Here is a 57,671-nt window from a genome sequence, read left to right as displayed (position 1 = left end):
ATTAATTGAAGAATTTATGTTGTTAGCAAATAGAAAAGTTGCTGAATTTATTGGTTTTTCTAAAGGAAAAGCTACCAACAATACATTTATTTACAGGGTTCATGACGAGCCAGATGTAGAAAAATTGGCTTCTTTAGAAAATATGGTTCGTAAATTTGGATACAAAATTAATACAGATACCAAAAAATCTACCTCAGATTCTTTAAATCAGTTATTAAGTGATGTGCATGGTAAAGCAGAATCTAACATGATTGAGACTTTAACCATTAGAACTATGTCTAAAGCGGTATATACAACTCAAAATATTGGGCATTACGGATTGGCTTTTGATTATTATAGCCATTTTACATCGCCTATTAGACGTTATCCAGATGTAATGACACATAGATTACTTCAACACTATTTAGATGGCGGAGATAGCCCAAAAGCAGATAAGTATGAAGAAAAGTGTAAGCATTCATCAAACAGAGAAGAATTAGCTTCTAAAGCAGAAAGATCATCTATTAAATACATGCAAGTAAAATACATGCAAGATCATAAAGATGAAATTTTTGAAGGTGTTATTACAGGAGTTACAGAATGGGGTATTTATGTAGAAATTTCTTCTAATAAATGTGAAGGAATGGTGAGAATTAGAGATATAAAAAGTGATTATTATATTTTTGATGAAAAGCAATATGCTATAGTAGGTCAAGCTTCTAAAAAACTATATCAGTTAGGAGATGATGTTAAAGTAAGAGTAAAACATACAGATTTAGAAAGAAAACATTTAGATTTTGCTTTAATAGAAGCTTAATATTTTAATGGTATGTGATTGATTTAAAATTCATTAACTAAATTTTAATACTTTAAGATTTTTATCTTTTTTATTTTTGTGACAATAAAAAAGATAAAAAGTCTTTATAGTGGTATAATTGTTGAATTAAATATAGTAATCAAAATTTTTAAATAATGAAAAATATAATATATATCTGTGCTATACTGTTAAGTTCTGTAACAATTGCACAAACAACTGTAACTAAAAATTTAGGAGATTATTCTGAGTTAAAAGTCTATAATGGTATAGAATTAGAGTTGATAAAATCTGCAGAGCAAAAATTAGAAATTACTGGAGAAAAATCTGAAATGGTAAAAATTAAGAATGTAAATAACATCTTAAAAATATCATTACCCTTTTCATTAAAACCAGAAAACAATGCTGCAGATGGTCAAGTATTAGTTAAACTATATTATAACAAAAATATAGCTATTATTGATGCTAACGAAGGTGCAACGGTAACCGGTAAAGATGTAAATCAAGACAAATTAGAAGTAAACGCACAAGAAAGAGCTTTTATTAATTTAACAACAGAGGTTAAATATTTAACTGTTAAAACATCATCTGGCGGAATTATAAAATTAACTGGTACTGCAGATAACCAAGAAGTAGATGTAGACTTATATGGTATTTATAATGGTTTTGACATGCAAGTAATTAGTAATTCTAATGTTTTTGCAGGTACAGGAGCTAAAGCAGAAGTTTTAGCAGGTAAAACTTTAAGTGCTAAAGTAAGCTTTGGGGGATCTATATTTTACAAGGGAGATCCAGAGGTTGTTAAAGATAAAAAAGTAATTGGTGGAATTATTCAAAAAAGGAATTAACAAAGGTTAGTGTTATTACCTTTTTTGTATATTTGTGCTATTAAATAAAAGAAAACATGTATAGTTTAGCAACAAATTTTATGTTCATTGGTGGTCCACAACTAATTATTATTGTGGTAGTAGTTTTACTATTATTTGGTGGTAAGAAGATTCCAGAATTAATGAAAGGTTTAGGAAGCGGAATTAAAGAGTTTAAAAACGCTGCTAAAGAAGAACCAGAAGAAAAATTAGAGGAGAAAAAATAATACTTTATTATTCTTTTTAAAACATAAAAAAAGCTCAATTTGTATAAAACAAGTTGAGCTTTTTAGTATATGAATTAAAAAAATCCCCCAATATTTTTAATCATTTTTCTTGAGACAAATATATATATCTTAATCGAAATTATTAAAAATTTGTTATAAACAGGAAGATTTTTGCAGTATTTGGGATAAATGGGAAGGTTTATTGTATCAAACTTTGTAAAGATTGTTTAGAAAAACTTCTAGATACTGGAATAACTATTGGTATTAATTTTGAACCTAATAAATAACCTCGTGCATTTCCAGAAATATCAGTAATATAATTCACATTTACAATATAACTTTTATGACATCTAATAATATTAGTATACTCTTCTAATTCTTTAGTTATTTTTGTTAATGTAACTCTTAATATTTTTTCTTTTAGATTATTATTATGTAACAAAAAGAAACTAGCATAGTTTCCTTGAGAAGTTATATACACCAAATTTTTTATTTTAAAAGTAATAGTTTCTTTTCCATTATCAGAAGTAATAGAAATTTCACTGGCTAGTTTTTTAGAAATTTCTTTTTCTTTTTTTATTTCTTTAATTTCTAATACCTTTTTTTCTCTTCTTTCACGTATATTTTTTTCATTAATAAAAAGAAAAAAGGTTAATGGAATTAAGCTAATTAAAAATGTATAGAAAAGAAATTCTAAAAGACTAAACCTTCTTAGGTGATAAGGTCTTGTATATAAATCACTAAAATACCAAACAATAGTTCCAATTATTGTAATACTTACCACTATTAAAAATAGATTTCTACCAATAGTCCATTTATCTTCGTTAAAATAATCCTTAAAAATAAGTGGTGGTACATATAGAATAATAAAAGCAGATATAAAGGCAGTTATACCTATAGCTAAAGTATATTCTAAAAGAATAACTTCAAATAGATTCAAATAAAAAGGTCTAAAAATATATAAAAATATAAAGATGAATAACCCAAGAGAAAAACTAATTTTTAGTTTAATTTTTATGGATGGATTAAAGTAATAGGGCATAGAAAGCCATTTTCTAATTTTTTTCATAGAAAAAAAATATTTTATATATAAACTTTAAAAATAATATTTATTTATAAGTTTTTTAACAAGAATCTATTGTTCTTATTCAAAAAGGATCTATCTATTTTTCAAACTAAACGAAATTTAAGATAATTATATTATGAAGTAAGTTAAACTATTTTTTTTTATTAAAAGTGATAATTTATCGTTAGAAAATCTTTAATATTTTTTTACGAATACAATGTGCATTCAAATTTAGGAAAAAAAAAACTTAATAAAATATTCTATTAAAAATTTTATTAAGCTTATGATCATTAAAAAGTAGCTATTTTACTATAATTTTACTGCTGTTCCAGAGGCTGTAACCATTAACATTCCTCCATTTTTACCAACAGTTTCATAATCTAAATCTACACCAACAATTGCTTCTGCACCTAAAGAATTTGCCATTTCTTGCATTTCTTTTAAAGCAGAATCTTTAGCTTCTCTTAAAACTTTTTCATAAGAACCAGAACGTCCACCAACTATGTCTCTAATTCCTGCAAAGAAATCTTTAATAAAATTAGCGCCAATAATGGTTTCTCCTGTTACTATACCTAAATATTGAGTTGCAGGCCTGTTTTCTATGGTGGGAGTTGTTGTTACTATCATTTCTTGTAATTTTTTATAAGGTTACTTCATCTTTTATTATAGTAACAAAAGATGAAGTTAAAATGTTTTTACTTATTTATCTAATTTTTTAGGTTTTGCATTTTTCATTGCTTCACCAATTTGGTTACTTGCAGTAAAACTTGCTACCATATCATTTAACATTTGGCTACCTGCTTGTGGAGAATTTGGTAATAATATTAAATTACTGTTCGTTTCACTACCAATAGATTGTAAAGTATCATAATGTTGCGTTACAACGATTAATGCAGATGCTTCTTGGCTATTTATACCAACTCTATTTAAAACGTCTACAGACTCTTCTAAACCACGTGCAATTTCACGTCTTTGGTCTGCAATACCTTGTCCTTGTAAACGTTTACTTTCTGCTTCTGCTTTTGCTTTTTCTACAATTAAGATACGTTGGGCATCTCCTTCATATTGTGCAGCTGTTTTCTCTCTATCTGCAGCATTAATTCTGTTCATTGCTATCTTTACTTGTGCATCTGGATCAATGTCTGTTACAAGGGTTCTAATAATATCGAAACCATAATCTAACATAGCATCATTTAATTCTGTTTTTACAGCAATAGCAATGTCATTTTTTTTCACAAAAACATCATCTAATTTCATTTTTGGTACTTCTGCTCTTACCACATCAAATACGTAACTTGTAATTTGATCATGCGGATAATCTAATTTATAAAAAGCGTCATATACTTTTTCTGTGATTACTTTATATTGTACAGAAACTTTTAATTTTACAAAAACATCATCTAAGGTTTTTGTTTCAATAATAACATCTAATTGTTGGATTTTTAAACTCAATTTTCCAGCAATTTTATCAACAAAAGGAATCTTTAATTTAAGTCCAGATTGTTTAATGCTATGAAATTTTCCAAAACGTTCTATAATGGCAGCTGTTTGTTGCTTCACCATAAAAAATGATGAAAATAAGACAAGTGCAATTATAACAATAGGTATAATAATAGTAGTTGATATCATAGTTTATTTTTTATTTAGTTAATAAATTGTTTATATGTAAAGATAGGGTATTTAGTAATTATTTATAGGACGTATTTTTATTATATTGTTACAGTTTTATTAAAAAAAAATCCTGTAAAAAGTATTTTTCACAGGATTTTTATATTGTTAAGTTTATAAATTATTCTTCTTCTTTCGGAAAAACTTTATATATTTTTCTGTTGTACTTAATCCACTTTTTATATTGCTTTTCAGAAAGTAACGCTTTAATTGTTTTATCAAGTTCTCTATCTTCTTTCTTTAGTATTTCAGAAATAGGCTTGAGGTTTTCACTCATCGTTGTCATTACTTTTTTTTGTGAAGAATTATCACCAGTTTTCATTACTGTTTTCTGATAATTTTCAACCATATCTTTTGTACTTCTTAATACAAACGTATTAATTCTAGTGATGTCTTTAATATCTTTATTGTACTTAGTCAATACCCTAGAAAATTCTTGTCCTTCTTTAGAAGTAAGTTTTATACTCGATTTTTTAGCTGCTTTTTCTATATCATAATTTACAATACCAATATATCTTTCTACATCAAAATTAGGTTCTGGAGCCTTTTGTTCTGTTTGCATCATTTGATTCTGACGCCTGCTTTGACTATCTCCATAACCGTATTGAGCTTGAGCAGTAAATGCATATCCTAAAATTAAAACTAAAAATATTTTTTTCATGTTGATGATGATTTTATTTTTATTGAAAGGTATTAAAAAAAAAATATATACAATTTTGTGAAAAAGTAAAATTTCTTCTATTAACTAATTTTGTAATTAGTTAAATTTTTTTTACAACACATAGTAACGTAGAAAATATAACGCTATTTTTAAGATGTTACTATGTGGTAAAATTATTAATAATACGTCCATTTGTCATTTCGACAATAGGAGAAATCTCATAGTTTATGTAAATTTATCTGATTTTTCTCTTCGTTCGAAATGACAAAACTGTATGTTATTATTTCTATTTGATGAAATTTTACAATTTTTCAATTGCATTTTTAATTCTTTTTACAGTTTCTTCTTTACCAATCATAGCAATGATATCAAATAAATGTGGTCCTGCTAATTTACCTACTAAAGACAATCTTAATGGTTGCATTACTTTACCAAAACCAATTTCTTTAGCAGTAATCCATTCTTTAATTTCTTTTTCTGTATTTTCTGATGAAAAATCTTCTATAGTTGAAATTACAGTAATTAATTCTTGCATTAATTCTGATGTTCCTTCTTTCCAGTTTTTCTTAGAAGCTTTTGCGTCGTATTCTGTTGGAGTTTCGAAAAAGAAACTAGATAAATCCCAAAAATCATTTACAAAAGTGGCTCTTTCCTTAATTGATGAAACTACTTTTAAAACAAACTCTTTGTCTTTTGTAATTCCTTTTTCAGCTAAAATAGGCAAGTATAAATCAGTCAATTCATCATCAGACTTGGTCTGCATATATTGTTGATTGAACCATTTTGCTTTATCTGGGTTAAATTTTGCACCAGATTTACTAACGCGTTTTAATTCGAAAGCTTCAATTAAAGCTTCTAAATTAAATAATTCTTGTTCTGTTCCAGGATTCCATCCTAAGAAAGCCAACATGTTTATAAAAGCATCAGAAAAATAACCATCTTCTTTATATCCACGTGAAACATCACCTGTAACATCGTTTGTATATTTTAAAGGAAACACTGGGAAACCTAATTTATCACCATCACGTTTGCTTAATTTACCTTTACCAACTGGTTTTAAAATTAATGGTAAATGTGCAAATTTAGGAGCATCCCAACCAAAAGCTTTGTATAATAAAACATGTAATGGCATAGAAGGTAACCATTCTTCTCCACGAATTACGTGAGATATTTCCATTAAATGATCATCAACAATATTTGCTAAATGATAGGTTGGCATTCCGTCTCCTTTAAATAAAATTTTATCATCTAAAGTATTGGTATCAATTCTAATATTTCCACGAATTTCATCTTCCATCCTTAAAAGCTCATCTTGAGGCGTTTTAAAACGGATTACATAATTCTCGCCAGAATTTATTCTGTTTTGTACTTCATCATCAGTTAAAACTAAAGAGTTTACTAAAGTTCCGCCTGCTCTGTTATGCCAGTTATAGATAAAGGTTTTACCTTCTGCTTCATGTGATTTTCTTTCTGCATCTAAAGCTTCAGAAGAATCAAAACAGTAATATGCCCAACCAGTTTCAATTAGTTTATCTGCATATTCTTTGTACAATTCTTTACGTTCTGATTGTCTGTAAGGACCAAATTTTTCGTTCTTTCCTGGACCTTCATCAAAAGGAATATTACACCATTCTAAAGCGTCTATAATATATTGTTCTGCATTTGCAACATAACGTGTTTGGTCTGTATCTTCTATACGAAGTACAAAAGTTCCGTTATATTTTTTAGCAAATAAATAATTATATAAAGCTGTTCTTACACCACCAATATGTAAAGGCCCTGTAGGACTTGGTGCAAAACGAACACGTACATTAGATTCCATCTTTTTTATTTTTTATGGTACAAAGATAGTTTTCTAAAGGCATAAAAAAAAGCCTTTAGAAAAGGCTTTTAACTTGTTATGTATATTGTAAAATATTTAGAATTTTTTATAAACACCAACAGTTAATGCTACTTGTTTGGCAACATTGTTTCCATAAAAAGCAGCTGGCAAACTTGCGGTAACTCCAAAATTATCAGAAAATTCTCCAATTGCTTTTAAACCAACAACGCCATATTCTTGGTTATTAACATATAAGGATGTTATTCTATTAATGTCTGGTAACTCAATATCTCCGTTTTCAAAAGATTTTTCTAAATCAAGAAAACCAATGATCCATATATTTTTAAAAACTTTATAACCGTATTCTCCACCAAATTTAAAGTTAGAACTGTAATTATTAGTTCTAATTTTTGCACCAATAAAAGATTGTAAATAAGAATTACTAAAACTTCTACCTGCTAAAAATAGGGGAGTAAAAGTAAAGGCATCATAACCGGTTCTTATTCCTGAATTTTCATAAAAGGAACTTGTGTTTGCTTCTACTGATAATTGACCAGAAAGTAACCAGTCTTTTTTATAGAAGTTATGTTTTACACCAATTTCTATATTTCCTAAACTTGTTTTGTTTTCATTAATATTCTCTGAACAATCTCCAATACAATCTATTGCTGGATCTACATAACTTAAATTATCTACAGAAATTAGTTTAAATGGAAGGTTTACTATTAAAGTTGTGTTATTTGTAATTCCGTATTCTCCATAAATTTGAATTGTATTGTCTGTTATTTCTTTATTAATACTATAATCTGGATCGCCAAAAAAATTATCATAATTAGGTATTGTAGTAAATGACAATTGGGTATATAATTTTCCTTTTTCTTGTGTCCAAGGACCTTGAGAAAATGCAGAAATGGTTAAGAATAAAAATAGAAAGTTGGTTATTTGTTTCATTTTTTTGATTTTAAAACTTAGTAGTACTATTTTTTAATTACTTACAAAATTCGTTTTAACAATTATTTGGTTGTCTATCTATGTAAAAATAGTATTTTTAAAAGTTAGTTATGGCAGAATTTAAAAATATTGAGGAGAAATTACATCAGTTTACACGTAAATATTATACTAGTGAATTGATAAAAGGAAGTATATTATTTCTTTCTTTAGGATTTCTATACTTTTTTTTCACGGTGTTTATAGAATATTTTTTGTGGTTAAAACCAACCGCAAGAACTATTTTATTTTGGTTTTTTATACTGGTGGAAGTTTTTTTGTTATTTCGATTTATTTTTCTGCCAATTTTTAAATTAATTGGTCTTAGAAAAGGAATTACTTTTGAACAATCTTCTAAAATAATTGGTGCTCATTTCCCAGAAGTTCAAGATAAATTATTGAATGTTTTGCAATTGAAAAAAAAGAACAATAATTCTGATTTATTGTTAGCAAGTATTCAACAAAAAGAAACAGAATTACAACCCATTCCGTTTGTAAAAGCAGTAGATTTTACCAAAAACAAAAAGTATTTAAAATATGCAATAGTTCCTGTTATAATATTTTTAATAACCTTATTTACAGATACTAATGATAAATTATCAGAAAGTTTACAACGTGTTGTAAATCATAATATAGCTTATAATCCGCCTGCTCCATTTTTATTTTCGGTAAAAAATAACAATTTAAAAGTGATACAAGGAAAGTCTATTTCTATTTTGGTTGAGACCCTCGGAAAAGTGTTACCAATGGAAGCACTGATCCACTTTGAAAATCAACAATATTTTTTAGAAAAAAATGGTAATGGAACCTTTACTTATACTTTTTTTGATGTTCAACAACCAATTGATTTTTTTATTGAAGCAAACGGAGTTCAATCTCAAGATTATAAAATAGAAGTTATAAAAACACCTACTATTAATGCTATTTCTTTAGATGTTAAGTATCCCAGATATTTAGGTAAGAAAAATGAAATGATTAAAAATTCTGGTAATGTAATAGTTCCCGAAGGTACTACTATTACTTGGAATGTAACTGCAAATCAAACAGATTCGTTGGCTTTTATCAACAATAATAAAAGTGTTTTTTTTGATTCAAATTCAGATAATATTTTTAGATATTCTAAAAGGATTCAAAATCCGGTAAATTATCAAATTTCATCATCTAATAAAGATTTAAAAGATTTTGAGAATTTAGAATTTTATGTAGACGTTATAAAAGATGAATTTCCATTAATTACTGTGCAATCTAATATTGACAGTATTTCACGCGGAACTGCACAATTTGTTGGTCAGATTTCTGATGACTATGGAATTAAAAAATTACAACTCGTTTATTATAATGACGAGCAACCTGAAAATCAAAATAAATTTGAATTGTCAATAACGAAAGAAAATATTCAAACTTTCTTTTATCAGTTTCCTGACGGATTAAATTTAGAGTCAGGAATTAATTATGAATTGTTTTTTGAGGTATTGGATAATGATGCTGTAAATGGAAGTAAAAAAAGCAAGACAAAAATTTTTAATTATCGACAAAAAACAACTGATGAAGTAGAGGAGGAGTTGTTGCAAGAGCAAAGAAATACGATTAATAATATTTCAAATTCAATTCAGAAACAACAAAAGCAACAGAAAGCATTAGAAAAAGTTCAGCAAGATTTACAAGGAAAGAAGCAAATTAATTGGAATGATAAAAAGAAGATTGACAAATTTGTAGAGCGTCAGAATAATTATAATAAAATGATGCAACGTCAAACTGATAAATTACACGAAAATTTAGATCAAAAAAACGAAGAAAATGAAGATCTTCAAGATAAAAAAGAAGAGCTTAAAAAGCGTATTGAGGAGCTTGAAAAAATAGACAAGCAACAAAAATTGTTAGATGAAATTCAGAAATTGGGACAGAAGCTTAATAAAGAAGATTTGTTAAAAAAAGCTAAAGAATTATCACAACAAAACAAACAACAAGAAAGAAGTTTAGAACGTATTTTAGAATTGACGAAGCGTTTTTATGTTGAGCAGAAAACAATGCAAATTGCTAATAAGGTTGAAGAATTGTCTAAAAAACAAGAAGAACTATCTACAGAAAAAGAGAATACTTTAATCAAACAGAAAGAAATAAAAAAGGAATTTGAAGTCATAAAAAAAGATTTAGAAGAATTAAATAAAGACAATAACAAGTTAAAGGAACCTATGGAACTTCCGGATGTGGAAGATGAAAAAGATGATATTGATACTGAATTAAAAAAATCTGAAGAAAGTATTTCTAAAGAAAACAAAGTTAATGCAAATAAGAGTCAAAATAATTCATCAAAAAAGATGAAAGAAATGAGTACTAAAATGCATAAAGCAATGATGGAAATGGAAGGAGAATCTATGGAAGAAAACATTGATGACTTGCGTAAAATTTTAGAAAACCTTGTTGTTTTTTCTTTCAAACAAGAATCTTTAATGCATAAGTTTGAAGAAATTTCTACTTCACATCCAGATTTTGGAAAAGATTTAAAGAAACAAAATGAACTTAAAACCTATTTTGAACATGTAGATGATAGTCTGTATGTCTTGTCTATGAGGTTGCCTAAAATTTCATCAATTATTAAAGATGATTTATCTACAACGCATTATAATTTAGAACAATCTTTATATAATTTTTCTGAAAATCTTTTTTCATATGGAGTTTCTAACCAACGTTACGTTATGACTTCTGTTAATAGTTTAGCAGATTATTTAAGTAATATGTTAAGTAGTATGAAGAATTCTATGTCTATGAAAAAAGGCAAAGGAAATAAATCTAAAGGCAAAGGTTTTAGTTTGCCAGACCTTATAAAGAAGCAAGGAGAGCTGTCTGAAAAAATGCAGCAAGGAATGAAAAAAGGTAATAAACCTAGTGATAATAAAACTGAAGGTAAAGAAGGAAAAAAAGGAGATAAACCAGGAGAAAATGATAAATCTGGTGATAAAGGACAAAATGGTAAAGGAGATAAACTGGGACAGAATGGAGAGAAAGGTAGTAGTGGCGAAGGAGGTTCTATGGATGATTTGGATGGAGAAATTTATCAGATTTACAAGCAGCAAAGTTTATTAAGACAAGAATTACAAGAACAAATTAAAATGTCTGAGGAAGCTGGAAGTGGTAAAAATTCACATGCTAATAAAGCTCTAAAGAAGATGGAAGACTTAGAAAATGAAATCTTAGAAAAAGGTTTTTACGCTGAAACACTTCAAAAAATGCAGCAATTAAATTATGAATTATTAAAGTTAGATAAAGCTGCTTTAGAACAAGGAGAAGATAATAAACGGAAGTCTAATTCTAATTTAAAAGAACTTGAAAAGAGAAATATAAAGGCTTTAGAATTTAAAAAGCAGTTTTACAATCAAACAGAGATATTAAATAGACAATCATTACCTTTGCAGCAGAATTATAAAAACAAAGTTAGAGCATATTTTTCTGACTCAAACAAGGATTAATTATGGTTACTTTTAATTACGAAACATATTTTGATTTAAAAGATGAAAATCTTTTAGAATATTGGATTGATAATGTGGTTTCAAAAAAAGGTTTTAGTTTAGGTGAATTGAACTATATTTTTTGTGATGACGAATACCTTCATAAATTAAATGTAGAGTTTTTACAACACGATACTTTAACGGATGTAATTAGTTTCGATAATACTTTAGGTAAATTAATTAGTGGAGATATTTATATTTCTATTGAAAGAGTTGCTGATAATGCGAAAGATTTTGAGGTTTCTTTTATAGAGGAATTACATAGAGTGATGATACATGGTGTACTTCATTATATGGGATATAAAGATAAAACTGAAACTGAGAAAAAAGAGATGAGAAATGCCGAAAATACGGCGTTATCTGAATTCAAATAATTGATAATCAATAATGTAAATACAAGGTTTCACGTGGAACCACAATATAATGAGTTTATTTTCAACAACATACGACGTTATTGTAGTAGGTGGTGGTCACGCTGGGAGTGAGGCTGCAGCTGCTGCTGCAAACATGGGTGCACACACCTTATTAATTACAATGAATTTGCAAAATATTGCGCAGATGAGTTGTAATCCTGCAATGGGAGGAATCGCAAAAGGACAAATAATTAGAGAGATTGATGCTTTAGGAGGTTATAGCGGAATTGTTACTGATAAAACAGCGATACAATTTAAGATGCTTAATAAATCTAAAGGACCTGCAATGTGGAGTCCAAGAGCCCAATCTGACAGAATGCAGTTTGCAGAATGCTGGAGAACGATGTTAGAGCAAACTGAAAATGTAGATTTTTATCAAGATTCTGTAAACGGTTTATTATTTGATGGTAATAAAATTATTGGTGTAAAAACAGCTTTAGGTTTAGAAATAAAAGCCAAAACTGTGGTAATAACTGCAGGTACTTTTTTAAATGGATTAATCCATATTGGAGATAAAAGTTTTGGAGGTGGTAGAGCAGGTGAGGGAGCATCAACCGGAATTACAGAAGATTTAGTTGCTAAAGGTTTTGAATCTGGTAGAATGAAAACCGGAACACCACCAAGAGTAGATGGACGATCTTTAGATTATTCTAAAATGATTGAGCAACCTGGTGATGAAATTACCGAGAAATTTTCTTATTTACCAACAACAAAACCATTACAAAAACAACGTTCTTGTTGGTTAACGTATACCAATTTAGATGTGCATGATTTGTTGCGTACAGGGTTTGATAGATCGCCAATGTTTAATGGTAGAATTAAATCTACAGGGCCAAGATATTGTCCTTCGATAGAAGATAAGATAGACCGTTTTGCAACGAAAGATAGACATCAAATGTTTATTGAACCAGAAGGTTGGACAACTTGTGAAATGTATGTAAATGGTTTTTCAACCTCTCTTCCAGAGGATGTTCAGGATAAAGCAATTCGTTCTGTAGCTGGTTTTGAAAATGTAAAATTTTTAAGATATGGCTATGCAATTGAGTATGATTTTTTCCCACCAACGCAATTAAAACATTCGTTAGAAACTAAAATAATTGAAAACTTATTCTTCGCAGGACAAATAAATGGAACCACAGGCTATGAAGAAGCTGCTGCGCAAGGTTTAATGGCGGGTGTAAACGCTGCGTTAAAAACGCAAGAAAAAGAACCTTTTGTTTTAAAAAGAAACGAAGCTTATATTGGTGTTTTAATAGATGATTTAATTACAAAAGGTACAGAAGAGCCTTATAGAATGTTTACATCTAGAGCAGAATATAGAACCTTATTAAGACAAGATAATGCAGATTTACGATTGACGCCGATCGGTTTTAAATTAGGTTTAGCTTCTCAAGAAAGGTTAGATAGAGTTATTGAAAAGCAAGAAAAAGCAGATCTATTAATTCATTTTTTACAAAATACAAGTGTAAAACAAGAGGAAATAAACCCTATTTTAGAAGCAAAGAATTTAGCATTGATTAACCAATCTATGAAGCTTTATAAAATTGCTGCAAGACCTCAATTAGATTTTTCTGATTTTAAAAGTGTAAAGAAATTAACTGCTTTTTTAGATGAAAATAATATTGATAAGGAAGCAATTGAACAAGCTGTTATTCATTTAAAATACTCTGGTTATATAGAGAAAGAAAAGAATAATGCAGATAAATTAAATAGGTTAGAGAATGTAATGATTCCTTCTAGTTTTAATTATCAAAAAGTAAAATCTCTGTCTTTTGAAGCTAGAGAAAAATTGAGTAAAATTCAACCGACATCTATATCACAAGCAAGTAGAATAAGTGGTGTTTCCCCCAGCGATATCTCTGTGCTTTTGGTTTATATGGGTAGATAAATTGTGAAAATAATTGCTATGTTCCTCGTGGAACATATTATAAAGAAAAAGTATTATGGGGGAAAAAAGAGGTCTTCACAAAAAGTTAGAACCTTATTTAAATTGTAAAGATTTTACGGTTTCAGATGAAACTTATGAGGTGATGTTTAATACGGAATATGATATGTTGGTGACTTCACCAATTCCGGTAGATCTAGAAAATTACTATAAGAGTGAAAATTATATTTCACACACAGATAGTAAAAAAACATTAATGGATAAGGTTTATCAGTCTGTAAAGAATATTACATTAAGAAGTAAGTTAAATTTAATTAATTCCTTTAAAACAGATTCTAAAAACATTTTAGATGTTGGAGCAGGTACGGGAGACTTTTTAAAAGTATGTGCATCTAATTATTGGAATGTTCTTGGTGTAGAACCAAGTGCTGATGCAAGAGAAATCGCAAAAGAAAAAGGGATTATTTTACAAGAAGAATTACTTGATATTCAAAATAAAAAATTTGATGTAATTACGCTTTGGCATGTTTTAGAACATGTAGAAAAATTATCTGATTACATTTCTAAATTAAAAGAATTACTTTCTGAAAATGGAAGATTAATCATTGCGGTACCGAATCATAAAAGTGATGATGCAAAATATTATAAAGAGTATTGGGCAGCTTTTGATGTGCCAAGACATATTTGGCATTTTTCACAAAACTCAATTCAGAAAATATTTTCTGAAGAGAATATGATTGTAGAAAAAACATTGCCAATGAAGTTTGATTCTTATTATGTTTCTCTTTTAAGTGAAAAATATAAAACAGGAAAAATGAATCCATTGAAAGCATTTCATAGAGGTTTTGTTTCCAATTTAAAAGCAAGGAAAACAAAAGAATATTCTTCTTTAATTTATGTAATTAAAAACAAGTAGAATTATAATTTTTTTTTAAAAGAATTATCAACCTTCAAAAAAATAATTTTGAAGGTTTTTTTATGATGAAAAATCAAGTTGTTCCTCGTGGAACATTTTAGTTTTTTAATCTAAAATTAGGAACGTTTTTTAAAACAATAATTAAAAAATTGATTTAAGAATGGTTTTATGGTTTAGCTACAAACATTAAATTAAAAATATAGATTACAGGTAAGAACGATTTAATTTTATCTGAATATTTATAATGTTGGAGTAGTGGTAGGTTTTGTAGAATTTTATAATAGCTGTTTTATAGATTCATAATAAGTTTGAAAAGTTCAGTTACTTCAAAATAAAATGTAACTATAACTCTTAGTTTGGGTATTAAATTTTAATTAGTTTTTACTTAAAATTTTATTCTCTTTTAAATTCTGGTTCAGTTGTGTTTTTCTTATCGTATAAAATTCAATGTTTTTTTGAAAACAAGTTGTATTGTAAAAATCCTTTAGAATATTAAATAAATATGTTTTTAAGAAGAGATCTCAAAATTGAAAAAAGAACGTTGTAAAATCAGTTTTTAGTTTCATTTACATCAAAAAGAGGAAAAAGTATATCTTACTTTAGTTTTTGTACCTAAAAAGCCATTAAAAATGATTTTAAAAAGACTTGTTTAAAACATATCTCAAATAGAGTAGAAATACCTTAGTTAAAAAAGAAAAGCTCTTAAAACGATTGTTTTAAGAGCTTTTTCTATAAATATTACTTATGTAATTGATAAAAAATATCAGTTTTATTTATTTAGTAAATATACACCACAAAGTGAAATGATAAAATAGACACCTAGAGACATCGCTCCTGGATAATCTTTTGCAAGACGTTGCCCAATAAGCATAAAAATTATACTAATGGCAGAAAGCTGTATTCCGAGTAATGCAATTTCTTTTGCTTCTGAAGTATAAATTTGATACACTCCAATAATCATAAATCCTACAGCAAGAATTTCTATGATTAATAGAATGGATAATAAAAACGGAACACTGCCTTTTAATGGAGAATTTTTAAAATGATCTTTTATAAAAGAGATCGTTCCTTTCCAATCTAGTATTTTTTCGAATGCAGATATTAAAAAAGTAATGATTAAAAAAAATAAGATTAAAATCTCAGTAGGGTAGTCAGATAAAAAATGCATAATTACTTCCCTTTATAATTTTCCGAATAATCGTTGTAAAAAGCTTTTCGACTTTTCTTTGATATCTGTTAGTTCCTCTTTAGCATCTTCTGCAAAATTGGCTAAATGTTCTGCTGCGTCTCCAGCTAATTCAGAACTTTTTTCTTTTAAATCTTCATAAGTTTCTTTTGCGTCATCTGTAAATTCAGTTGTTTTCTGTTTTGCTATTTCAGAGTATTCTTCTGCTTTATGTTTTACTTTTTCTATGTTTTCATCAGATAAAAGTTCTTTTACTTTTCCTTTTGCATCTTCAAAAACGTCTTTAGCATCTTCTACAAATTCGTTTGTTTTTTCTTTTGTGCTTTCAAGAGTTTCTTTTGCTTCGTTAGAAGTTGAACCTAAAGTTGTTTTTAGGTTCCCCTTTAAATTTTTATTTTCTTCTGACATTTTTTTTATTAATTTAATATTATATAATCCTAAAGAAAAGCTTTATCAATAGGTTCCCAAAGCTCAATTTTGTTTCCTTCGTTGTCTAAAATCCAACCGAATTTACCATAGTCATGTTCTTCCATTTCACCTACAATAGTAACACCTTCTTTCTTTAATTCAGCTAATAATTCTACTAAATTTTCTACTCTGTAATTAAACATAAAGTCCTTTTTAGAAGGTTCAAAATGTTTAGTGTCTTCTGCAAACGGACTCCATTGTGTAGAGCATTTATTTCCGTTCTCATCTTTCCACCAGAAAGTACATCCCCAATCGTCCGTATTAAATCCTAAATGATTTTTATACCATTCTTTTGCTGCTTTTGCATTTTCAGATTTAAAAAATAAACCTCCAATTCCTGTAACTCTATTTTTCATAAACTACTTCTTTTTAATATTAGTTTCATAAACTGCTATCCATTCATCAACAGTTATTTTTTTACATAATTCAGCAATTAATTCAAAAGGAATTTCTGCTGTTTTTTTAAAACGAATACAACTTTTACCCATATCTAATTTGCGTTTGCAATGCTTTGGATATTCGTTTACAAACCAATCTTTAATTTCTGGAATGGCATAAATACCACTATGATATAAATTTATGGAGTTTTTTTGAGAAGCAAAACTCATAAAAGGCAAAGGTTCTTTTGGGTTGCAATGGTACCCATCTGGATACAAAGAATGAGGAACATAATACCCAATCATTCCATACTGAATACCTTCTTTAAAACCACTAGGCAGGTTTTGTTTGATGGTTGTACGTAATTTTAATAAAGCATTTTTACGTTCTTCAGGAACCTGTTTTATATACTCTTCTACTGATGTGGCTTTGTATTGCATAATTTTAGATTTATACAAGTGTCATTTCGAATGACAAAAGTGTAACAAGTTAAACATATTTTGTGAATTAGAAGTATTGAATAATCGTATAAAGAAGCTAATGTAAAACAGAGCAATTTAATGAGATTTCTCCCAAAAAAGTAGAAATAACAAAACTGGGTGTAACCATAACTGAACATATAATAATATGAAATTGTCACTTCGACCAAAGGAGAAATCCCATAACAGTGATAACACAAACCTATGTAATTTCTTTTGATAAGTTAGAAATCATTACTCCTTAAGTTTTATAATATAAAAAGCCCCTTCAGGTTTTTAAAACTGAAGGGGCTGATTGTTATAGTAAATTATTTAATTAAATTTTACCTTAATTTTACCTTAATTTTATCTACAATAGTCTGTGCCAATCGTTCTTTACTTTCAACAGTCCAACCGGCAACATGAGGTGATAATAAAACATTTTCTGAATTGATTAAATATTGAAAAGCCTCTGGCATTTTATCATCAGAAAACAAGTTTTCAAAAGATGCTTTTTCATACTCTAAAACATCTAAACCAGCACCTAAAATCTTACCGTTTTTTAAAGCTGAAACCAAGTCTTTTGTGACTACAGATTTTCCACGTGCGGTATTTATCAACCAAAAAGACTTTTTAAAACCATTGATAAGGTCTGCATTAATCATGTTTTGAGTAAGTGCTGTTTGTGGTATGTGTAAACTTAAAACGTCTGATTTTTCTTGTAATTCTTCTAAAGAAACTTGTTTACAATTTGCATCGCCAACATTTGGCTTTATATCATAACACAAAACTTCTACATCAAAACCACGAAGTTTTTTTGCAAAAGATTTCCCCATATTTCCATAACCAATTAATCCAACCGTTCTACCGTCTAGTTCAATTCCGCGGTTTTCTTCGCGCAGCCATTTACCGTTTCTAACTTCTTTATCTGCTTTGTTTAGCTTGTTAAATAGTGATAACAGCATTCCTAAGCTATGTTCTCCTACAGCGTTTCTATTCCCTTCCGGAGCAGCAATTAATTCAATATTTAAGCTTTCTGCATAATCACAATCTATATTTTCTAAACCTGCACCAACACGTCCAATAAACTTTAAGTTGGTGGCTTTGTCTAAAAATGCTTTATCAATAGAAAAACGACTTCTAATTATAAAACCATCATAGTTGTGAATTTTTGCTATAACTTCTTCTTTAGATGAAGTGTAATCTTCATCGTTTTGATACCCTAAATCATTTAATTGATTTATTAAAAGCGAGTGATTTGAGTCTAGGTGTAGAATTTTCATTTTTAGTATTTTAGATTGTTGGAGTTCTTAGAATTTTAGAGAGGAATTAAACTTAGACATCATTTTAATAATTTGTTGAAGCGTGTTATTAAGTTTTTCAAGTTCTTCTTTTTCAAGAAACCCTAAATCAAAAGTTGTGTTTCAATTTCATAACAAGATCCTAAATAAATTCTTAGAAAACGCTTAAAATCTTTATTTGAACTTCTTACTGTTCCTTCTGCAATATTAGAAGGAATAGATACTACTGCTCTTCTTAATTGAGAAATTAATCCAAACTTTTCATCTATAGGAAAAGATTTAGTAATAATATAGATATCAGTACAAAAAGCTCTACTTAATTGTCAAAATTTTAAATCTTTATACCGATGCATTTTTTATAAATTTTAGATAATTAGATTGTTAGAAAATTATAAATTTTATTCATCCAATTTTAGAATGTTTATGTTAAATCTAATCATCCAACAATCTAACAATCCAATCATCGATACTTAATATTGCTCTTTATCATTAGGGAAATCACTGCTTTTTACATCATCAATATAAGATTTAAAAGCGCCAGTCATTTCTGTATGCATATCTAAATATCTACGTAAAAAACGAGGATGAAATTCGTGTGTCATTCCTAACATATCGTGGGTAACTAAAACCTGACCATCAACACCATTTCCGGCACCAATACCAATTACAGGAATAGAAATTGCTTCTGCAACTTCTTGAGCTAATTTAGCAGGTACTTTTTCTAGAACAACGGCAAAACAGCCTAATCTTTCTAACATTAAAGCATCTTCCATTAATTGTTCTGCTTCTTCTTCTTCCTTTGCTCTAACTGTGTACGTACCAAATTTATAGATAGATTGTGGTGTTAAACCTAAATGTCCCATTACAGGAATTCCGGCATTTAAAATACGTTTAATAGATTCTTTAATTTCTTTACCACCTTCTAATTTTATAGAATGTCCGCCGCTTTCTTTCATAATTCTAATAGCAGAACGTAACGCTTCTTTTGGGTCTGATTGGTAACTACCAAAAGGTAAATCTACAACCACTAAACATCTTGTAATAGCTCTAACTACAGAACTTGCATGATAAATCATTTGATCTAACGTAATAGGTAAAGTTGTTTCATGACCCGCCATAACATTAGATGCAGAATCTCCAACCAAAAGAACATCAATTCCAGCTCCATCTAAAATTTTTGCCATTGTAAAATCATAGGCAGTTAACATGGAAATTTTCTCTCCATTCTTCTTCATATCTACCAAAGATTTTACTGTAACTTTTTTATATTCTTTTTTTGCTGCTGACATACTTTTTATTTTTTATAATAGTATGTAAATGTAAGGAAAAGCATTAAATATTAAACAAGTTAATCTTTGGTTAATCTTAAGAAGATAAAATTTTATTAAAAGGTTATTTGTTAATTTTATTGCTTGTTATTTGTAGTTTTTCATTTAAATTTCTAAGAACTTGTATGTACTTAATTATTTGATAGTTAAAAAAGAAGTGGTAATTGTAAAGAGTAAAGAATAAAAAATAACATTATATTTGAATTTTATTTATTAGATGACAGAAGAGCAAGTTGTATTAAACACAGACAAATGGATAGATAATTATGCAGATTATATGTATAATTATGCTGTTGTGCGTGTAAATAATAGTGACTTGGCTAAAGATTTAGTTCAAGATACTTTTTTTGCAGGATTAAAATCAGCTAAAAATTTTCAAGGAAAATCTACCGAAAGAACGTGGTTAATTTCTATCTTAAAAAGAAAGATCATAGATTATTACAGAAAAATAAATTCTAAAAAAGGACAAGCTGAAGTTAGAATGAATTTTTATGATGATGGAGAAAATGAAGGTAATTGGTTAGAAGAAAGAGTGCCACAGAGTTGGGACAATCAGTCGGAAAAAACCATTGAAAACGAAGAATTAAAAAGTCAGTTAGATTCTTGTATAGATGCTTTGCCAGAAAAATATGCAATGGTTTTTAGAATGAAAACCATACAAGAGTTTGAAACTGAAGAAATTTGTAAGGAGTTAGATATTACAGCGTCCAATTTATGGGTTATCATTCATAGAGCAAGAACACAGCTCAGAAAGTGTATGGAAGATAATTGGTTTAATAATTAAGACATGTTTAAAAATTTAAAAATTACCTGCGACGAAGCAACTACTATTTGTGATAAAAGCCAATACGGTGCTGCTACTATAAGTGAAAAAGTGAAATTAAGTATTCATTTTTTAAGTTGTAAAATATGTTGTCTTTACACAAAGCAAAATAAAACACTTACAAATTTATACAAAGGGCAAGCTAAAAGTTGTAAAGACATAAAGCGTTGTTTAAGTAAAGAAGAAAAGGAAGCTCTAAAAAGAGAGTTAGAGAAAATAAAGGAATAAAGATATTTTGGTAGTTTTTAAAAAACTACATTTTTTGATTTTTTGTTAGATTGAAACGGGATTTATAGAAATATAGATTCCGTTTTTTTGTATTTTAGCTTTTTGTCTTCTCGAGCGCAGTCGAGAGGATTTTTAAAGAAACTTAATAAGGTCTCGACTGCGCTCGACCAGCTATAAGATGCATTTTTTACCAGAAAATATAGACAATTATGTTGTGGAACATTCACAACAAGAGCCAACCATTTTAAAAGAATTAAGTAAAGAAACTTGGCAAAAAGTATTGAATCCTAGAATGTTAAGCGGTGCTTTTCAAGGAAGAGTATTGTCTATGATTGCTAAATTAATTCAGCCAAAAAACATTTTAGAAATTGGTACGTATACTGGGTATTCTGCTTTGTGTTTAGCGGAAGGATTAGCATCCGAAGGAAAAATTTTTACATTAGATAAAAATGAAGAATTAGAAACACTTCAAAATAAATATTTTGAAAAATCTGGTTTCAGAAATCAAATAGCACAATTTGTGGGGAATGCAATTGAGATTATTCCTACTATTGACCAGAAATTTGATATGGTTTTTATTGATGCTGATAAATCTAATTACATCAACTATTTTCATTTAATTATTGATAAAATGAATTCGGGTGGAATTATTTTATCTGATAATGTACTTTGGAGTGGAAAAGTAGTAGAAAAATTAGATCCTAAAGACAAAGACACAAAAGTGCTTTTAGAATACAATAAATTATTAAATACAGACGATAGAGTAGAAACGGTACTATTACCAATAAGAGATGGTTTAACAATAACTAGAGTAAAATAGTTTCCGCTCTGCGGGATAAAAAACATTGTTTTTAAAAACCAATAAACTATTTAAAAAGTAATTTTTGAAGTGTTTATTATGGTTTTCCGCTACGAAGGAAAGATAGTTAAGGTAATTTTTTTTAAGAGGAATAAACGGTTCTAAAAATAAATTTAGAAATTACGCTTTATCGGGCCAGTTAAATCTTCAATATCTTGTTTTACAGAATTGATTCCTTTATTAATATCTTTTGTAATATTTTTAAATTCCTGGTTTGCGCCTTGAGATACCTCTTTTGCAGAATCTGCTTCTGCTTTTGGTAATTTAGAACTTTCGTTAATTTCTCTCTTAATATCGTTGGTTGCATCTTTTACTTGACGCATTCCTTTTCCTAATCCTCTGGCAATTTCAGGAATCTTATCTGCACCAAAAAGCATCACCACAATTAACATGACAACCATTATTTCTGGACCACTAATAAATAAAAGAATTGTATTCATATACTACAAAGGTAAATATTTATTCAATATATAAACTTCACAAACCAAAATATTTGTAGTTTAGAAAAAAAATATATTAAAAATAATTTAAATGCTTAAAAGAGTACTTGTAATTTTGTTTGTAACTGTCTATTTTACAAGCTGTAAAATGGTTAAATTATCTAGAAATATCGATCAAAAATTAGCAACTTCTTTTTTTGATAATCAATTTACGGGAATTTATATTTATGATGTAGCAGCAGATAAAGTACTTTATAATTATAATGCAGATAAGTATTTTACACCTGCAAGCAATACTAAAATTTTTACACTTTTTACAGGTTTAGAAATGTTGCCAGATTCAATTCCGGCTTTTAAATACGCTGTAAATAAAGATACAATTACCATACAAGCTACAGGAGATCCTACTTTTTTACATCCATTTTTTAAAGACAGTACCGCTTTAAAATTGGCAAAAAAATATAAAAAAGTACATTTAATTGCTAATAATATTTCTGATAAAAAATACGGACCAGGTTGGGCTTGGGAAGACTTTGATAGCTATTTTAGTCCAGAAGTAAGTGCTTTTCCAATGTATGGGAATGTTGTTGCAATACAAAATGAAGATTCTATAAAACTAATCCCAACTTATTTTGCTGATAAATTAAAAATTACAGATAGAAGTTATGGGAGAAAAGAGCTTTCTAATTCTTTTTATTTTGGAAAAAACAGGAGAAGAGACACCGAAATCCCTATGATTATAAACGATTCTTTACTCTTAAATCTCTGGAATGATATTTTACCCAACAAAGTAAGTTTATTGCATAAATCGGCTTTAAAACCGGCTACAATTGCCTATAGCATTCCTAAAGATTCATTATTTAAAAGAATGATGGAAGTAAGCGATAATTTTTTAGCAGAACAGATTTTAGTTTTAGCGTCTTCAACACTTTCAGATACATTGAGTTCTGCAAAAGCAAGAAACTTTATTTTAAAACATCAATTACAAGATTTAAAACAAAAACCACGCTGGGTAGATGGTTCTGGTTTAAGTAGGTATAATTTATTTACACCCATTTCTTTTGTAGAAGTTTTAACAAAAATGCACAAAAAAATACCATCTAAAAAGTTGTTTCAGTTTTTTCCTGTTGGTGGAGAATCGGGTACTTTAAAAAATTGGTTTTCTGGGAATCCAAAACCGTATATTCATGCAAAATCTGGTACTCTAGGAAATAATTATAATTTAAGCGGATACTTAATTACAAAATCGGGTAAAGTATTAGTTTTTAGTTATATGAATAACCATTACATGCATTCTAACGGTGAAGTAAAAAAGAGAATGCAAATGATATTTGAGGAACTAAGAGATAATTATTAAATATATTGATTAAAATAGCATAAACTATGGAAGAAATAATAAATGATTTTAGTGCAGGTATTCTTTTTTGGCAAGTAATTCAAATAGTTTTTTTAGCTGCATTGGTCTATTTTTTATACAAAGTATCTAGACGTTTTAGTAAAAAATAATTCTCCTCTTTTTTTTGTTGATAGGTGTTATCTTTCTCTTATAATGAATTCTTAAGTGGAATATTATATTCAATAGATTATGCTTTTATAAGCTAAAATCATTCCTTATTTTTACGCAAAAACATAGATATGCAAGCTTCCGTACCTAACACTAAGCAAAGATTAGATGCTGTTGATGCGCTTCGTGGTTTCGCTATTTTAGCCATTATGCTTTTACATAGTATAGAGCATTTCAATTTTTATGTATTTCCAGATGCTTCTTTACAACCAGCATGGTTAACTACGTTAGATGGTTATATTTGGGATACGTTGTTTTTCCTCTTTGGAGGTAAAGGGTATGCAATATTTGCATTGCTTTTTGGGCTTACGTTTAGTATGATGTATCGCAAGCAAGCTAAGGCTGGTGTAGATTTTGGAGGACGTTTTTTTTGGCGACTTATTCTCTTAGTTGGATTTGCTATTGTAAACGGAGCCTTTTTTCCAGGAGAAATACTTTCACTTTATGCCATGGTAGGAGTGGTGCTTATTTTAGTACGTGGTTGGTCTTCTAATTTTGTTTTATTAGCGGCTTTTTTACTTTTATTACAGCCAATTGAGTTGTGGCATTATGTACAATCATTAATAGATCCAGATTATGTTTTACCCGTTTTGCCTACAGGTAATTTGTGGCGTATGCTAAAAGAAGGGCAATTGAGTAATTCTTTTTTTGATTTAGTAAAATCAAACACGCTTTACGGACATAAAGTAACTTTCTATTGGTCTTTACAAGTAGGTAGAACCGTACAAACTGCAGGTCTATTTGTACTTGGGTATTGGCTAGGAATTAAAGATCTATTTGTAACCAGTGATGCTTCTATTCGTTTTTGGAAAAGAATGCTTGTGGTAGCTGCTATTGCTTTTATACCGCTTTATTTTTTAGGTGAAAATTTTGCTGCTTTGGTAAGTTCAAAAGTGGTTGTGGGGTCTTTAGGAAAAGCCATTACCATGTATCAAAACTTGAGCTTTACATTTGTATTAGTCTCTGGTTTTATTTTGCTTTATCAATATGGTGGGTTTAGAAAACTAGTAGGCGGTTTGCGTTATGTTGGTCGTATGAGTTTAACTGCCTATGTGCTGCAATCTATATTGGGAAGCTTTGTATTCTTTGGTTACGGCTTAGGTTTAGGTCCAAATGTAAGGCATACAGTAAGCCTAGGAATCGGTATTGTATTGTGGATTATTCAGTTTTACTTTTTTAAATGGTGGATAAACAAATACGGACAAGGTCCTTTAGAAAAGCTATGGCACCGTCTTACTTGGATACAGTTCAAAAAAGACTAACCGATATTTTATTTCTTAGCATTCTAGGGACTGACAAGCATTCTTTTTGTTGTAAATTTGGATAAAAACAGATTACTAAACAAGTGAAGTAAATGAAATTTAAGTGCTCATTTTAAAACTATAAAAAATACATACGAATATAACTTTTGAAAATCAGAAGAGTAAGGATAACCATTAAATAATGGGGTAAAAGAACTTTTGATAGTGATATAAACCGTTGGCAATAATAAACTAATTATGATATTTACAAGTTTAATAAATATATTTTCTATAGAAACTTACAACCCGAATTGGTTTGATTATGTTAGTCTATTCTTAACAGTTGGAAGTATTATTGGAACTTACTTAATTGCTGAAAAAGTTTACAACAGAGAAAAAGGAGATAAAAGAGTTGAAGATATTTCACTCCAATATTCAGAAAATGAATTATTTAAAAATAATTTAGAATCTATTAAATCACCGATTTTAAAACAAATAGGTGCTATAAATGAATATATTGAAAGACAAGATTCTAAAATGAAATTTTATCCTGAAATTCAAGTTGATTTTCTACAATTTATAAGTTTAAAAGATATTTATAAAAAATATGGTTTTAATAATAAAGAAAAAATAGAGGAAATAAATAAGCTAATGACTAATTTGTACTCACTTTATGATTTTAGAGAATCTTTAAGAAGTGAAGTAAGAACATATCTTGAAAAATATAATTATCACGAACAAAAATTCTATAATTACAGATCGTTATTATATACTCGGTATTTTGAATTATGTAATATGAGAAATACTAGCTTTAATATCGAAAATGGAATAAAAAAATGGACATTTGATGGTAATGATCATTTTATGGGAGAATATTCAAAATTAGTTCTAGAGACATACTCTAATAATGAAGTAATGGAAAATAATGCTTTAATAAGTAGGAGAAAATTAATTAAAAAATTTGTTTTTCCATTAGTAGAAATATCTGCAAAATATGTTCCAGAGGATTACAATGCTATCGAGATTAATGAAGTTTCAAATCAAGTAGTTCACGCATTTCAAGATATGGAAATTATAACTGAAAAGCATTTCAAAGTTCTGAAAAGTTATGTGAAATCTTTAGAATCGGTAAATGGTAAAATAAATGAATTTTTAGAATAAAACTATTGCCAACACCTTGTATAAAAAATTGCTATATTTGGTTTAAACTAAAACATGTTGCTTTTTTACCAACTTCTGAATTTCTGCGGGAAATTCCTCGTTCACAAAATCGCAACTTTTCTTAACACAACAACGTTGGCATTCATTGAACACCGAAATAAAAACAAAAATTATGATAAAAATTAATAGAAAGGAAAGATTATCTAAAAAGGGCTATGTGAAAGTTATCCTTTTCGTAGTGACTTTTTTAGTAGCTAAAACTATATTTTCAGATTGGGAACATTTTAAAGCAGGATTGTTCGGAATTTAAAGAAAGACTTTTGACCTTTAACTCATATATTGCATCAAAATCTGAATTAAAAACCATAACTAAATATGGAATTTAGCATGTTGCGGAATTGTTCACTCAATCGAAATTGGAATTATAATTGAAGGAGAGTTACAGGTTAGTTTTTTGAGGAAAACAACATAATTAGTACTTTATCACGAGTTTTATGTGCAATAGGTTTTATTTTAACATTAAAATGGTTTCCTTAAAAAAAACAGAAATCAACTGAATAAAAACAACGAAATGCTAACACCGTGTAAAAAAAAATGCTGGTAAAAGCATACTTGCAAAATCCTCCGGAATTTCACCGTTCGTGTTTTATTTATTGAATTCATTGCTTAAATAAAGCTTATACAACATCGCTTCTTAATAGAAAGTAGTTTTAATTCTCTTACACCTAAAAATTAAACTTCGCTTGTCTGTCATACATAATAATGCTTCCAGCAACAGAGACATTTAAGCTTAATTCAGATTTAAACTTTACCAAATGATGCGATTTTTCAATCGCTAATTTAGACATTCCATGATCTTCTGCGCCTAATAAATAAACGCAACGTCTAGGATGCTCAAATGTTTCTAATTGTACCGCTTTTTCATCTAATTCTACACCGACTAACATAGCTCCTTTAGGAAGATTATTAAAGAAATCGTCAAAAGTTTCGTAATGAAAATAAGGCATTGCACCAGTGGCTTTGTGCGTATCGCAAGCTTGTTTTGCATAGCGATTGCCTATGGTAAAAATAAAACTAGCCCCCATATTTTGGGCAGAACGCCATAATACACCTAAATTTTCAGGCGTTTTTCCATTCTGAATTCCAATGCCGAAAAAACCTTGTTCTAAATTGTTTACCATTACTTTTTAATATTATTCAATTTCATCAACGTTTTTTTAGAAGCATTTTAATGCTCTTTAAATTATTCAAAAAATATTTTATTTCTTAACTAGCTTATTTTGATAGTACTAAAAGATAAAAAAAATATCCATAAATCATATATTATCTTTATTTAGAACAAATAAAAATAACATTGTATGTTTGCAAAATATTTACCAAAAACTAGTGTGTCATTATCAGATTTCATACTGGAAACATGATATTATTAACAGATTAAAAAAATACTTAAAATCAAAAGTAATGAATTATTTTATAAATTCGAAAAGTTCTATAAACCTCACTAAAATAGTATGCTGTATACTGTTTTTATTAAGTTTCCAAGATGGGAAAGCTCAAAATATAAGTGGTAAAATTCATGGAAAAATTGTTAATCAAAGTGGTACTCCTCTTTCTAATGTAACCATTCAAATTAAAGAATTTTCTTTGGGAGCTTCATCAGATAATAATGGTGAATTTATGGTGAAAGCACCTATTGGTGAGATTACTTTATCTGCTTCATATGTTGGTTACAAAACAGTTAATAAAACCATAACAGTGAACTCAAATAAAATTTCTGAAGTAAATTTGATACTTACAAATACATCAGAAAATTTAAATGAAATTTTAATTGAAGCTCATTTAGACAAAGAAAAAGTACCTACAGTTTCTCGTTCTGCTACAAAATCTAAAATTAGTTTAATGAACACGCCTGCGCCTGTAGTTGTTGTAGGTGGTTATTTACTAGATCAACAAGCTAACAATACGATACAACAAAGTATTAGAAATATAAGTGGAGTTACACAAGCGGGTAATAATTATAATATTGGTGATAATTTAGTTATTAGAGGGTTAGGTGCTAATTATGCCTACGATGGTATGTATGGTGGTGGTAGTTTAGGAAATACATTTAATCCTGTTCGTTCGCAAACTAACATAGAAAGAATTGAGGTTTTAAAAGGTCCGTCTGCTGGTCTTTACGGAATGGGCGCCGCAGGTGGAGTAATTAATTTAATAGAAAAAAAACCTTTAGATATAGAACAATATTCTATTGAAACTCGTTTTGGAAAATGGGGACATTATAGAGTTATGGTCGATTTAACGGGTCCAATTTCAGAGAAATTAAGCTATCGTTTTGTAAGTGCAAGTGAAGTTGAAGAAGGATATAGAGATGTATCATCTGAAAGATTTGAGAATTATGGATCTTTAAAATATGAAACAGATAAACATCAATTTATATTATCTAGTGCATATATAGAAGATGCTGTTCAAATTGATCCAACAGGAAACCCTGTAAGATTAGTAAGTACAAGTTTATTAGGTAATCCGGAAGATGGTGGTTATAATTGGGAAAACTTAGTAAATGATACAGGTTTAGATAGTAGTGGAAACTTTTCTGGTGTACAATTAACTGATGAGCAACGCCAAATTTTGGCAAACTCATTAACCAATACAGATGGTTATGAACCTTTTGATATTGGAGACGCTACATTGGTATCACCTTTGGCAACACCAAACAAAGGAAAAGAATTTAGAGTAAAATTACGTCATGAGTGGAAACCAAGTGAAACTGTTAACATTACAAACCAGGTTTTGTATAGAAATTATAGCTCAGATTATGTTAGGCAAACAGGGGCTTTAAATTATTCTTATTATCAACAAAGTGGTATTATACATAACGATACTCGTTCGCCATTAATTATAGATGATGTAATTTATCCGTATGAGGCAAGACGTCAAGAATATAGAATTGTTGATGCTCAAGAAAAAATGTTTCAATATTTTGGTGATTTTCAAAAAACATGGGGAAAAGGAAATGCTTTAAGAGGAGAACATTTATTAAGTATTAACTACGAGAATAGAAATATTGATTACAGCCAACATTCTACTTGGGATGCAGATGATAGTAGAGCGACTAATCCTGTGCCATACATTTTAGATATTAGAAACCCTAACTGGGGATCTGGAAGTATTTGGGATTATGACCCAATTTTAAGAAGCCAATACGAAAAAACAGTACAAGGTTATGGGGTCGGTTTTCAAGAAGTTATTTATTACGATAAATTAACAGCTAGAGTTGGTGGAGCTTATTTAGGTACCCAACAAGATTATAGAAATTTGTATGATGATGGACAATTAGTTGATTTTAACGATGCTGGTTTTGCTTATAATTTAGGTTTAAATTATAGAGCTATGGATCAGTTATCTTTATTTGGTAACTATTCTGTTGGTAGAACGGTTTATAGCGTAACATCTTCTTTAGATGGTGATGATCGTCCTGATTCTGAATCTTTGTCAATAGATTTAGGAATGCGTTTTAAGACGAAAGATAACAGTTTATTAGCGTCTCTTGTATTTTTTCAAACAGCAACCACAAATTTACAGTATGCTAATGATGATTATGAAGATGATCCTGCAGCATCAAATTTTAATATTGATGTACCTCAGTATTTTTATGATCAAGAAAATAGAACAAGAGGTGTAGAGTTAGATGTAAATTATGCAGTTAATAATTTCTTATCATTTAATACCAATGCAACATTTCAAGATCCTAAAACGATAGAAGGAGAAGATGTTATTACAGAACAAAGTAAAGGTATACCAAAAACCTATGCTCGTTTTTGGGGACAATACAAGTTCTTGTTAGGTAAACAAAAAAATCCTTTAAGTTTTAACTTAGGTACAAGTTACGAAAGCAAAAGAACTATTGATGGTTATAGTTTAGTAGATGCTCATGTAAATAGCTATGTTCTTTTTGATGGAGCTCTAGCTTATGGAATTGGAAAAAATTGGGATTTAAGATTAAATATTGAAAATATTTTTAATACTAGATATTATGTAAAAGCAATGTTTGCAGGAGCTTTACCAGGAGAAACTAGAAATTTACAACTTACTGCAAAGTATAAGTTTTAAAAAATACAGTAAAAAATAATTAAAAAGAGCTAAACATTTACGTTTAGCTCTTTTTTACTTTTTAATCAACATTCGTTTAATTTCATTCAACTTCATTAATGCTTCAATTGGTGTTAAAGTATCAATATTTGTGGCTAAAATTTCTTCTTTAATATTTTCTAATAACGGGTCATCTAACTGAAAAAAGCTGAGTTGCATTTCTTCATTCTGATCTTGTTTTAAAACGTCTTTAACTTCGGCGTTTTTGTTGTTCTTTTCTAGTTTTTCTAAAATTTTATTCGCTCTATGAATTACCATATTTGGCATTCCAGCAAGTTTGGCTACATGAATACCAAAACTATGATCAGAACCACCAGAAACCAATTTACGTAAGAATATTATGGTGTTTTCTAATTCTTTTACAGACACATTAAAGTTTTTAATGCGCTCAAAAGTAGTGGTCATTTCATTCAACTCATGATAATGCGTAGCAAACAATGTTTTTGCTTTGGTTGGGTGCTCGTGTAAGAACTCAGATATGGCCCATGCAATCGAAATTCCGTCATAAGTAGAGGTTCCTCTACCAATTTCATCTAACAAAATTAAACTGCGCTCAGAAACGTTATTTAAGATCGAAGCTGTTTCATTCATTTCTACCATAAAGGTAGATTCGCCCATAGAAATATTATCACTGGCACCAACTCTGGTAAAAATTTTATCAACAATACCAATTTTTGCATTCTGAGCCGGAACATAACTTCCCATTTGTGCTAATAAAACGATTAATGCAGTTTGTCTTAAAATAGCAGATTTACCAGACATATTAGGTCCGGTAATCATAATTATTTGTTGTTGAGTTCTGTTCAACACCACATCATTTGCAATATACGCTTGATCTATGGGTAATTGTTTTTCAATAACAGGATGACGACCATTTTTTATTTCCAAATCAGTACTTTCATCCATAATCGGACGCACATAATTATTGTCAATTGCTAAAACAGAAAAAGAAAGTAAACAATCTATTTTTGCGATAACCTGTGCATTTTCTTGGACTATCTGTACATATTGAATGATGTACTGTAGTAATTTAGAAAATATTTCTTGTTCTATTTTGGCTATTTTTTCTTCAGCACCTAAAATTTTGGTTTCGTATTCTTTTAATTCCTCGGTAATATATCGCTCTGCATTTACCAAGGTTTGTTTACGTATCCATTCTTGTGGAACTTTGTCTTTATGAGAATTTCTAACCTCAATATAATACCCAAATACGTTGTTAAAAGAAATCTTTAAACTTGTAATTCCTGTGCGCTCTGTTTCACGCTTTAGCATGTTATCTAAATACTCTTTACCAGAGTTAGAAATGGCACGTAAGTCGTCTAATTCTTGATGAACGCCAGTAGCAATTGCATTTCCTTTATTGATGTTTACCGGAGCTTCATCAAACAAGGTTTTATTAATTTTTTCAATTAAATCGGCACATGTATGTAATTGATTTCCGAGTGCTTTTACTGTGTTATTTTTACTTTTTTCTGCGGATGCTTTTATCGGCAAAATGGCCTTTAAAGAATCTTTTAAAAGTACAATTTCTCTAGGTGAAGCTTTACCGGTTGCTACTTTAGAAATTAATCGTTCTAAATCGGATATTTGTTTTAATTGATAAGTTACTGTCTGAGAAAACTCATCAGAATCTATAAAGAACTTTACCAATTCATGACGGTTTTTAATGGCGTCGATATTTTTTAAAGGCAATGCCAACCAACGCTTTAATAAACGTCCGCCCATGGGCGAAATTGTTTTATCAATTACATTTAAAAGTGTAACTGCGTTGATAGAATTAGGGTTGTATAATTCTAAATTCCGAACCGTAAAACGGTCCATCCAAACATAATTATCTTCAGCAATTCTGCTGATATGCTGAATGTGTTTTAACTGATTGTGTTGCGTTTCCGACAAGTAATACATCACTGCGCCGGCAGCAATAATTCCGTTTTTAACATCCTGAATTCCAAAACCTTTTAAGCTTTTTACTTCAAAATGATTTTGCAACGTTTCATTCGCATATTCTTTTTGAAAAACCCAATCGTCTAAATAAAACGTGTAATATCGGTTTTCAAATAATTCTAAAAATTGTTGTTTGTGTTGTTTCTGAACCAAGACTTCACTCGGACTAAAGTTTTGCAACAATTTATCAATATATTCTGCATTTCCTTGTGCCACCAAATATTCACCAGTAGAAACATCAAGGAAAGAAATTCCGAGTTGTTTTTTATCAAAATGAACTGCCGCTAAAAAGTTATTGGTTTTGGTTTGTAAAACTTCGTCGTTTAAAGAAACTCCGGGTGTAACCAATTCTGTAACCCCACGTTTTACTATGGTTTTGGTCATTTTAGGGTCTTCTAACTGGTCGCAAATAGCAACACGCATTCCAAACTTTACCAACTTTGGTAAATAGGTGTTTAAAGAATGATGTGGAAAACCTGCCAAAGCAGTTTCTGTTTCACTTCCGGCACCACGTTTTGTTAAGGTAATTCCTAAAACATCGGCAGCTTTTTTAGCGTCTTCACCAAAGGTTTCGTAAAAATCTCCTACTCTAAAAAGTAACATTGCATCAGGATATTTATTCTTGATTGCGTTGTATTGTTTCATTAAAGGAGTTACCTTTTTAGCTTTTGTTTTTGCCAAGTTTTGGAAATTTTCAGTTAGTTTTGCGAAGATAAAAATTAGTACGCAGTAATCAGTAGCAGTTTGTAGTGAACTTATTCACAAGATATGAGAAAATTAAAGAATAACGAGTTAGGAAGAATTACAGTTGATGAATTTAAGACTGTTGAAAAGACGCCAATTATAGTAGTTTTAGACAATATTAGAAGTTTAAATAATATTGGTTCTGTTTTTAGAACAAGTGATGCTTTTTTGATTGAAAAGATCTATTTATGTGGTATTTGTGCTACTCCGCCAAATAAAGATATTCATAAAACAGCCTTAGGAGCAACCGAATCGGTGGCTTGGGAATACGTAGAAGATACTTTGACTTTAGTTGAAAAATTAAAGGCAGAAAATGTAAAAGTTCTTTCTATTGAACAAGCAGAAAATTCTACAATGCTCGACACTTTTTATCCGACGATAGGAGAGAAGTATGCTATTGTTATGGGGAACGAGGTAAAAGGCGTGCAACAAGAAGTGGTAAATGCGTCTGATTTGTGTATCGAAATTCCGCAATTGGGTACCAAACATTCTTTAAATATTTCTGTAACTACAGGAGTTGTTATTTGGGACTTGTTTGTGAAGTTAAGAAAATAGTTCTTTTTGCTCATACAGTTTGTACTTTCTGATGTCACATATTTGTAGCCGTTTATATTTTTTCTCACACAGTTTGTCCTTTCGAACGGAGAGAGAAATCACATAAGGTTGATCGGGTTAGTGCAGCACTTTTATGAGACTTCTCCTTGCGTCGAAATGATAAATTTGGTGTTTAATTTTTAGGTTTTCTTAGCTTTTACTGTTTCAAATTTCAAATGATATTAAAAGGAGTATTCAGTATATAAAAGTTGCTGGCAAACAAGTCTAGCCCAGATTGAAGCGGCATCCTTTTTGCTTTTTCAGCAAAAAGATATAGCGGAAAGCTGGAAATAGCTTCTAAAAAAATTAAAATCCTAAGACTAATTTAGCGATAGAAAAGTAGATTAAAATTCCTAAAATATCGTTACTTGTTGTTATAAAGGGTCCTGTGGCCAATGCTGGATCGATACCTTTTTTTGCTAAAATAATAGGAATAAATGTTCCAATAATTGAAGCAATAATAATTACGGAAATTAAGGAAGCTGCTACGGTAATTCCTAAGTCTAGTGGAAATCCTAAAAACAACATTCCGGCAGACATTAATAAGGCAGCCAATACAAAACCGTTTAACAAACCTTGTAATATTTCTTTTAACAACCTTTTAAACAGAGATCCTTTTAAGCTGTCGTTTGCCAAACCTTGCACAATAATTGCAGAAGATTGTACGCCTACATTACCTGCCATTGCAGCAATTAAAGGTGTAAAAAAAAACAGTTCTGGAAAAGTGTTTATTGCATTATCAAAACTACCTAAGACAGAAACAGAAATAAAGCCACCAAAAAGGGCTAAAATTAACCACGGTAAACGGGCTTTTGTAAGTTCCCAAATGGTATCATCTGCTTCTACATCTTGGGAGAAACCAGCTGCCATTTGGTAATCTTTGTCGGCTTCTTCTCTAATAACATCTAAAATATCATCAATGGTAATTCTACCCACTAAAACATTGTTGTCATCTACAACAGGTATGGCCTCTAAATCGTACTTAGCCATTATTTTAGCAACTTCTTCGTCGTTTTGATGTACGTTTACAGCATCTACTTTTGCTTTACAAATGTCTGCTATTTTATGGTCTGATTTGGCAATGATTAAGTCTTTTAAAGACATTCTACCTACCAATTTATCTTCTTTATCTACTACATAAATAGAGTGTACTCTGGTAACATCTTTAGCTTGTCCTCTTATTCTGCGCATGCAGCCGGCAACGGTCCAGGTTTCATAGACCTTTACCAATTCTTTTGCCATTAAAGCACCTGCAGAATTATCATTATAAGACAGTAATTCTTTAATATCTGCTGCATGGTCATCGTCTTCTAAAGCAGACATTACCCTTTTTTGTCTTTCTTCAGACAGTTCTCCAATAATATCGGCAGCATCATCGGTGTCCATTTCTCTAACTTCATCGGCAATTTCTTTTGCAGATAAGTTTTTTAAAATTTTCTCACGAGTATCTTCGTCTAATTCGGTAAGTATTTCTGATGTTTTTTCGCTATCTAAAAGTTTGATAATATAGATAGCTTCATCAAAATTAACTTCGTCTAAAACTTCTGCGATATCGGCAAAATGGACTTCAGAAAATAATGCTGTTATTTCTTTATCATTGTTAGAAATGATAAGTTCTGATAGGTTTTCTAAAGATTCATCAGTGATTTCGAACGTCATTTTCTGCCAATTTTTGCGTAAGTAAAATAAACTCAGAAACAGATAATTGTTCTGGGCGTTTCGCAAAGATAGGGTCTTCTTTTAAGGTATCCGAAATATTGAAAGACTTTAAACTAGAACGAAGCATTTTTCTTCGTTGATTAAAGGCTGTTTTTACAACTCTAAAAAATAATTTTTCGTCTACAGGTAACGAATAATCTTTTTTACGAATTAATCGTATAACACCAGAATCTACCTTTGGAGGTGGATTAAATACCGTTGGCGGAACTGTAAATAGGTATTCTACATCAAAAAAGGCTTGGGTTAACACCGATAAAATTCCGTACACTTTGCTACCTTCTTTTTCTGCAATTCTTTTAGCCACTTCTTTTTGAAACATACCTGCAAATTCTGGTACAAACTCTCTATTTTCAATGGCTTTAAAAACAATTTGGGTAGAAATATTATAAGGGAAATTACCAATAATTGCTACTTGCTTTTTATTGAAAATATCTTGGATTTGATTCTTTAAAAAATCGCCTTCAATTATTTCGAAATGTTCTTTAGAAGTGTCTAATTTAATGTGTTCTAAAGGAAATGTTTCATGCAAATAAGCAACAGATTCTCTGTCTAATTCCATGACAGTTACCTTTGCTTTTTTTGGTAATAAATATTTGGTTAAAACCCCCATTCCAGGACCAATTTCTAAGACATCATCATACCCATTACCTGTTAATGCGTTGGCAATATCTTGTGCAATGGTTTCATCTGTTAAAAAATGCTGACCTAAATGTTTTTTTGCTTTTACACTCATAATTTATCGGGTTTTTTAATGCCTCCAAGACCTATTATTGTTAAACCAAAACCTAGTCCACAAAACACTCCAGAAATTGTTTCTCCAGGTTCTTTGCCCCATTGTAAGTAGGCAAGTAGAGCTCCTATTAAAATTAGCGAAATACCAATTAAAGGAACTTTCTTTCTGTGTATGTAGAGAAAGTTTTTCATGTTTAATTATTAGTTGATCACATTTGTAGGATAAAATTCTTTTATCAATTTTAATTCTGTTCTAAAAGCTAACATTTTATCTCCAAATTTTTGAAGACTTTTCTGTTGCAATGTTTCTGCCTCGTGTTTATAATAATCGTCTAAATCTTCTCTAGTATTTGCTGTATATTGTATAGAATAAGTTCTACCACCCATTTCTTCTTCTACCAAAACTTCAGTTAGTTTTGCTGCAGTAAATCTACCCGTATTTAAGACTTTTAAAATATGAGTTTCCATAAATGTAAGCCATTCTTTATGAACGGTTTCATCTATATTTATAGTTACGTTGTATATGTACATTATGCTTAGTAATTGTAATTTTGTATAAATGTTTTATTGAAAAAATTAGAGTGTTATATTTTATCTCCTCTTAATTTTCGATATTTTTTTCTAGCATCTACTAGATAAATACTAGAAGAATAGTCAAAAATAATCTTTTGATAGTATTCTGAAGCTTTTTCTGGATTGTTTAATTGATTATTATACAATTCTGCCATTTCATAATACACATCATCTGCATAAATACCTTGATTATCGGCTGCAATAATTTTTGAAAAACTTACAATAGCGTCGTCATATTTTTTTTGTTTGATGAACAACTTTGCTTCAAAAAATAAAACATCATCGTATATAACTTCTCCAAGATTTAATCCGTTTTCAAAAACGATTTTAGGGGTAAATAAACTGTGTAATTCCGTTAATGCTTCCTCATTTTTATTTTGATAAGAGAGCAGTTCTGCTTTTGCCAATTGTTTTAATCCAGACGGAATAGAGTCTACCGGTTCATTATCTGTAATTTTTAAAAACAACTCTAGAGCATCATTCGCAATTAATTGTGTTGTAGAGCCTTTTAATACTTTTAACTGTGCTTTTGCCCATGTAAAATCTGCTTTATAATAACTTGTTTGCGCTACTTTAAAACGGGCTTGTTGTGCTAATTCGTGGTTTTTAAGTTGTGTTTGAATTTGAGAAAAATAGATTAATGCTTTGTTGTAATTTCCTGTAAAGACCAAAATATCCCCTAATTTTAATTTTATTCTTGCTTTGTCGAATCGAGAACGAGAATAGTTTAAGGCTTCTTCTAAAACAGTTTTAGCCTCGTTTGGTTGGTCTTTTTTAAAAGTTAAAAAATCAGCATATTCCACTTGTAATTTTATGGTATATGAATTTTTACCATACTGAGTAAAAAGAGATAGAAACATTTTTTCTACTTCAGGATTATCTGTTGCAACAGCTATTTTAGCGAGGTAAAAAGACGCATCAATTTTTTCTATTTGTAAAGTTTTTTGTTGGGTAATAAAATAAAAACATTCTTTAGCTGTAATATAATCTTTGTTTTCAAAAGCTATTTTTCCTAAATCAAAAATAGAATTTAAATCAGCAGGGTTTCTTTTGTACAAAGCTTTTTCTTGCGTAAGGGCTTTATTATAATCTTTCTGTTGTGTAAAAAGCCAACTTAATAATAGATTCCAAACATCTTTTGGATTGCTTGCAGATTTTTTTAAAAGTGTTTTTCTAAATAAAATATTAGCTTCGTTTTCTGCGTCATCTGTAATATAACTACTCGTATATCTTTTTACTAAATCGTAATTTTCAATGTTTTTATCAACTAGATTAAAGTAAGCTTCAAACATTTTCTTTAAGTCACCTTTTTCTCCATAAATTTGAGCAATTCTAAAGTTATAATCTGCTTTTTTATTTTTAGCCATTGTTTTTTCATACGCTAAAATTGCATGATTTAAAAGATTGTAATCTTTAAAAAGCCTACCAATAAACCCGCCATAAAAACTATTAGTATCAATAGAGTTTAAAGCAATAGCGTAATTTTTTTCTGCCAACTCTTGTAATTCTTGTCTTTGGTAGTTATATCCTAAATGCACATAAAAAAAAGCTTGTTTAGGGTCTTTGTCAAGTGCGGTTTTTAATAGTTTTTCTACTTCATTAAATTTATTGGTTTCTTGATAACAAGAAATCAATCTACTTAAATAAGTGGTATTAAAAAGGTTCTTAGCATATAAGTTTTTAAAGATTTGAGTCGCTTTTTCATATTGGCCTTCTCTATAGTAATCTTCCGCCAAATAATAATCACTTTGAGAAAAGCTAACGCTAGTTATAGTAATAAAAATAAGTAAAAACAGTTGTTTCATCAATTTCAAAGATAAGTAAGAAATATGTTAAATTTTTATTAAAGACGTCTATTATAAGGTGTTCTTTGTAATAATTTGGCACGAAACTTGTCTAAAGAGAATATAACCAATCAAATTTTAAGAAGATGAATACATTTAAAAAACAATACGAAACAGCAAAAAACAATTCTATAGAGTTTATGAAAAACGGACAAATTAGTGCGTATTTAAACTCACTTTTAGAAATGAATAAATACAAAAGATTAATGGTTGCTGTAGTTGCAAACTAGTCTACCGTTTTTCAGTTTTCAGTACTCAGTCAAATATTGACTGAATACTGAAAACTAAAATTAGTTTAGAATTAGTAGTTGCAGTAAACAGTACTCAATTGTATAAAAAAATATTATACAAACAAGCTAACTGCTTACTGCCAACTGAATACTGCTTACTAATTTATTAATCTATAATATCGAACCCACAATAAGGTACTAAAGCATCTGGTATTTTAATTCCGTCTGCTGTTTGATAGTTTTCTAAAATACCCGCTAAAACACGAGGTAAAGCCAAAGAACTACCATTTAAGGTGTGTGCCAATTCGCTTTTACCTTCTTTATTTTTAAAACGTAGTTTTAATCTATTTGCCTGAAAAGCCTCAAAGTTAGATGCAGAACTAATTTCTAACCAACGGTCTTGTGCTGTAGAAAATACTTCAAAATCGAATGTTAGGGCAGCCGTAAAACCGGTATCTCCACCACACAAGCGTAATATTCTATAAGGTAATTTTAACTCTCTTAAAATATCTTTAATATGTTCTACCATACCATTTAAGGCTTGGTAAGAATTATCTGGATGCTCAATACGTACAATCTCTACTTTATCAAACTGATGCAATCTGTTTAAACCTCTTACATGCGCACCATAACTTCCAGCTTCACGTCTAAAACAAGGCGTATAACCCGTTACTGTAATAGGAAATTCAGCTTCTTGCATTAAATTACCACGAAACATATTGGTAATAGGAATTTCTGCAGTAGGAATTAAATATAAATCATCTACTGTAGAATGATACATTTGTCCGTCTTTATCTGGCAATTGCCCCGTTGCAGTTGCAGATTCTGTATTTACCAAATGTGGCACTTGTACTTCTGTATAACCTGCTTTCGTATTTTTATCTAAAAAATAGTTGATTAAAGCACGTTGTAATCTTGCACCTTTTCCTTTATAAACCGGAAAACCGGCACCTGTAATTTTATTACCTAATTCGAAATCTATAATATCATATTTCTTAGCCAACTCCCAATGAGGTAAAGCATTTTCTCCTAAATCCGGAATGGTTCCTTCACTAAAAATGTTCTCATTATCTTCTTCAGATGTTCCTGCTTTTACAGAAGCATGCGGAATATTCGGAATTTGGTATAATAACGTTTGCAACTCTTCTGCAAAAGCATTAAAATTTTCACCAAGCTCTTTAGATCTCTCTTTTAACTGAACTGTTTTTTCCTTTAAAAGATTTGCTTTTTGTACTTCCCCAGATTTAAAAAAACTACCAATTTCTTTAGATAATTTATTAGATTCTGCCAAAGTATTATCTAATTCAACCTGAGTAGATCTTCTATTCTCATCAGCAGTTAAAACTTGTTCAATAATCGTTGCTGCATTAGCAAAATTACGTTTAGCTAAACCCGCTAAAACCGTTTCTTTGTTGTCTCTAATAAACTGTACTTGTAACATTTTTGTAGAATTTTTGTAAATGCAAAGATATAATTTGTGAAATGGTTTTACACTAAATTATAAATAAAAGTATGTTGTAAAATTCTAACCAAATAGACACAAAGAAATCATAGAAAATGGATGTTTTCCAATGTCTTTTGGGCGTTACCACAAGGGGCAGGCTTTCGCACTCGCTTTTTTTGTTAAAAGAACAAAAAAGAGCTCAAACAATTGCGCTATCCTTAACGCGTAGTGAATACTAGAAAAAGAAAAGTCTTTAATAAGAATGTTACTTCGAAGTATTTAAAAGCACCATAATAATGAAAACATAAAAGTAAACACCCAACTTGTCATTTCGACGCAAGGAGAAATCCCATAACAAAGAAAACACATTGTAGAGCAACTTTATGCAATTTCTCCCAAAAGGTTGAAAAGACATACTGATTAGAAATAAGACTATTCGCTAAAAAAAACACAACAAATGTCACTTCGAATGCAATGAGAAGTCACATAACAGTGATAACAAAAGAGATGTAATGTTCCTTAAAAAGGTAGTATTAACATAACCTATGTAAAAAAACTTAAAGCTTGTTTTTAATATAATCCCTTGCAGTTTGTTCATCCTTTTTAATCTGAACAACTAATGCGTCAATAGAACTAAATTTTTCTTCATCACGTAAAAAATAAAGCAATTCTATTGTTAAATATTGGTTGTATAAATTTTGGTTGAAGTCAAAAAAATGAACCTCAATAGTTTGGTAAGTTCCATCTACGGTTGGTCTGCTGCCAATATTCATCATTCCGAAAACAGTTTTATTGTCAATAGTAGATTTTACAACATAAACGCCCGTTTTAGGAATCAGTTTATAAGATTCTTTTACATTAATATTTGCCGTAGGATAGCCAATTTTTCCACCTAATTGTTTTCCGTTTACTACCGTACCACTTAACATAAAATTGTAGCCTAAATAATTGTTGGCAGTTTTTAGGTTTCCGGTTGCCAAAGCACGTCTTACTTTGGTAGAACTTACAGAAACATCATCGATATCTTGTGCCGGAATTTCTTCTACCACAAAATCGTATAAATGGCTATATTCTGTTAATTGAACAATATTTCCTTCTCTATTTTTACCAAAATGATGATCGTAACCAATAATTAATTTCGAAATATTTAATTGATTTACCAAAACCTCACGCACAAATTCTAGCGCTGTCATTCTAGAAAATTCTTTGCTAAAAGGATGAATAATTAAGTAATCTAAACCTGTTTTTTTAAGCAATTCGGCACGTTCTTCAATTGTATTAATCAACTCTATAGTGGCGTCTTTTTGCAAGACCATTCTAGGGTGCGGAAAAAAGGTAAGTAAAACAGATTTTCTATTTGCTTTTTTAGCCTCTAAAACCAGCTTATCAATAATTTTTTGATGCCCAAAATGTACCCCATCAAAAGTACCAATGGTTACATATGTTTTTTCTGAAGTAGAAAAATTAGAAATATTCTGAATTGTATTCAATCAAAAAGATAATTAAGGATAATACAAATGTACAATAACTAAGTGTTTCTGCTAATAGTAAAAAGAGTAGTTTTTTTGAACTTTCTATTTGATAATATAATTACAATTTATTGCTATAATCTTAAAATAACGACCTATTTATTATATTATTCAAAAAATATTGTATTTTGCATTTAACTAACAAATAATTCAAATTATGATAAAAAAATTTATACTTCTTGCGTTTATAGCTTTTAGTAGTGTAGCCATGGTTGGTCAAACCACGGTTACAGGTACTGTTACAGACGCTAAAACAGGAGAAACAATTCCCGGAGCAAATATTAAAATTGCTAGAAAAGCGGTAGGTACAACTACAGATTTTGATGGTCAATTTGTATTTAATGTTTCAGACAATCCTCCCTTTACTTTAGAAATTTCTGTTTTAGGATTTCATTTAGAAAAAGTTGAGATTACAAAAAACAACCAAAAAGTAATCGTTAATTTAATAGAAAATGAAACTTCTTTAGATGAAATTGTAGTTTCTGCATCTAGAACGCCAGAACGTGTTATGGAATCTCCGGTTACCATAGAAAGAATGGATAGTAGAGCTATTAAAAATACTTCTTCCCCTTCTTTTTATGACGGATTAGAAAACTTAAAAGGAGTAGATGTAAATACCAATAGTTTAACTTTTAAATCTGTAAATACACGTGGTTTTGCAACTTTTTCTAATACACGTTTTATGCAATTGGTAGATGGTATGGACAATTCTTCGCCTGCATTAAACTTTGCTTTGGGTAATTTACTTGGGATGTCTGAACTAGACGTAAAAACAGTAGAATTATTACCAGGAGCTTCTTCTGCATTATATGGTGCAAATGCATTTAATGGTATTATGTTTATGACTAGTAAAAGCCCTTTTGAAGATCAAGGAATTAGTGTTTCTTTAAAAGGAGGTGTTACAAGTCAAGAAGCAGCAGGAAATAATGAGTTTTATGATTTTAATATTAGAATGGCGTATGCTTTTTCTAATAAGTTTGCTGCAAAAGCAACATTATCCTATTTAGAAGGAGAAGATTGGCATGCAACAGATTATAGAAATACAGATGGTGATGAATACATATCAGGAGATAGATCAGATCCAAATTATAATGGTGTTAATGTTTATGGAGATGTAGCCTCTAATGATTTTGGGGGAGCTATAGGAAAAGTAAGTAGAACAGGTTATAATGAAAACGATTTGATGGACTATGGCGTTAAAAGCGTAAAGTTTGGTAGTTCATTAAATTATAGACCATTTGGTGATGATCGTTTAGAAGTGATATGGAATACTAAAGTAGGCGTTGGAACTACTCAATACTTAGGTGGTCAAAAATATAGCATTAAAAACTTTTTGTTGGAACAACATAAATTAGAATTTAAAGGGAAAAACTTTTTTGTTCGTGGTTATGTAACAAGTGAAGATGCTGGAGATTCTTACAATACCTTATTTGCAGGTTTAAATATTAATAGGTCTTGGAGTTCAGACCAAAATTGGTTTACAGAATATGCTGGAGCCTATTTAGGAAGCGTACCTGGTGTTACTGCTAGTTCTCATGAAGCTGCAAGAGCATTTGCCGATAGAAATCGTTTTTTACCTGGTTCTGCAGAGTTTAACAATGCTTTTAATGAAGTAACTAGTAATCCTGATTTAATTTCTGGTGCAAAGTTTAGAGATCAAACAAAATTATATCATGCAGATGCAAATTACAATTTTCAAGATGTTATAGATTTTGCAGAAATTCAAGTAGGTGGTTCTTACAGAAGGTATTCTTTAAATTCTTTTGGAAATATATTTACAGATACAGACGGGCCTATTAAGTATGATGAATATGGTGTTTATACACAAGCTCAAAAGAAATTTTTAGAAGAAGATCGTTTAAAGGTAACGGCTTCAATTCGTTATGATAAAGCACAAAATTTTGATGGTAACTTTTCTCCAAGAGTTTCATTTGCATACGCCGGTGGTGAAAATAAAAATCAAAACTTTAGAGCTTCTTTTCAAACAGGATTTAGAAATCCAACAACGCAAGATCAATATATTGGTTTAGACGTTGGTAACGCAATTTTAGTAGGTGGTGTAGAAGATAATATAGACAGATATACTACAACTTTTACAGATGCTGCAGGTGTAAATTATACGTTAACAGGTAGAGATGCTTATGAAAACTCTTATACTGTTGCAAGTGGTGGAACTGTAAAAGCAGAGGTAGACTTTGTTAAACCAGAAAAAGTAACCGCTTTTGAAGTAGGGTATAGGGGGCTTATTCCAGTTAATGAAAGTAACCTTACTGTAGATTTAAGTTTGTATTATAATCAATATGAGGATTTTATAGCCAATAAAAATGTAATTGTACCTTACAATGCTGCCGGCGGATTTAAGGTTTTTCAATTGTATACTAATTCTGATGCAGATATTAATTCTTATGGTGCAACCATTGGTTTAAACACCAAAATTTTAAAAGGTTTTAACCTTGGTCTTAATTATACTTATGCAAAATTTGATTTTGATCAAGCTTCAGATCCAGATTTTGAAGCTGGTTTTAATACACCAGAACATAAAGTAAAATTACAATTTGGTAAAACAGACTTATTTAAAAACTTTGGTTTTAATGTTAATGCAAGATGGCAAGATGAATATAGATGGGAATCTTCTTTCTTAGATGGTACAATGAAAGCGAGAACCGTTTTAGATGCTCAAGTTAATTATAGTGTTCCTTCAATGAAATCTGTATTTAAATTAGGTGGAGCAAATTTAACAGGTCAAGAATATTTAGGTGCTACCGGTGTAGGAGCAATAGGTTCTCAATACTATATTTCTTGGACAATTAATAACTAAAATAAAATACTTTATGAAAAATTATAAATATATAGGATTATTTCTTTTGGCTTTCAGCATTACATCTTGTGATGTAAACAATGAGTTAGATGAAATAGTAGATCCAGTAAAACCGCTTGTAACGTTAAATAAAAATGGATTAGATTTTTCTACATACATTTCTATAGGAGCTTCTTTTACCGCAGGATATACCGATGGAGCATTGTTTAAAGCGGGGCAAGAAAATTCTTTTCCAAACATTCTAGCAGAAAAATTTGGAACCTCATTTAAACAACCTTTAATGAATGATAATATTGGAGGTTTGGTTTTTAACGGAACAGCAGTTCAACCGCCAAGATTTTATTTTGATGGAGCTGGTCCAACAAGGTTAAGTGTTTTACCTACAACATCTTTAACAGCTAAAGTATCTGGTCCTTTTAATAATTTTGGAGTGCCTGGTGCTAAAAGTTTTCATTTAGGTGTTGCTGGTTATGGAACATTAAACCCATATTTTGGTAGAATGGAATCTAGTTCTTCTGCTACAGTTATAGGAGATGCATTAGCCCAAGCACCAACGTTTTTTACATTATCAGAAATTGGAGGAAATGATGTTTTAGGTTATGCACTTTCTGGAGGTTCTGGAGTAGACCAAACAGGAAATTATGATCCTTCTACTTATGGAGAAACAGATATTACAGATCCAACTGTTTTTGCAAATGTGTTAAATGGTATGGTAACAGCACTTACATCAAATGGAGCAAAAGGAGTGGTTGCAAATGTACCTTATATTACAGATTTAGCTAATTTTAGTACAGTACCTTATAACCCTCTTCCTTTAGATGCAGCAACAGCAGAAGTTGTAAATGCTGGTTATGCGCCTTATAATGGCGGTTTACAAGCAGCTGCGGCAGCTTTAGCCGGAACTGGCTTATTAACAGATGATGAGGTAGCTAAAAGAACAATTAGTTTTTCGGCTGGTCAAAATGCAGTAGTAATTATAGATGAAGATTTAACAGATTTAGGAGCTATAAACCCAGCTTTTGCAGAAATTCCAAAATATAGACAAGCAACTGCAGATGATTTATTATTATTAGCAAGTTCTGCTATTATTGGCACTACAGTTAATGGAAATGCATCGTTAATTAACGGAGTATCTGTTCCTTTAGCAGATAATTGGGTTTTAACACCACAGGAGCAAGCAGCAATAAAAACGGCTTCAGATGCTTATAATACAACAATTGAAACAATAACAAGTACAAATGAAAATGTTGCATTGGTAGATTTTAAAGGTCTTTTACAAGAAGCTTCTGAAGGGATTCTTTTTGATAAGTATAGGTTAAATACAAGTCTAGTTACTGGTGGTTTAATAAGTTTAGATGGTGTACATTTAACAGGAAGAGGTTATGCTTTAATGGCTAATGAAATTTTAGAGTCTATAGATGCAGAATTTGGTTCTAATTTTACTTTAGCAACAGATGGTTTGGCTAAAGCAGATGATTATCCTACAAATTATTCACCTACTTTAAAGTAAGAAAATAATTACAATAACATAAAAGAGGCTATCTAAAAATATATTTTTAGATAGCCTCTTTTATGTTATTGAACAATCTTTTTAAGATAACATCATTACAGCTCTTTTAACTCCGCTAACGAAAACATCAATCTCTTCTTTTGTGTTATAGAATGAGAAAGAAGCTCTAATAGTTCCGGGTATTTTATAGAAGTCCATAATTGGTTGTGCACAATGATGACCCGTTCTTACAGCAATTCCTAATTTATCTAATATAGAACCAATATCATACGGATGAATATCGTTTATATTAAAAGAAATTACAGCTGTTTTGTCTTTTGTAGTTCCGAAAATTTTTAGGCCTTCAATTTTTAAAAGTTCTTGTGTTCCGTACTCTAAAAGCTCATGTTCGTATTCAGCGATAGCATCAAAACCAATAGCATTTAGATAATCTATAGCTGCTCCAAAAGCAATTCCTCCACAAATATTTGGGGTTCCTGCTTCAAATTTATGAGGCAAGCCTGCATACGTAGTTTTCTCAAAAGTTACGGTAGCAATCATTTCTCCACCACCTTGGTAAGGAGGTAGTTTTTCTAACCATTCTTGTTTTCCGTATAACATTCCAACACCTGTTGGACCACATAATTTGTGAGCAGAAGCCACATAAAAATCAACATTTAATGCCTGTACATCTGGTTTTATGTGGGGTGTAGCCTGAGCTCCATCAATTAAAACAGCAGCATTTACCTTATGTGCAGCGTTAATAATTTCTTCAATTGGGTTTATAGTTCCCAATGCATTAGAAACGTGGTTACAGAAAACTAATTTTGTTTTATCATTCAATAAATTATGATATGCCTCCATGTTTAAAGAACCATCCTCTATCATTGGAATGACTTTTAAAATAGCTCCTGTTTTTTCGCATAACATTTGCCAAGGCACAATATTAGAATGGTGTTCTAAAGCAGAAACAATAATTTCGTCGCCTGTGTTTAAAAGTGATGCAAAACCAGCAGCAACTCTATTAATACTGTCTGTTGTACCAGCAGTTAGAATAATCTCATACGCTTCTTTTGCATTAAAATGATGCTGAATTTTAATACGCGCTTGTTCATATTTATCTGTCGCTTCCTGACTTAAAGTATGTACTCCTCTGTGAATATTAGCGTTGTAGTTACTGTAATAATCTACAATTGCATCAATAACAACTTGTGGTGTTTGAGAAGTAGCAGCATTATCAAAATAGACTAAAGGTTTTCCGTGAACGGTTCTTTTTAGAATTGGAAAATCTGCTCTAATTTTATCAACATTTATCATACAAAATCAATTTAAAACACAAAGATAACCGATGAAGTTTGAAACTTGTAATAAAGACAATATGAATTTCTTATTTTTACATAACTAAACTCTTTTCTGATGAAAATTTTTAAACGGATTCTACTTTTGATATTGATTGCTATAGTTGGTGTTGTTATTTACAACTATCCAAAATTGAATCTCTTGGCTGGTTATTCGGCTAAAAACATGGCTTCATCTGTTTTTGTTGCGGAGAGAACTCTAGAGTTTACAGACACTACAGACAATAATTTTTCTCCAGTTAATTTGGCTTCTGATGCAATTGATTTAGAAAATAAAAATGCAACGTCTTCTGCTTTTGGCTTGTTAAGCAGAAAAGCTATTTATAGAGAAGGTTTAGGAGCTGTTTTAACCTTAGAAGAAAGCGATGAAACTGCAGATTATTTAGTTCCTAAAAGATTAGAAGCAGATAATAATACACCTTACCCTTATGGAAACGCCCCACAAATAGATACTATTTTTGCAAATTTAGATTATGATAAAATTGATGAATCTGTAGATTTATTATTTGATCCTACCAATAAAACAAGAGCTGTTTTGGTTGTTTATAAAGATCAAATTGTTTCAGAAAAATATGCAGACGGATTTCATAAAGAGTCAAAATTTTTAGGCTGGTCTATGACAAAGAGTTTGTTAAGTACTGTATTTGGTATTATGGAAAATCAAGGTGGAATTAATGTGTTTGGCAAAGCTCCAATTGATTCTTGGCAAAATGATGAACGTAAAAAGATTACCATCAATAATTTATTACAAATGAATTCTGGTTTAGAATGGGATGAGAATTATGGGGAAATTTCTGATGCGACTAAAATGTTGTTTCTAGAAAGAGATATGACCAAGATGCAAGAAAATAAGCCTTTGGTTGGTACCCCAAACGAAAGTTGGAATTACTCTTCTGGAACCTCTAATCTATTATCAGGTATTTTAAGAACTTACTTTAAAACGCATCAAGAATATTTAGACTTTTGGTATATCAACTTTATTGATAAAATAGGGATGAACTCTATGGTCTTAGAAGCCGATTTGAGCGGAAATTACGTAGGTTCTTCTTATTCTTGGGCAACTGCAAGAGATTGGTCTAAATTTGGTCTTTTATACCTTAAAAACGGAAATTGGAATGAAGAAGAGCTGTTTACTAAAGATTGGGTTAACTATATAACAACACCAACGCCTGGTTCTAACGGAACTTATGGTGCGCAGTTTTGGCTAAATGCAGAAAATGATTTTAAGGACGTGCCTAAAAACATGTATTATGCAGATGGTTTTCAAGGACAAAGAGTGTATGTTTTACCAGATCAAGAAATGGTAATTGTCCGTTTTGGTTTAAAGAATTTTGATGAAAATACTTTTTTAAAGGGTGTGATTGAGTCAATTAAATAAATTTTATTATTTCTAAATTAGAAAAATTGCTAGAATTCAGAGAAATATGATACAAACACAAGAGGAATTAATAGAGAATGCACTTTTATATTTTAAGAGAGGCGATTTTTCTTTAGGTTATAGAACGCTTTTAGATGCTTCTTTAAACACAGATTCTACAGAAATATTTATCAAAGTATTAGACTTTGTAGAAAAATATGAAAATGAAAGTAGTGATGATAAATCGTCATTACTTTTGTTGTTTACAGAATGCTGTAATCAACTAAAAAAGATAAAAATTGAATTTAAAAACTTAGTTGGTACAACAATTTTAAAGGCAGATAACATTACCAAAGATTATAACAAAGGTCGTTTTGTTTTAGGACCTGTAAATATCGAATTGAAAAAAGGAGATATTTTTGGTTTGGTTGGTGAAAATGGAAATGGAAAAACAACGCTATTAACGGTGTTGGCTTCTTTAAATAAAGTATCTGCAGGTAGTTTAGAGTATTCTTTTTCATCAAAAAATAAAGACGCTTACGATGTGTTGTCTAAATTGGTTTACATACCGCAGAGAACGGCTGTTTGGTATGGTAAAGTTTTAGATAATTTAAAATTTACGTTGGTACATTATGGTGTAAAAGGTAAAAAAAATGATTTACTAGTTTTAATGATGGTTGCCCGGTTTGGTCTTTGGAAATACAAAGATTTAAAATGGAGCGAACTTTCTTCTGGATATAAAATGCGTTTTGAGTTGGCAAGAACAATGTTACGCAAGCCAGAAATTATTTTATTAGATGAGCCGTTGGCAAACTTAGATATTTTGGCACAACAAATTATCTTAGAAGATTTAAAGATGATGTCTAAATCTCCTGTAAACCCAATTGCAATGGTGTTTTCTTCTCAGCAATTATATGAGGTAGAAAAAATTTCTGATGAGGTTATTTATTTAAGAAATGGTAAACCTTCTAATGAGTTAAATATTGCAGAAAAAACAGCAAAGCAATTAATTATAGAATTAGATGCAACCAACTCTAGAGAAGAATTAGAAACTGTTTTTAAAGAACTGAATTTAGAAAAGCTAGAGTTTAATGGAGGTGTTTATATCTTGTACTTTAAGGATGAAATTACATTTAATAATGTGCTAAATACGATTGCAAGTCATCAATTAAATGTAACGTATATTAGAGATATTTCTAAATCTACCAGACGCTTTTTTGTGTATTAATCATCTAAACAATAATAATGAATTTCATCAATAAAATAAATAAATATCTTTTAGAGCATTATCCATTAATTTGGAATACTCGTTTAGTTTGGATGCTTGGAGTAAATATAATTGTTCATTTACTTTTCTTTTTAATAGGCTTTTCTTCCGTTAATGATTTAGCAGACTTAAAAGAACATTATAAGTTAGATGATTTCTTCTTTTTTACATCTAACGTGTATTACAACGTGTTGATTTCTATTTTTCTATTATTAATTTGGATTATTTTTTATCTAAGAAACAATGCTTTTAAAAATTTGTATTCTGTAAAAAAGGGAATGGTTTTTCAGCAATTTTGTATTGTATTTCTCATCATTCTAATAAGTACAACACAATTTTATTCTTTTAAAACAGGTTTAAAAATTAAAACAAGATCTCTTTATAATTGGCAAGAATTAGATAAAGATATTAAGACTTTTAATAAGTTTAGTTTGTTTTTAATGCAAGAACAAGATGAGTATGAAATAGATAAAAAAGAATATCCGGCACCTTTTCCTTTAAATGTTGCAGTAGGTTATGATCAGAATTTAACAGATAATATTGATACTACTCAAGTTTTTTTTAAAAGGGATGGTCATTTTTTACAGTTTTATAAGTTCAATAATAATTCTGATTTAGAAACTAATAACTCTTACAAAGCTAGATCTACGATTGCTTTTGATAATTTTGAAGATAGAACTATAATTGATATAAGTGAGTTTAAAGAGTTTTTAAATCCGTCTTTATTCAATTATTCAAAAGAGAAATTTAATTATGGTCAAGACTCTTTAGACTATAAAAATCAGCTTAATTTCTATCAAGAAATATTAAATAATAAAGATGATGTTAAAATAAAAGAAGGATTAAATGAGGTGCTTTCCATCTCAAAAAAATATGAAATAAAACATAACTTAACAGTCGACAATTGGTTTGAATTAATCGATAATAAACCAAGTTACCTTTTAACGGAATTGATACATACGAGCAACCCAAAAGAAGAATATTATGGAAGAACAGGTTATGGAGTAAACAATTTATCTTCGGGTAAAGATATCCCTTACTCTAAGAGTTTATACTTCGATTTTAATGATACTGATAATTTCTTTAAGAACGTATATGAATCTTATTTTTCTGGTTTTAATATTGTCTTTTTGTATTTTATAATTGCCTTTTCTTTTTGTTTAAGCATTCTTATTTTAATATTTAAAACAACAAGCATTAAAACAATATTGTTAAGTTTTGTAGCAAGTTTGGTTGTTTTGGTATTAATAGTTTGGTTAATGTCTTCTTCTAGTAATTTGTTTGGGTATAGTAAATACAACGAGTACTTTATAATGTTGTTTATCTCTTTTTTAATTATCGTTTTTTCAATTTTTTCTTATATTTTAAATTGGAAAAAAACGATAATATCTATCTTTTGGTCGTTAGTTTTATTTGCAGTACCAACCTTCTTTTTGTTTGCTGCTTTTAGTTATTCTAGATTTTTAAAAGATGTTTATTTAGAGTTAAACCCTCAAAATTATAATTATAAAAGTAATTTTGAAACGTGGTTTCAGAATTATGGTTTTTGGGTAATACTGTTGGTTAGTGTAATTACAATCTATGTGTATTCTTTATTTATCAGAAAATTAAAAGCAAGACCAGAGTAAACTATTTTATGATAAAACAGAATAAAACCACTTATTTCTAAGTGGTTTTATAACACAATTTAATGGTTGGTTTATTAACTTTTACCTTTTATCAGACTAAGTGCTACAGCAGCAATACCTAATGCGATAGTGATATAAGAATTGGTGTTGTCTTGAGATTCTATCAAATCTAAATCACCTATTGAGACTTCTGTTTCTGGCTGAATCATAGTGTAAGTTCCATAAACAAGTAATACAACTCCTGCTATTAATAATACTGTTTTAATTGTTTTATTCATAATCTTCAGTTTTTTTATAAAGTTACAAAAAATATAAATAAAAAAAACCACGCAATTTGCGTGGTTTTTTTTTATATAAAAAGTGGTTTTAAGATTTACAAATCGAAACCAATATTTACGTTTAGTTTTTCTGCAATTAATTTGGTAATACGTTGTTTTACCTCTGGTATTTTAACGCTTTCTAAAACCGTATTTGCAAAAGCAAACATTAACAATGCTTTACCTTCTTTTTTAGGAATACCACGTTGTTGCATGTAAAATAATGCATCATCATCTAATTGACCAATAGTACAACCGTGAGAACATTTTACATCATCAGCAAAAATTTCTAATTGTGGTTTTGCATTAATCGTTGCTTTATCACTAATTAAAACATTGTTGTTTTGTTGGTATGCATTTGTTTTTTGAGCTTCTTTATTTACAATTACTTTACCGTTAAAAACACCGGTAGAGCGCTCGTCAAAAATACCTTTATAATCTTGGTGAGATTCACAATTTGGTTCTATATGATGTACCAAAGTGTGGTGATCTACATGTTGTTTTCCTTCAATAATTGTAATTCCTTTTAAGATAGAGTCCATATGTTCTCCACGTTGATAGAAATTTAAATTATTTCTGGTGATATTTCCTCCAAAAGAGAATGTATGTACAGAAACAACGCTGTTCGTTTTTTGTTCTATGTAGGTATTATCTACTAGAGAAGCATTTATCTTATCATTCTGAATTTTATAAATGTCTACCGTAGAGTTTTTAGCTGCAAAGACCTCAGTTACAACATTAGACAACACAGCGTTGTCTGTTAAACTTTGGTGACGCTCTATAATTTGAACGTGTGCATTTTCTTCTACAACAATTAAGTTTCTTGGCTGTATCATTGTAGCAGCTTCCGAACCTGTTGTAAAATTAATAATCTGAATAGGCTTTTCTACCTCTACATTTCTAGGAATATAAATGTAAGCTCCTTCATTGGCAAACGCAGTATTTAACGAGGTTAAATTATCTTGTTTTGCAATTTTATTGAAGTAGTTTTCTATAACAGGGCTATATTTAGCTTTTGATATTGCTGAAGAAAGTAAACAAATATCTTTTCCATCATGCGTTACATCAGAAAGGAAAGAACTGTATTTTCCGTCTATAAAAATAATTTTATAGGTGTCAATATCATGAATAAAATACTGTTTTACATCCGCAAATTCAACGTTATTTTCTTTGTTAGGGAAAATACTATAATCTTGTTTTAAAATTGAGTTTAAAGAAGTGTATTTCCATTCTTCCAATTTTTTGGTAGGAAACCCTAATGTTTCAAAATTTTGTAATGCTTTTGTACGTATGTTATGTATTTCTGAATTGATATCTACATCATTTTCAAAAGCAACATAAGATGATACTATTTTATCTTTTAATTCCATTGTTTTATAAGTTTCAGGTTTAAAGTTTCTTTTGTTTCAAGTTGTGACTACTTGAACTTAGTTCCTTTAAAATCTCTTTTATTTAAATAGCTGATAAAATTTGCTATTTTTTTACTCAAATGTTCACACTCAATAATTAAATCGTTTAATTTTTCTTCAGAAATATATTCCGAATCAAAGAGTCTGTAAGATTGTGAACGAACTTCTCCAGCAGAACCTTTTGCAATTGATAAATATTGTCTAAACTCTAAATTTCCATCTCTTTCAAAACCTTCAGCAATGTTATCCATTACTGAACCAGAAGAAGCTTTAATTTGATCTTTAAAACGATAGTCGTTTTTCAAATCAGTATTTTTAGAAATAAAAATAACTTGCTGAGCTAATTTTCTAGCTAGTTGCCATATTTCTAAATCTTCGAATCTTCTTATAGTAGCCAAAACATGAAACTTTAAACAATAGAAACAAGAAACATTTTAAACTAATTCTTGTTTAATCCAGTCGTATCCTTTTGCTTCTAATTCTAAAGCTAAAGAAGCATCTCCACTTTTTACTATCTTACCATCGTGTAAAACGTGTACAAAATCTGGTACGATATAATCTAATAAACGTTGGTAGTGTGTAATTACAATTACAGCGTTGTCTTTAGATTTTAATTTATTTACTCCGTTTGCAACAATACGTAAAGCATCAATATCTAAACCAGAGTCAGTTTCATCTAGAATAGCTAATTTAGGCTCTAACATTGCCATTTGAAAAATTTCGTTACGTTTCTTTTCCCCTCCAGAAAAACCTTCGTTTAAAGAACGAGATAAAAATTTACGGTCTATTTCTAATAATTCAGATTTTTCTCTGATCATTTTTAACATGTCTTTTGCAGGCATGTCTTCTAAACCTTTTGCTTTACGAGTTTCGTTAATAGCAGTTTTAATAAAGTTTGTTACAGAAACTCCAGGAATTTCTACAGGATACTGAAAAGATAGAAACACACCGTTATGTGCTCTTTCTTCTGGTGCTAATTCGCTAATATCTTCTCCATTTAACTCAATTGTACCAGCAGTAACTTCATAATCTTCTTTACCGGCAATAATATTAGCTAAAGTACTTTTACCAGCACCATTAGGTCCCATTATGGCATGTACTTCACCTGCTTTTACTTCTAAATTCAATCCTTTTAAAATTGATTTATTATCAATACTCGCTTGTAAATTTTCTATTTTTAACATCCTTTTTATGCTATTGGCTTTTAGCTTTTGGCTAGAAGCATTATTTTAATAATTATATATTTTATGGTTGGATAATTAATTATCCAACACTTCCTTCTAAACTGATCTCAAGTAATTTCTGAGCTTCTACAGCAAATTCCATAGGTAACTTATTTAGTACCTCTTTACTAAATCCGTTTACAATTAAAGCGATTGCTTTTTCTGTATCTATACCACGTTGGTTACAGTAAAACAATTGTTCTTCACCAATTTTACTTGTAGTTGCTTCGTGTTCTATTTGTGCCGATTTATTCTTAGCCTCTATATAAGGGAACGTGTGTGCTCCACAAGCATTACCCATTAATAAAGAATCACATTGTGAGAAGTTACGGGCGTTTTCTGCTCTTGCTCCAATATGTACCAAACCTCTGTAAGAGTTTTGAGAATTACCTGCAGAAATTCCTTTAGAAATAATGGTAGACTTGGTGTTTTTACCCAAGTGAATCATTTTTGTTCCGGTATCTGCTTGTTGAAAATTATTAGTAACTGCAATAGAATAAAATTCACCTACAGAGTTATTTCCTTTTAAAATACAAGAAGGATATTTCCATGTTACAGCAGAACCAGTTTCTACTTGTGTCCAAGAAATTTTTGCATTGTTCTCGCAAATACCTCTTTTCGTTACAAAATTGTAAACTCCACCTTTTCCTTCTTTATTACCAGGATACCAGTTTTGTACGGTAGAATATTTAATTTCTGCATCATCTAATGCAATTAATTCTACAACAGCTGCGTGTAATTGGTTTTCATCTCTACTTGGTGCAGTACAACCTTCTAAATAAGAAACATAACTACCTTTATCTGCAACAACTAGTGTTCTTTCAAATTGTCCTGTTCCACCTTCATTAATTCTAAAATAGGTAGAAAGTTCCATCGGACATTTTACTCCTTTTGGAATGTAACAAAAAGATCCATCAGAAAAAACTGCAGAATTTAATGCTGCATAAAAGTTGTCTGTTGTTGGTACAACGGTTCCTAAATACTTTTTAACCAATTCTGGGTGTTCCTGAATTGCTTCAGAAATAGGCATAAAAATAATACCCTTTTCACCTAATGTTTTCTTAAAAGTAGTCGCAACAGAAACAGAGTCCATTACAATATCTACAGCTACATTAGCTAATTTTTTTTGCTCATCTAGAGAGATTCCTAAACGCTTAAAAGTGTCTAATAATTCTGGATCTACTTCATCTAAAGAGTTTAACTGTGGTTTCTTTTTTGGCGCAGAATAATAAGCTATGTCCTGAAACTTTGGTTTCTCATAATGTACATTTGCCCATTCTGGTTCTTCCATTTTTTCCCAAACTCTATAAGCTTCTAAACGCCATTCAGTCATCCATTCTGGCTCGTTTTTCTTTTTAGAAATTGCGCGAACAACATCTTCACTTAATCCTATGGGAAATGTGTCACTTTCTATATCTGTATAAAAACCGTATTTATATTCTTGGGTTTTTAATTCTTCTTCTAGCTGCTCCTCTGTGTACTTTGACATCTTTTTCTTAAATTTTTAAAGTGAGAATGATTCTCCACAACCACAAGTTCTATTTGCGTTTGGGTTGTTAAAAACAAATCCTTTTCCGTTTAAACCTCCAGAATATTCTAAGGTTGTTCCTACTAAATATAAAAAGCTTTTTTTATCAACAATGATTTTTACATCATTCTCTATAAAAACTTTATCGTTTTCTTCTTGTTTGTTATCAAAAGTTAAATCGTAAGATAAACCTGAACAACCACCACTTTTTACACCAACGCGTACAAAATCGGTTACTGCATTAAAGCCATCGTCAGTCATTAATTCTATGACTTTCTTCTTTGCTGTGTCTGAAACTTTTATCATAATTTTAAATAGATTAAATCTAAATTGTCTGCAAATATACGATATAAGTCGAAGAAAAATAACAAACTTTCATTAACAAACCCAATTAAACAATTGGTTTTATTGATTGTTCTTTTAAGTGACCATTTTATAGACCACGATATTATTTTAGATTGATCCTATACTTTTACAGATTGTGTGAAAATATTAAATACCCGTTGATGTAAATTAATGTTATAACAGTTTTTATTGTTGATAAAACTCTTTAAAATGAATTATGAATATTATAACAAAATATTGATAGATTGATAACTCATTTTGTATTTTCGAAACATGGAATTGCAACCACCTTTTAGAAAAATAATTCATGTAGATATGGATGCATTTTATGCGTCTGTAGCAGAATTAGACAACCCTGAATTACGAGGAAAGGCAATCGCTGTTGGTGGAGAAGGCAGAAGAGGTGTTATTTCTGCAGCAAGTTATGAAGCTCGTAAATTTGGTGTAAAATCTGCAATGAGCGGCACTTTAGCAAAACAAAAATGTCCGCATTTAATCTTTGTAAATAGCGATTTTCCTCGCTATAAAGAAATATCACAAAAAGTTAGAGACATTTTTTACGAGTATACAGATTTGGTAGAGCCGCTTTCTTTAGATGAAGCTTATTTGGATGTTACGGAAAATAAAAAAGGAAATCCGTCTGCAAATACCATTGCTAGAGAAATTAGAGATCGTATTTTCGAAGAAACAGGTTTAAGAGCATCCGCAGGAATTTCGATAAACAAGTTTATTGCAAAAGTAGCGTCTGATATTAACAAACCAAACGGACAAAAAACAGTGCATCCAGATGAGGTTATTCAATTTTTAGAAGAATTACCTGTCAATAAATTTTACGGAGTTGGTAAAGTTACTGCAGCTAAAATGTATAACTTAGGCATATTTGTTGGGAACGATTTAAAGAAAAAAAAATTAGAAGAACTGATTAAATTTTTCGGGAAATCGGGTGCTCATTATTATAATATTGTTCGCGGAATTCATAATAGTGCAGTAAAACCAAACAGAATTCGGAAATCTGTTGCTGCAGAAAGGACTTTTAGTGAAAACATTTCTTCGGAAATATTTATGATAGAAAAGTTAGAGAAAATTGCAGATGAGTTAGAAAAACGCATGAAAAAAACGGATACAAAAGGAAAAACAATCACTTTAAAAATTAAATATTCAGATTTTACACAACAGACAAGAAGT

53 protein-coding genes (2 of these 53 running past the window's edge) are annotated in these 57,671 nt (G+C 29.8%); 23 read left to right on the top strand and 30 right to left on the bottom strand.

All coding sequences use genetic code 11. The features are described from left to right. The 3 genes from rnr to tatA (H0I27_RS00860) all read left to right on the top strand — a co-directional run. Positions 1-796 carry the 3' portion of a ribonuclease R gene (gene rnr, locus H0I27_RS00870; protein ID WP_218732069.1) on the top strand. 1,430 nt of this gene lie to the left of the window's left edge, so 796 of the gene's 2,226 nt are visible here — the last part of the coding sequence; its start codon lies beyond the left edge, outside the window; the stop codon is at positions 794-796. Between the two features lie 155 nt (positions 797-951). Further along, positions 952-1,641 carry a head GIN domain-containing protein gene (locus tag H0I27_RS00865; RefSeq protein ID WP_218732068.1) on the top strand — a complete coding sequence of 230 codons (690 nt, stop codon included), beginning with the start codon at positions 952-954 and terminating at the stop codon, positions 1,639-1,641. A 56-nt stretch (positions 1,642-1,697) separates the two neighbouring features. Next, positions 1,698-1,886, top strand: a complete 189-nt coding sequence (tatA, locus tag H0I27_RS00860; protein ID WP_068447859.1) for a twin-arginine translocase TatA/TatE family subunit — start codon at positions 1,698-1,700, stop codon at positions 1,884-1,886. Positions 1,887-2,085: 199 nt separating this feature from the next. Here tatA (H0I27_RS00860) and H0I27_RS00855 read toward each other — a convergent pair whose 3' ends face one another. The 6 genes from H0I27_RS00855 to H0I27_RS00830 form a co-directional block, all read right to left on the bottom strand. Further along, a complete protein-coding gene (locus tag H0I27_RS00855; protein WP_218732067.1) occupies positions 2,086-2,955 on the bottom strand; it encodes a LytTR family DNA-binding domain-containing protein in 870 nt (289 codons plus the stop codon). Positions 2,956-3,261: 306 nt separating this feature from the next. Continuing rightward, complete coding sequence (locus tag H0I27_RS00850; protein WP_165731391.1) at positions 3,262-3,579, bottom strand: heavy metal-binding domain-containing protein; 318 nt, start codon at positions 3,577-3,579, stop codon at positions 3,262-3,264. Positions 3,580-3,651: 72 nt separating this feature from the next. Next, positions 3,652-4,581, bottom strand: a complete 930-nt coding sequence (locus H0I27_RS00845; protein WP_218732066.1) for an SPFH domain-containing protein — start codon at positions 4,579-4,581, stop codon at positions 3,652-3,654. Between the two features lie 160 nt (positions 4,582-4,741). Next, a complete protein-coding gene (locus H0I27_RS00840) occupies positions 4,742-5,281 on the bottom strand; it encodes a hypothetical protein (protein WP_218732065.1) in 540 nt (179 codons plus the stop codon). Between the two features lie 301 nt (positions 5,282-5,582). Next, positions 5,583-7,103, bottom strand: a complete 1,521-nt coding sequence (gene gltX / locus H0I27_RS00835; protein WP_218732064.1) for a glutamate--tRNA ligase — start codon at positions 7,101-7,103, stop codon at positions 5,583-5,585. A gap of 96 nt (positions 7,104-7,199) precedes the next feature. Beyond that, positions 7,200-8,054, bottom strand: coding sequence for a hypothetical protein (locus H0I27_RS00830; protein ID WP_218732063.1), 855 nt, complete (start codon positions 8,052-8,054; stop codon positions 7,200-7,202). A gap of 110 nt (positions 8,055-8,164) precedes the next feature. On the opposite strand from H0I27_RS00830, the gene H0I27_RS00825 reads away from it, so the two are divergent. From H0I27_RS00825 to H0I27_RS00810, 4 genes are read left to right on the top strand one after another with little or no spacing between them, the layout of a single operon-like run. Beyond that, positions 8,165-11,557 (top strand): DUF4175 family protein, encoded by a 3,393-nt coding sequence (locus tag H0I27_RS00825; RefSeq protein ID WP_218732062.1) that lies wholly within the window; start codon positions 8,165-8,167, stop codon positions 11,555-11,557. 2 nt (positions 11,558-11,559) lie between these two features. Then, complete coding sequence (gene ybeY / locus H0I27_RS00820; RefSeq protein ID WP_218732061.1) at positions 11,560-11,970, top strand: rRNA maturation RNase YbeY; 411 nt, start codon at positions 11,560-11,562, stop codon at positions 11,968-11,970. A gap of 49 nt (positions 11,971-12,019) precedes the next feature. Beyond that, positions 12,020-13,897 (top strand): tRNA uridine-5-carboxymethylaminomethyl(34) synthesis enzyme MnmG, encoded by a 1,878-nt coding sequence (gene mnmG / locus H0I27_RS00815; RefSeq protein ID WP_218732060.1) that lies wholly within the window; start codon positions 12,020-12,022, stop codon positions 13,895-13,897. A 55-nt stretch (positions 13,898-13,952) separates the two neighbouring features. After that, entirely contained in the window at positions 13,953-14,810 is an 858-nt protein-coding gene (locus H0I27_RS00810) for a class I SAM-dependent methyltransferase (protein WP_218732059.1), read from the top strand. A 769-nt stretch (positions 14,811-15,579) separates the two neighbouring features. Here the strand turns inward: H0I27_RS00810 and H0I27_RS00805 are convergent. From H0I27_RS00805 to panB, 7 genes are all read right to left on the bottom strand, one after another. Further along, positions 15,580-15,978 (bottom strand): DoxX family protein, encoded by a 399-nt coding sequence (locus H0I27_RS00805; protein ID WP_218732058.1) that lies wholly within the window; start codon positions 15,976-15,978, stop codon positions 15,580-15,582. A gap of 12 nt (positions 15,979-15,990) precedes the next feature. Continuing rightward, positions 15,991-16,404 (bottom strand): hypothetical protein, encoded by a 414-nt coding sequence (locus H0I27_RS00800; protein ID WP_218732057.1) that lies wholly within the window; start codon positions 16,402-16,404, stop codon positions 15,991-15,993. Positions 16,405-16,433: 29 nt separating this feature from the next. Continuing rightward, positions 16,434-16,820 (bottom strand): VOC family protein, encoded by a 387-nt coding sequence (locus H0I27_RS00795; RefSeq protein WP_218732056.1) that lies wholly within the window; start codon positions 16,818-16,820, stop codon positions 16,434-16,436. A 3-nt stretch (positions 16,821-16,823) separates the two neighbouring features. Next, the gene (locus H0I27_RS00790; RefSeq protein WP_218732055.1) at positions 16,824-17,282 is read right to left on the bottom strand and encodes a DUF1801 domain-containing protein; all 459 of its coding nucleotides are present in this window, start codon (positions 17,280-17,282) and stop codon (positions 16,824-16,826) included. 362 nt (positions 17,283-17,644) lie between these two features. Beyond that, on the bottom strand, positions 17,645-18,583 hold the full coding sequence (locus H0I27_RS00785; RefSeq protein WP_218732054.1) for a 2-hydroxyacid dehydrogenase: 939 nt from the start codon (positions 18,581-18,583) through the stop codon (positions 17,645-17,647). A 122-nt stretch (positions 18,584-18,705) separates the two neighbouring features. After that, positions 18,706-18,870: a four helix bundle protein gene (locus H0I27_RS17600; RefSeq protein ID WP_254713176.1), complete on the bottom strand. Its 165-nt coding sequence runs from the start codon at positions 18,868-18,870 to the stop codon at positions 18,706-18,708. 201 nt (positions 18,871-19,071) lie between these two features. Next, on the bottom strand, positions 19,072-19,890 hold the full coding sequence (gene panB, locus H0I27_RS00775; protein ID WP_165731405.1) for a 3-methyl-2-oxobutanoate hydroxymethyltransferase: 819 nt from the start codon (positions 19,888-19,890) through the stop codon (positions 19,072-19,074). A gap of 256 nt (positions 19,891-20,146) precedes the next feature. Between panB and H0I27_RS00770 the strand changes: the two genes are divergently transcribed. The 3 genes from H0I27_RS00770 to H0I27_RS00760 all read left to right on the top strand — a co-directional run bounded on the left by H0I27_RS00770 (position 20,147) and on the right by H0I27_RS00760 (position 21,800). Next, a complete protein-coding gene (locus H0I27_RS00770) occupies positions 20,147-20,713 on the top strand; it encodes a sigma-70 family RNA polymerase sigma factor (RefSeq protein ID WP_165731406.1) in 567 nt (188 codons plus the stop codon). A gap of 3 nt (positions 20,714-20,716) precedes the next feature. After that, on the top strand, positions 20,717-20,980 hold the full coding sequence (locus H0I27_RS00765; RefSeq protein ID WP_218732053.1) for a hypothetical protein: 264 nt from the start codon (positions 20,717-20,719) through the stop codon (positions 20,978-20,980). Positions 20,981-21,158: 178 nt separating this feature from the next. Continuing rightward, positions 21,159-21,800 (top strand): O-methyltransferase, encoded by a 642-nt coding sequence (locus H0I27_RS00760; protein ID WP_218732052.1) that lies wholly within the window; start codon positions 21,159-21,161, stop codon positions 21,798-21,800. A 152-nt stretch (positions 21,801-21,952) separates the two neighbouring features. Here H0I27_RS00760 and tatA (H0I27_RS00755) read toward each other — a convergent pair whose 3' ends face one another. Next, a complete protein-coding gene (tatA, locus tag H0I27_RS00755; protein WP_165731409.1) occupies positions 21,953-22,279 on the bottom strand; it encodes a twin-arginine translocase TatA/TatE family subunit in 327 nt (108 codons plus the stop codon). A gap of 91 nt (positions 22,280-22,370) precedes the next feature. Here tatA (H0I27_RS00755) and H0I27_RS00750 point away from each other — a divergent pair, with 91 nt between their 5' ends. The 4 genes from H0I27_RS00750 (at position 22,371) to H0I27_RS00740 (ending at position 26,245) form a co-directional block, all read left to right on the top strand. After that, the gene (locus H0I27_RS00750) at positions 22,371-23,636 is read left to right on the top strand and encodes a D-alanyl-D-alanine carboxypeptidase/D-alanyl-D-alanine-endopeptidase (protein ID WP_218732051.1); all 1,266 of its coding nucleotides are present in this window, start codon (positions 22,371-22,373) and stop codon (positions 23,634-23,636) included. Positions 23,637-23,662: 26 nt separating this feature from the next. Beyond that, a complete protein-coding gene (locus tag H0I27_RS17700) occupies positions 23,663-23,785 on the top strand; it encodes a hypothetical protein (RefSeq protein ID WP_302849951.1) in 123 nt (40 codons plus the stop codon). Positions 23,786-23,914: 129 nt separating this feature from the next. Beyond that, a complete protein-coding gene (locus H0I27_RS00745) occupies positions 23,915-25,105 on the top strand; it encodes a DUF418 domain-containing protein (RefSeq protein WP_218732050.1) in 1,191 nt (396 codons plus the stop codon). A 237-nt stretch (positions 25,106-25,342) separates the two neighbouring features. Further along, positions 25,343-26,245 carry a hypothetical protein gene (locus H0I27_RS00740; protein WP_218732049.1) on the top strand — a complete coding sequence of 301 codons (903 nt, stop codon included), beginning with the start codon at positions 25,343-25,345 and terminating at the stop codon, positions 26,243-26,245. Between the two features lie 725 nt (positions 26,246-26,970). On the opposite strand, the gene H0I27_RS00735 is transcribed toward H0I27_RS00740, so the two are convergent. Continuing rightward, a complete protein-coding gene (locus H0I27_RS00735; protein WP_218732048.1) occupies positions 26,971-27,426 on the bottom strand; it encodes an RNA methyltransferase in 456 nt (151 codons plus the stop codon). A 280-nt stretch (positions 27,427-27,706) separates the two neighbouring features. Between H0I27_RS00735 and H0I27_RS00730 the strand changes: the two genes are divergently transcribed. Beyond that, positions 27,707-30,355, top strand: a complete 2,649-nt coding sequence (locus tag H0I27_RS00730; protein ID WP_218732047.1) for a TonB-dependent receptor — start codon at positions 27,707-27,709, stop codon at positions 30,353-30,355. 54 nt (positions 30,356-30,409) lie between these two features. Here the strand turns inward: H0I27_RS00730 and mutS are convergent, their stop codons facing one another. Further along, entirely contained in the window at positions 30,410-33,019 is a 2,610-nt protein-coding gene (gene mutS, locus H0I27_RS00725) for a DNA mismatch repair protein MutS (protein ID WP_218732046.1), read from the bottom strand. A gap of 87 nt (positions 33,020-33,106) precedes the next feature. Between mutS and H0I27_RS00720 the strand changes: the two genes are divergently transcribed. Continuing rightward, complete coding sequence (locus H0I27_RS00720; protein WP_166386135.1) at positions 33,107-33,637, top strand: RNA methyltransferase; 531 nt, start codon at positions 33,107-33,109, stop codon at positions 33,635-33,637. A 345-nt stretch (positions 33,638-33,982) separates the two neighbouring features. Here H0I27_RS00720 and mgtE read toward each other — a convergent pair whose 3' ends face one another. The 5 genes from mgtE to H0I27_RS00695 are packed head-to-tail and all read right to left on the bottom strand — an operon-like array spanning position 33,983 to position 38,505. Continuing rightward, positions 33,983-35,335, bottom strand: coding sequence for a magnesium transporter (mgtE, locus tag H0I27_RS00715; protein ID WP_218732045.1), 1,353 nt, complete (start codon positions 35,333-35,335; stop codon positions 33,983-33,985). Beyond that, positions 35,316-36,128 carry a 16S rRNA (adenine(1518)-N(6)/adenine(1519)-N(6))-dimethyltransferase RsmA gene (gene rsmA, locus H0I27_RS00710; RefSeq protein WP_218732044.1) on the bottom strand — a complete coding sequence of 271 codons (813 nt, stop codon included), beginning with the start codon at positions 36,126-36,128 and terminating at the stop codon, positions 35,316-35,318. Before rsmA ends, mgtE begins: the two co-directional genes overlap by 20 nt. Further along, on the bottom strand, positions 36,125-36,319 hold the full coding sequence (locus H0I27_RS00705) for a hypothetical protein (protein WP_218732043.1): 195 nt from the start codon (positions 36,317-36,319) through the stop codon (positions 36,125-36,127). The genes rsmA and H0I27_RS00705 overlap by 4 nt, the downstream gene beginning before the upstream one ends. A gap of 9 nt (positions 36,320-36,328) precedes the next feature. Next, positions 36,329-36,658: a DUF4286 family protein gene (locus H0I27_RS00700; protein ID WP_218732042.1), complete on the bottom strand. Its 330-nt coding sequence runs from the start codon at positions 36,656-36,658 to the stop codon at positions 36,329-36,331. 53 nt (positions 36,659-36,711) lie between these two features. Then, positions 36,712-38,505, bottom strand: a complete 1,794-nt coding sequence (locus H0I27_RS00695) for a tetratricopeptide repeat protein (protein WP_218732041.1) — start codon at positions 38,503-38,505, stop codon at positions 36,712-36,714. 125 nt (positions 38,506-38,630) lie between these two features. Here H0I27_RS00695 and H0I27_RS00690 point away from each other — a divergent pair, with 125 nt between their 5' ends. Next, complete coding sequence (locus tag H0I27_RS00690) at positions 38,631-38,774, top strand: hypothetical protein (protein ID WP_165731424.1); 144 nt, start codon at positions 38,631-38,633, stop codon at positions 38,772-38,774. A 166-nt stretch (positions 38,775-38,940) separates the two neighbouring features. On the opposite strand, the gene serS is transcribed toward H0I27_RS00690, so the two are convergent. Both serS and H0I27_RS00680 read right to left on the bottom strand, forming a co-directional pair. After that, the gene (gene serS, locus H0I27_RS00685) at positions 38,941-40,215 is read right to left on the bottom strand and encodes a serine--tRNA ligase (protein WP_218732040.1); all 1,275 of its coding nucleotides are present in this window, start codon (positions 40,213-40,215) and stop codon (positions 38,941-38,943) included. A gap of 560 nt (positions 40,216-40,775) precedes the next feature. Then, entirely contained in the window at positions 40,776-41,708 is a 933-nt protein-coding gene (locus tag H0I27_RS00680) for a bifunctional riboflavin kinase/FAD synthetase (protein ID WP_218732039.1), read from the bottom strand. A gap of 196 nt (positions 41,709-41,904) precedes the next feature. Here H0I27_RS00680 and H0I27_RS00675 point away from each other — a divergent pair, with 196 nt between their 5' ends. Together H0I27_RS00675 and H0I27_RS00670 are read left to right on the top strand one after the other, a co-directional pair. Continuing rightward, positions 41,905-44,565: a TonB-dependent receptor gene (locus H0I27_RS00675; protein WP_218732038.1), complete on the top strand. Its 2,661-nt coding sequence runs from the start codon at positions 41,905-41,907 to the stop codon at positions 44,563-44,565. Between the two features lie 13 nt (positions 44,566-44,578). Beyond that, complete coding sequence (locus H0I27_RS00670; RefSeq protein WP_218732037.1) at positions 44,579-46,075, top strand: G-D-S-L family lipolytic protein; 1,497 nt, start codon at positions 44,579-44,581, stop codon at positions 46,073-46,075. Positions 46,076-46,156: 81 nt separating this feature from the next. Here the strand turns inward: H0I27_RS00670 and H0I27_RS00665 are convergent, their stop codons facing one another. Continuing rightward, a complete protein-coding gene (locus H0I27_RS00665; protein WP_218732036.1) occupies positions 46,157-47,371 on the bottom strand; it encodes an aminotransferase class V-fold PLP-dependent enzyme in 1,215 nt (404 codons plus the stop codon). Positions 47,372-47,470: 99 nt separating this feature from the next. Between H0I27_RS00665 and H0I27_RS00660 the strand changes: the two genes are divergently transcribed. Genes H0I27_RS00660 through H0I27_RS00650 form a run of 3 tightly spaced genes read left to right on the top strand, consistent with a single transcriptional unit; the run spans position 47,471 to position 51,664 of the window. Then, entirely contained in the window at positions 47,471-48,790 is a 1,320-nt protein-coding gene (locus H0I27_RS00660; protein WP_218732035.1) for a serine hydrolase, read from the top strand. A 46-nt stretch (positions 48,791-48,836) separates the two neighbouring features. Further along, the gene (locus H0I27_RS00655; RefSeq protein WP_218732034.1) at positions 48,837-49,997 is read left to right on the top strand and encodes an ATP-binding cassette domain-containing protein; all 1,161 of its coding nucleotides are present in this window, start codon (positions 48,837-48,839) and stop codon (positions 49,995-49,997) included. Between the two features lie 17 nt (positions 49,998-50,014). Beyond that, entirely contained in the window at positions 50,015-51,664 is a 1,650-nt protein-coding gene (locus tag H0I27_RS00650; RefSeq protein ID WP_218732033.1) for a hypothetical protein, read from the top strand. Between the two features lie 74 nt (positions 51,665-51,738). On the opposite strand, the gene H0I27_RS00645 is transcribed toward H0I27_RS00650, so the two are convergent. The 6 genes from H0I27_RS00645 to H0I27_RS00620 form a co-directional block, all read right to left on the bottom strand. Continuing rightward, a complete protein-coding gene (locus tag H0I27_RS00645; RefSeq protein ID WP_218732032.1) occupies positions 51,739-51,942 on the bottom strand; it encodes a hypothetical protein in 204 nt (67 codons plus the stop codon). Positions 51,943-52,037: 95 nt separating this feature from the next. Continuing rightward, positions 52,038-53,351, bottom strand: coding sequence for a Fe-S cluster assembly protein SufD (gene sufD, locus H0I27_RS00640; protein ID WP_218732031.1), 1,314 nt, complete (start codon positions 53,349-53,351; stop codon positions 52,038-52,040). 47 nt (positions 53,352-53,398) lie between these two features. Then, a complete protein-coding gene (locus H0I27_RS00635; protein WP_218732030.1) occupies positions 53,399-53,788 on the bottom strand; it encodes a four helix bundle protein in 390 nt (129 codons plus the stop codon). 36 nt (positions 53,789-53,824) lie between these two features. After that, complete coding sequence (sufC, locus tag H0I27_RS00630) at positions 53,825-54,574, bottom strand: Fe-S cluster assembly ATPase SufC (RefSeq protein WP_165731435.1); 750 nt, start codon at positions 54,572-54,574, stop codon at positions 53,825-53,827. A 79-nt stretch (positions 54,575-54,653) separates the two neighbouring features. Further along, entirely contained in the window at positions 54,654-56,102 is a 1,449-nt protein-coding gene (gene sufB / locus H0I27_RS00625) for a Fe-S cluster assembly protein SufB (RefSeq protein ID WP_218732029.1), read from the bottom strand. 15 nt (positions 56,103-56,117) lie between these two features. Next, on the bottom strand, positions 56,118-56,447 hold the full coding sequence (locus H0I27_RS00620; RefSeq protein ID WP_165731437.1) for an iron-sulfur cluster assembly accessory protein: 330 nt from the start codon (positions 56,445-56,447) through the stop codon (positions 56,118-56,120). Positions 56,448-56,759: 312 nt separating this feature from the next. Between H0I27_RS00620 and dinB the strand changes: the two genes are divergently transcribed. Continuing rightward, on the top strand, positions 56,760-57,671 hold the 5' portion of the coding sequence (dinB, locus tag H0I27_RS00615; RefSeq protein ID WP_218732028.1) for a DNA polymerase IV. 171 nt of this gene lie beyond the right edge of the window; only the first 912 of its 1,083 coding nucleotides appear in the window; it begins with the start codon at positions 56,760-56,762; its stop codon lies beyond the right edge, outside the window.

Origin of the sequence: Polaribacter sp. HaHaR_3_91 (assembly GCF_019278525.1) — a bacterium.
Lineage (GTDB): Bacteria > Bacteroidota > Bacteroidia > Flavobacteriales > Flavobacteriaceae > Polaribacter.
Note: the sequence above shows the minus strand (reverse complement) of the source record. Positions and strands in the feature narration are given on the sequence as shown.

Bases quoted from the DNA above. Each gene is read 5' to 3' on its own strand.
- H0I27_RS00760 (WP_218732052.1), top strand. From the start codon at position 21,159: ATGCATTTTTTACCAGAAAATATAGACAATTATGTTGTGGAACATTCA.
- H0I27_RS00700 (WP_218732042.1), bottom strand. From the start codon at position 36,658: ATGTACATATACAACGTAACTATAAATATAGATGAAACCGTTCATAAA.
- H0I27_RS00795 (WP_218732056.1), bottom strand. From the start codon at position 16,820: ATGAAAAATAGAGTTACAGGAATTGGAGGTTTATTTTTTAAATCTGAA.
- H0I27_RS00805 (WP_218732058.1), bottom strand. From the start codon at position 15,978: ATGCATTTTTTATCTGACTACCCTACTGAGATTTTAATCTTATTTTTT.
- H0I27_RS00790 (WP_218732055.1), bottom strand. From the start codon at position 17,282: ATGCAATACAAAGCCACATCAGTAGAAGAGTATATAAAACAGGTTCCT.
- H0I27_RS00855 (WP_218732067.1), bottom strand. From the start codon at position 2,955: ATGAAAAAAATTAGAAAATGGCTTTCTATGCCCTATTACTTTAATCCA.
- mgtE (WP_218732045.1), bottom strand. From the start codon at position 35,335: ATGACGTTCGAAATCACTGATGAATCTTTAGAAAACCTATCAGAACTT.
- H0I27_RS00735 (WP_218732048.1), bottom strand. From the start codon at position 27,426: ATGGTAAACAATTTAGAACAAGGTTTTTTCGGCATTGGAATTCAGAAT.
- H0I27_RS00730 (WP_218732047.1), top strand. From the start codon at position 27,707: ATGAATTATTTTATAAATTCGAAAAGTTCTATAAACCTCACTAAAATA.
- mnmG (WP_218732060.1), top strand. From the start codon at position 12,020: ATGAGTTTATTTTCAACAACATACGACGTTATTGTAGTAGGTGGTGGT.
- H0I27_RS00620 (WP_165731437.1), bottom strand. From the start codon at position 56,447: ATGATAAAAGTTTCAGACACAGCAAAGAAGAAAGTCATAGAATTAATG.
- serS (WP_218732040.1), bottom strand. From the start codon at position 40,215: ATGTTACAAGTACAGTTTATTAGAGACAACAAAGAAACGGTTTTAGCG.
- sufD (WP_218732031.1), bottom strand. From the start codon at position 53,351: ATGGAATTAAAAGATAAAATAGTATCATCTTATGTTGCTTTTGAAAAT.
- sufC (WP_165731435.1), bottom strand. From the start codon at position 54,574: ATGTTAAAAATAGAAAATTTACAAGCGAGTATTGATAATAAATCAATT.
- H0I27_RS00770 (WP_165731406.1), top strand. From the start codon at position 20,147: ATGACAGAAGAGCAAGTTGTATTAAACACAGACAAATGGATAGATAAT.
- tatA (WP_165731409.1), bottom strand. From the start codon at position 22,279: ATGAATACAATTCTTTTATTTATTAGTGGTCCAGAAATAATGGTTGTC.
- H0I27_RS00675 (WP_218732038.1), top strand. From the start codon at position 41,905: ATGATAAAAAAATTTATACTTCTTGCGTTTATAGCTTTTAGTAGTGTA.
- H0I27_RS00740 (WP_218732049.1), top strand. From the start codon at position 25,343: ATGATATTTACAAGTTTAATAAATATATTTTCTATAGAAACTTACAAC.
- H0I27_RS00850 (WP_165731391.1), bottom strand. From the start codon at position 3,579: ATGATAGTAACAACAACTCCCACCATAGAAAACAGGCCTGCAACTCAA.
- rsmA (WP_218732044.1), bottom strand. From the start codon at position 36,128: ATGAGTGTAAAAGCAAAAAAACATTTAGGTCAGCATTTTTTAACAGAT.
- H0I27_RS00785 (WP_218732054.1), bottom strand. From the start codon at position 18,583: ATGAAAATTCTACACCTAGACTCAAATCACTCGCTTTTAATAAATCAA.
- H0I27_RS00660 (WP_218732035.1), top strand. From the start codon at position 47,471: ATGAAAATTTTTAAACGGATTCTACTTTTGATATTGATTGCTATAGTT.
- H0I27_RS00645 (WP_218732032.1), bottom strand. From the start codon at position 51,942: ATGAATAAAACAATTAAAACAGTATTATTAATAGCAGGAGTTGTATTA.
- ybeY (WP_218732061.1), top strand. From the start codon at position 11,560: ATGGTTACTTTTAATTACGAAACATATTTTGATTTAAAAGATGAAAAT.
- H0I27_RS00720 (WP_166386135.1), top strand. From the start codon at position 33,107: ATGAGAAAATTAAAGAATAACGAGTTAGGAAGAATTACAGTTGATGAA.
- H0I27_RS00655 (WP_218732034.1), top strand. From the start codon at position 48,837: ATGATACAAACACAAGAGGAATTAATAGAGAATGCACTTTTATATTTT.
- H0I27_RS00865 (WP_218732068.1), top strand. From the start codon at position 952: ATGAAAAATATAATATATATCTGTGCTATACTGTTAAGTTCTGTAACA.
- H0I27_RS17700 (WP_302849951.1), top strand. From the start codon at position 23,663: ATGGAAGAAATAATAAATGATTTTAGTGCAGGTATTCTTTTTTGGCAA.
- H0I27_RS00705 (WP_218732043.1), bottom strand. From the start codon at position 36,319: ATGAAAAACTTTCTCTACATACACAGAAAGAAAGTTCCTTTAATTGGT.
- H0I27_RS00825 (WP_218732062.1), top strand. From the start codon at position 8,165: ATGGCAGAATTTAAAAATATTGAGGAGAAATTACATCAGTTTACACGT.
- panB (WP_165731405.1), bottom strand. From the start codon at position 19,890: ATGTCAGCAGCAAAAAAAGAATATAAAAAAGTTACAGTAAAATCTTTG.
- H0I27_RS00745 (WP_218732050.1), top strand. From the start codon at position 23,915: ATGCAAGCTTCCGTACCTAACACTAAGCAAAGATTAGATGCTGTTGAT.
- H0I27_RS00665 (WP_218732036.1), bottom strand. From the start codon at position 47,371: ATGATAAATGTTGATAAAATTAGAGCAGATTTTCCAATTCTAAAAAGA.
- tatA (WP_068447859.1), top strand. From the start codon at position 1,698: ATGTATAGTTTAGCAACAAATTTTATGTTCATTGGTGGTCCACAACTA.
- sufB (WP_218732029.1), bottom strand. From the start codon at position 56,102: ATGTCAAAGTACACAGAGGAGCAGCTAGAAGAAGAATTAAAAACCCAA.
- gltX (WP_218732064.1), bottom strand. From the start codon at position 7,103: ATGGAATCTAATGTACGTGTTCGTTTTGCACCAAGTCCTACAGGGCCT.
- H0I27_RS00650 (WP_218732033.1), top strand. From the start codon at position 50,015: ATGAATTTCATCAATAAAATAAATAAATATCTTTTAGAGCATTATCCA.
- H0I27_RS00830 (WP_218732063.1), bottom strand. From the start codon at position 8,054: ATGAAACAAATAACCAACTTTCTATTTTTATTCTTAACCATTTCTGCA.
- H0I27_RS00810 (WP_218732059.1), top strand. From the start codon at position 13,953: ATGGGGGAAAAAAGAGGTCTTCACAAAAAGTTAGAACCTTATTTAAAT.
- H0I27_RS00840 (WP_218732065.1), bottom strand. From the start codon at position 5,281: ATGAAAAAAATATTTTTAGTTTTAATTTTAGGATATGCATTTACTGCT.
- H0I27_RS00670 (WP_218732037.1), top strand. From the start codon at position 44,579: ATGAAAAATTATAAATATATAGGATTATTTCTTTTGGCTTTCAGCATT.
- H0I27_RS00690 (WP_165731424.1), top strand. From the start codon at position 38,631: ATGAATACATTTAAAAAACAATACGAAACAGCAAAAAACAATTCTATA.
- H0I27_RS00750 (WP_218732051.1), top strand. From the start codon at position 22,371: ATGCTTAAAAGAGTACTTGTAATTTTGTTTGTAACTGTCTATTTTACA.
- H0I27_RS00695 (WP_218732041.1), bottom strand. From the start codon at position 38,505: ATGAAACAACTGTTTTTACTTATTTTTATTACTATAACTAGCGTTAGC.
- H0I27_RS00800 (WP_218732057.1), bottom strand. From the start codon at position 16,404: ATGTCAGAAGAAAATAAAAATTTAAAGGGGAACCTAAAAACAACTTTA.
- H0I27_RS00765 (WP_218732053.1), top strand. From the start codon at position 20,717: ATGTTTAAAAATTTAAAAATTACCTGCGACGAAGCAACTACTATTTGT.
- H0I27_RS00845 (WP_218732066.1), bottom strand. From the start codon at position 4,581: ATGATATCAACTACTATTATTATACCTATTGTTATAATTGCACTTGTC.